At 63.6% G+C, this 55,399-nt stretch carries 57 protein-coding genes (1 of these 57 only partly in view); 20 read left to right on the forward strand and 37 right to left on the reverse strand.

Translation table 11 applies throughout. The features are described 5' to 3' along the window. The 18 genes from LC343_RS12430 to ffh all read right to left on the reverse strand — a co-directional run. Nucleotides 1–360, reverse strand: partial view of an SDR family oxidoreductase gene (locus LC343_RS12430; protein WP_223477459.1) — the 5' portion only. The gene continues 396 nt to the left of window position 1, outside the view; only the first 360 of its 756 coding nucleotides appear in the window; the start codon lies at nucleotides 358–360; the stop codon falls past the left edge of the window. Continuing rightward, nucleotides 357–851 carry a hypothetical protein gene (locus LC343_RS12435; RefSeq protein WP_223477460.1) on the reverse strand — a complete coding sequence of 165 codons (495 nt, stop codon included), beginning with the start codon at nucleotides 849–851 and terminating at the stop codon, nucleotides 357–359. The genes LC343_RS12430 and LC343_RS12435 overlap by 4 nt, the downstream gene beginning before the upstream one ends. A gap of 25 nt (nucleotides 852–876) precedes the next feature. Continuing rightward, nucleotides 877–2,130 (reverse strand): 2-oxoglutarate dehydrogenase complex dihydrolipoyllysine-residue succinyltransferase, encoded by a 1,254-nt coding sequence (gene odhB, locus LC343_RS12440; protein ID WP_223477461.1) that lies wholly within the window; start codon nucleotides 2,128–2,130, stop codon nucleotides 877–879. A 36-nt stretch (nucleotides 2,131–2,166) separates the two neighbouring features. Then, entirely contained in the window at nucleotides 2,167–5,157 is a 2,991-nt protein-coding gene (locus LC343_RS12445) for a 2-oxoglutarate dehydrogenase E1 component (protein ID WP_223477462.1), read from the reverse strand. A 130-nt stretch (nucleotides 5,158–5,287) separates the two neighbouring features. Next, the gene (gene sucD, locus LC343_RS12450) at nucleotides 5,288–6,208 is read right to left on the reverse strand and encodes a succinate--CoA ligase subunit alpha (protein WP_223477463.1); all 921 of its coding nucleotides are present in this window, start codon (nucleotides 6,206–6,208) and stop codon (nucleotides 5,288–5,290) included. Between the two features lie 15 nt (nucleotides 6,209–6,223). Then, on the reverse strand, nucleotides 6,224–6,841 hold the full coding sequence (locus LC343_RS12455; protein WP_223477464.1) for a hypothetical protein: 618 nt from the start codon (nucleotides 6,839–6,841) through the stop codon (nucleotides 6,224–6,226). Beyond that, nucleotides 6,838–7,203 (reverse strand): hypothetical protein, encoded by a 366-nt coding sequence (locus LC343_RS12460; RefSeq protein WP_223477465.1) that lies wholly within the window; start codon nucleotides 7,201–7,203, stop codon nucleotides 6,838–6,840. The genes LC343_RS12455 and LC343_RS12460 overlap by 4 nt, the downstream gene beginning before the upstream one ends. 45 nt (nucleotides 7,204–7,248) lie before the next feature. After that, a complete protein-coding gene (gene sucC / locus LC343_RS12465; protein ID WP_223477466.1) occupies nucleotides 7,249–8,445 on the reverse strand; it encodes an ADP-forming succinate--CoA ligase subunit beta in 1,197 nt (398 codons plus the stop codon). Between the two features lie 29 nt (nucleotides 8,446–8,474). After that, nucleotides 8,475–9,089, reverse strand: coding sequence for a hypothetical protein (locus LC343_RS12470; RefSeq protein WP_223477467.1), 615 nt, complete (start codon nucleotides 9,087–9,089; stop codon nucleotides 8,475–8,477). A gap of 10 nt (nucleotides 9,090–9,099) precedes the next feature. Next, complete coding sequence (gene mdh, locus LC343_RS12475) at nucleotides 9,100–10,062, reverse strand: malate dehydrogenase (RefSeq protein WP_223477468.1); 963 nt, start codon at nucleotides 10,060–10,062, stop codon at nucleotides 9,100–9,102. A gap of 203 nt (nucleotides 10,063–10,265) precedes the next feature. Then, a complete protein-coding gene (locus LC343_RS12480; RefSeq protein WP_223477469.1) occupies nucleotides 10,266–10,670 on the reverse strand; it encodes a VOC family protein in 405 nt (134 codons plus the stop codon). Then, nucleotides 10,667–11,821, reverse strand: coding sequence for a cell division protein ZapE (zapE, locus tag LC343_RS12485; protein ID WP_223477470.1), 1,155 nt, complete (start codon nucleotides 11,819–11,821; stop codon nucleotides 10,667–10,669). The genes LC343_RS12480 and zapE overlap by 4 nt, the downstream gene beginning before the upstream one ends. A 15-nt stretch (nucleotides 11,822–11,836) precedes the next feature. Beyond that, nucleotides 11,837–12,403 (reverse strand): protease inhibitor Inh/omp19 family protein, encoded by a 567-nt coding sequence (locus LC343_RS12490; protein ID WP_223477471.1) that lies wholly within the window; start codon nucleotides 12,401–12,403, stop codon nucleotides 11,837–11,839. A 237-nt stretch (nucleotides 12,404–12,640) separates the two neighbouring features. Next, complete coding sequence (gene rpsP / locus LC343_RS12495) at nucleotides 12,641–13,093, reverse strand: 30S ribosomal protein S16 (RefSeq protein ID WP_223477472.1); 453 nt, start codon at nucleotides 13,091–13,093, stop codon at nucleotides 12,641–12,643. 42 nt (nucleotides 13,094–13,135) lie between these two features. Continuing rightward, the gene (locus tag LC343_RS12500) at nucleotides 13,136–13,663 is read right to left on the reverse strand and encodes a GNAT family N-acetyltransferase (protein WP_223477473.1); all 528 of its coding nucleotides are present in this window, start codon (nucleotides 13,661–13,663) and stop codon (nucleotides 13,136–13,138) included. A 2-nt stretch (nucleotides 13,664–13,665) separates the two neighbouring features. Continuing rightward, a complete protein-coding gene (locus LC343_RS12505) occupies nucleotides 13,666–13,974 on the reverse strand; it encodes a chorismate mutase (protein WP_223477474.1) in 309 nt (102 codons plus the stop codon). After that, entirely contained in the window at nucleotides 13,971–14,498 is a 528-nt protein-coding gene (locus LC343_RS12510; RefSeq protein ID WP_223477475.1) for a GNAT family N-acetyltransferase, read from the reverse strand. The genes LC343_RS12505 and LC343_RS12510 overlap by 4 nt, the downstream gene beginning before the upstream one ends. Continuing rightward, nucleotides 14,495–16,054 carry a signal recognition particle protein gene (gene ffh, locus LC343_RS12515; RefSeq protein WP_223477476.1) on the reverse strand — a complete coding sequence of 520 codons (1,560 nt, stop codon included), beginning with the start codon at nucleotides 16,052–16,054 and terminating at the stop codon, nucleotides 14,495–14,497. The genes LC343_RS12510 and ffh overlap by 4 nt, the downstream gene beginning before the upstream one ends. A gap of 275 nt (nucleotides 16,055–16,329) precedes the next feature. Between ffh and LC343_RS12520 the strand changes: the two genes are divergently transcribed. Together LC343_RS12520 and LC343_RS12525 are read left to right on the forward strand one after the other, a co-directional pair. Beyond that, nucleotides 16,330–17,367, forward strand: coding sequence for an MBL fold metallo-hydrolase (locus tag LC343_RS12520; protein ID WP_223477477.1), 1,038 nt, complete (start codon nucleotides 16,330–16,332; stop codon nucleotides 17,365–17,367). 148 nt (nucleotides 17,368–17,515) lie between these two features. Further along, on the forward strand, nucleotides 17,516–18,550 hold the full coding sequence (locus LC343_RS12525; protein ID WP_223477478.1) for a fatty acid desaturase: 1,035 nt from the start codon (nucleotides 17,516–17,518) through the stop codon (nucleotides 18,548–18,550). A 1-nt stretch (nucleotide 18,551) separates the two neighbouring features. Here LC343_RS12525 and LC343_RS12530 read toward each other — a convergent pair whose 3' ends face one another. After that, the gene (locus tag LC343_RS12530; protein ID WP_223477479.1) at nucleotides 18,552–19,745 is read right to left on the reverse strand and encodes a winged helix-turn-helix domain-containing protein; all 1,194 of its coding nucleotides are present in this window, start codon (nucleotides 19,743–19,745) and stop codon (nucleotides 18,552–18,554) included. A 124-nt stretch (nucleotides 19,746–19,869) separates the two neighbouring features. Between LC343_RS12530 and dapF the strand changes: the two genes are divergently transcribed. From dapF to ftsY, 3 genes are read left to right on the forward strand one after another with little or no spacing between them, the layout of a single operon-like run. Then, nucleotides 19,870–20,763: a diaminopimelate epimerase gene (gene dapF / locus LC343_RS12535; RefSeq protein WP_223477480.1), complete on the forward strand. Its 894-nt coding sequence runs from the start codon at nucleotides 19,870–19,872 to the stop codon at nucleotides 20,761–20,763. Then, a complete protein-coding gene (mtaB, locus tag LC343_RS12540) occupies nucleotides 20,763–22,055 on the forward strand; it encodes a tRNA (N(6)-L-threonylcarbamoyladenosine(37)-C(2))-methylthiotransferase MtaB (protein ID WP_223477481.1) in 1,293 nt (430 codons plus the stop codon). Before dapF ends, mtaB begins: the two co-directional genes overlap by 1 nt. Nucleotides 22,056–22,069: 14 nt before the next feature. Beyond that, the gene (gene ftsY, locus LC343_RS12545) at nucleotides 22,070–23,728 is read left to right on the forward strand and encodes a signal recognition particle-docking protein FtsY (protein WP_223477482.1); all 1,659 of its coding nucleotides are present in this window, start codon (nucleotides 22,070–22,072) and stop codon (nucleotides 23,726–23,728) included. Nucleotides 23,729–23,730: 2 nt separating this feature from the next. Here the strand turns inward: ftsY and LC343_RS12550 are convergent, their stop codons facing one another. Continuing rightward, a complete protein-coding gene (locus LC343_RS12550) occupies nucleotides 23,731–24,405 on the reverse strand; it encodes a hypothetical protein (protein ID WP_223477483.1) in 675 nt (224 codons plus the stop codon). 261 nt (nucleotides 24,406–24,666) lie between these two features. Here LC343_RS12550 and LC343_RS12555 point away from each other — a divergent pair, with 261 nt between their 5' ends. The 4 genes from LC343_RS12555 (at nucleotide 24,667) to LC343_RS12570 (ending at nucleotide 27,640) form a co-directional block, all read left to right on the forward strand. Beyond that, nucleotides 24,667–25,320, forward strand: coding sequence for a septation protein A (locus LC343_RS12555; RefSeq protein WP_223477484.1), 654 nt, complete (start codon nucleotides 24,667–24,669; stop codon nucleotides 25,318–25,320). 119 nt (nucleotides 25,321–25,439) lie between these two features. Then, on the forward strand, nucleotides 25,440–26,117 hold the full coding sequence (locus LC343_RS12560; protein WP_223477485.1) for an amino acid ABC transporter permease: 678 nt from the start codon (nucleotides 25,440–25,442) through the stop codon (nucleotides 26,115–26,117). Then, nucleotides 26,114–26,821, forward strand: coding sequence for an amino acid ABC transporter permease (locus tag LC343_RS12565; RefSeq protein ID WP_223477486.1), 708 nt, complete (start codon nucleotides 26,114–26,116; stop codon nucleotides 26,819–26,821). Before LC343_RS12560 ends, LC343_RS12565 begins: the two co-directional genes overlap by 4 nt. A 30-nt stretch (nucleotides 26,822–26,851) precedes the next feature. After that, entirely contained in the window at nucleotides 26,852–27,640 is a 789-nt protein-coding gene (locus LC343_RS12570; RefSeq protein WP_223477487.1) for a transporter substrate-binding domain-containing protein, read from the forward strand. A gap of 42 nt (nucleotides 27,641–27,682) precedes the next feature. Here the strand turns inward: LC343_RS12570 and LC343_RS12575 are convergent, their stop codons facing one another. Genes LC343_RS12575 through typA form a run of 3 tightly spaced genes read right to left on the reverse strand, consistent with a single transcriptional unit; the run spans nucleotide 27,683 to nucleotide 31,421 of the window. Next, on the reverse strand, nucleotides 27,683–28,900 hold the full coding sequence (locus LC343_RS12575) for an MFS transporter (RefSeq protein ID WP_223477488.1): 1,218 nt from the start codon (nucleotides 28,898–28,900) through the stop codon (nucleotides 27,683–27,685). 59 nt (nucleotides 28,901–28,959) lie between these two features. Beyond that, entirely contained in the window at nucleotides 28,960–29,601 is a 642-nt protein-coding gene (locus LC343_RS12580; RefSeq protein ID WP_223477489.1) for a chloramphenicol acetyltransferase, read from the reverse strand. Continuing rightward, nucleotides 29,601–31,421 carry a translational GTPase TypA gene (gene typA / locus LC343_RS12585; protein ID WP_223477490.1) on the reverse strand — a complete coding sequence of 607 codons (1,821 nt, stop codon included), beginning with the start codon at nucleotides 31,419–31,421 and terminating at the stop codon, nucleotides 29,601–29,603. Before typA ends, LC343_RS12580 begins: the two co-directional genes overlap by 1 nt. A gap of 170 nt (nucleotides 31,422–31,591) precedes the next feature. Between typA and LC343_RS12590 the strand changes: the two genes are divergently transcribed. After that, nucleotides 31,592–31,837, forward strand: coding sequence for a hypothetical protein (locus tag LC343_RS12590; protein WP_223477491.1), 246 nt, complete (start codon nucleotides 31,592–31,594; stop codon nucleotides 31,835–31,837). A gap of 6 nt (nucleotides 31,838–31,843) precedes the next feature. Here LC343_RS12590 and LC343_RS12595 read toward each other — a convergent pair whose 3' ends face one another. Further along, entirely contained in the window at nucleotides 31,844–32,932 is a 1,089-nt protein-coding gene (locus LC343_RS12595) for a site-2 protease family protein (RefSeq protein ID WP_223477492.1), read from the reverse strand. 114 nt (nucleotides 32,933–33,046) lie between these two features. Here LC343_RS12595 and gnd point away from each other — a divergent pair, with 114 nt between their 5' ends. Next, nucleotides 33,047–34,030 (forward strand): phosphogluconate dehydrogenase (NAD(+)-dependent, decarboxylating), encoded by a 984-nt coding sequence (gnd, locus tag LC343_RS12600; RefSeq protein WP_223477493.1) that lies wholly within the window; start codon nucleotides 33,047–33,049, stop codon nucleotides 34,028–34,030. 1 nt (nucleotide 34,031) lies between these two features. On the opposite strand, the gene LC343_RS12605 is transcribed toward gnd, so the two are convergent. From LC343_RS12605 to LC343_RS12615, 3 genes are all read right to left on the reverse strand, one after another. Continuing rightward, a complete protein-coding gene (locus LC343_RS12605; protein ID WP_223477494.1) occupies nucleotides 34,032–35,429 on the reverse strand; it encodes an MATE family efflux transporter in 1,398 nt (465 codons plus the stop codon). A 215-nt stretch (nucleotides 35,430–35,644) separates the two neighbouring features. After that, nucleotides 35,645–37,681, reverse strand: a complete 2,037-nt coding sequence (locus LC343_RS12610) for a M3 family metallopeptidase (RefSeq protein WP_223477495.1) — start codon at nucleotides 37,679–37,681, stop codon at nucleotides 35,645–35,647. Between the two features lie 83 nt (nucleotides 37,682–37,764). After that, complete coding sequence (locus LC343_RS12615) at nucleotides 37,765–39,150, reverse strand: TAXI family TRAP transporter solute-binding subunit (protein WP_223477496.1); 1,386 nt, start codon at nucleotides 39,148–39,150, stop codon at nucleotides 37,765–37,767. A 151-nt stretch (nucleotides 39,151–39,301) separates the two neighbouring features. Between LC343_RS12615 and LC343_RS12620 the strand changes: the two genes are divergently transcribed. Together LC343_RS12620 and LC343_RS12625 are read left to right on the forward strand one after the other, a co-directional pair. Further along, on the forward strand, nucleotides 39,302–39,769 hold the full coding sequence (locus LC343_RS12620; RefSeq protein WP_223477497.1) for a MarR family winged helix-turn-helix transcriptional regulator: 468 nt from the start codon (nucleotides 39,302–39,304) through the stop codon (nucleotides 39,767–39,769). Next, on the forward strand, nucleotides 39,766–41,013 hold the full coding sequence (locus LC343_RS12625; protein ID WP_223477498.1) for a multidrug effflux MFS transporter: 1,248 nt from the start codon (nucleotides 39,766–39,768) through the stop codon (nucleotides 41,011–41,013). Before LC343_RS12620 ends, LC343_RS12625 begins: the two co-directional genes overlap by 4 nt. Nucleotides 41,014–41,022: 9 nt before the next feature. Here LC343_RS12625 and LC343_RS12630 read toward each other — a convergent pair whose 3' ends face one another. Both LC343_RS12630 and LC343_RS12635 read right to left on the reverse strand, forming a co-directional pair. Then, nucleotides 41,023–42,249 (reverse strand): argininosuccinate synthase, encoded by a 1,227-nt coding sequence (locus tag LC343_RS12630; protein ID WP_223477499.1) that lies wholly within the window; start codon nucleotides 42,247–42,249, stop codon nucleotides 41,023–41,025. Nucleotides 42,250–42,335: 86 nt separating this feature from the next. Beyond that, nucleotides 42,336–43,085, reverse strand: a complete 750-nt coding sequence (locus LC343_RS12635) for a phosphatase PAP2 family protein (RefSeq protein ID WP_223477500.1) — start codon at nucleotides 43,083–43,085, stop codon at nucleotides 42,336–42,338. Between the two features lie 89 nt (nucleotides 43,086–43,174). Here LC343_RS12635 and LC343_RS12640 point away from each other — a divergent pair, with 89 nt between their 5' ends. After that, nucleotides 43,175–43,819: a LysE family translocator gene (locus LC343_RS12640; RefSeq protein WP_223477501.1), complete on the forward strand. Its 645-nt coding sequence runs from the start codon at nucleotides 43,175–43,177 to the stop codon at nucleotides 43,817–43,819. Nucleotides 43,820–43,821: 2 nt separating this feature from the next. Here LC343_RS12640 and rlmN read toward each other — a convergent pair whose 3' ends face one another. Beyond that, nucleotides 43,822–45,057: a dual-specificity RNA methyltransferase RlmN gene (gene rlmN, locus LC343_RS12645; protein WP_223477502.1), complete on the reverse strand. Its 1,236-nt coding sequence runs from the start codon at nucleotides 45,055–45,057 to the stop codon at nucleotides 43,822–43,824. A 123-nt stretch (nucleotides 45,058–45,180) separates the two neighbouring features. Continuing rightward, entirely contained in the window at nucleotides 45,181–45,702 is a 522-nt protein-coding gene (locus LC343_RS12650; protein ID WP_223477503.1) for an invasion associated locus B family protein, read from the reverse strand. A 303-nt stretch (nucleotides 45,703–46,005) separates the two neighbouring features. On the opposite strand from LC343_RS12650, the gene LC343_RS12655 reads away from it, so the two are divergent. Continuing rightward, a complete protein-coding gene (locus tag LC343_RS12655; RefSeq protein WP_223477504.1) occupies nucleotides 46,006–46,581 on the forward strand; it encodes a sigma-70 family RNA polymerase sigma factor in 576 nt (191 codons plus the stop codon). Nucleotides 46,582–46,589: 8 nt separating this feature from the next. Here the strand turns inward: LC343_RS12655 and LC343_RS12660 are convergent, their stop codons facing one another. The 3 genes from LC343_RS12660 to LC343_RS12670 are packed head-to-tail and all read right to left on the reverse strand — an operon-like array spanning nucleotide 46,590 to nucleotide 47,908. Then, on the reverse strand, nucleotides 46,590–47,174 hold the full coding sequence (locus LC343_RS12660) for an endonuclease V (RefSeq protein WP_223477505.1): 585 nt from the start codon (nucleotides 47,172–47,174) through the stop codon (nucleotides 46,590–46,592). Beyond that, nucleotides 47,149–47,562, reverse strand: a complete 414-nt coding sequence (locus LC343_RS12665; protein ID WP_223477707.1) for a YkvA family protein — start codon at nucleotides 47,560–47,562, stop codon at nucleotides 47,149–47,151. Before LC343_RS12665 ends, LC343_RS12660 begins: the two co-directional genes overlap by 26 nt. A gap of 52 nt (nucleotides 47,563–47,614) precedes the next feature. Further along, a complete protein-coding gene (locus LC343_RS12670) occupies nucleotides 47,615–47,908 on the reverse strand; it encodes a 4a-hydroxytetrahydrobiopterin dehydratase (RefSeq protein ID WP_223477506.1) in 294 nt (97 codons plus the stop codon). 30 nt (nucleotides 47,909–47,938) lie between these two features. On the opposite strand from LC343_RS12670, the gene LC343_RS12675 reads away from it, so the two are divergent. Beyond that, nucleotides 47,939–48,436 (forward strand): low molecular weight protein-tyrosine-phosphatase, encoded by a 498-nt coding sequence (locus LC343_RS12675; RefSeq protein WP_223477507.1) that lies wholly within the window; start codon nucleotides 47,939–47,941, stop codon nucleotides 48,434–48,436. Here the strand turns inward: LC343_RS12675 and thpR are convergent. Next, complete coding sequence (gene thpR, locus LC343_RS12680) at nucleotides 48,361–48,954, reverse strand: RNA 2',3'-cyclic phosphodiesterase (protein WP_223477508.1); 594 nt, start codon at nucleotides 48,952–48,954, stop codon at nucleotides 48,361–48,363. The genes LC343_RS12675 and thpR overlap by 76 nt on opposite strands. A gap of 124 nt (nucleotides 48,955–49,078) precedes the next feature. Further along, on the reverse strand, nucleotides 49,079–49,711 hold the full coding sequence (locus tag LC343_RS12685) for an arylesterase (protein ID WP_223477509.1): 633 nt from the start codon (nucleotides 49,709–49,711) through the stop codon (nucleotides 49,079–49,081). 54 nt (nucleotides 49,712–49,765) lie between these two features. On the opposite strand from LC343_RS12685, the gene LC343_RS12690 reads away from it, so the two are divergent. The 4 genes from LC343_RS12690 (at nucleotide 49,766) to LC343_RS12705 (ending at nucleotide 54,709) form a co-directional block, all read left to right on the forward strand. Next, nucleotides 49,766–50,464: an ABC transporter ATP-binding protein gene (locus tag LC343_RS12690; RefSeq protein ID WP_223477510.1), complete on the forward strand. Its 699-nt coding sequence runs from the start codon at nucleotides 49,766–49,768 to the stop codon at nucleotides 50,462–50,464. Between the two features lie 5 nt (nucleotides 50,465–50,469). Further along, a complete protein-coding gene (locus tag LC343_RS12695; protein ID WP_223477708.1) occupies nucleotides 50,470–53,022 on the forward strand; it encodes an ABC transporter permease in 2,553 nt (850 codons plus the stop codon). Between the two features lie 221 nt (nucleotides 53,023–53,243). Next, nucleotides 53,244–54,020, forward strand: a complete 777-nt coding sequence (locus LC343_RS12700) for a Bax inhibitor-1/YccA family protein (protein ID WP_223477511.1) — start codon at nucleotides 53,244–53,246, stop codon at nucleotides 54,018–54,020. A gap of 110 nt (nucleotides 54,021–54,130) precedes the next feature. Further along, a complete protein-coding gene (locus LC343_RS12705; RefSeq protein WP_223477512.1) occupies nucleotides 54,131–54,709 on the forward strand; it encodes a GNAT family N-acetyltransferase in 579 nt (192 codons plus the stop codon). A 6-nt stretch (nucleotides 54,710–54,715) separates the two neighbouring features. Here LC343_RS12705 and LC343_RS12710 read toward each other — a convergent pair whose 3' ends face one another. Continuing rightward, nucleotides 54,716–55,129, reverse strand: coding sequence for a DUF2794 domain-containing protein (locus tag LC343_RS12710; RefSeq protein ID WP_223477513.1), 414 nt, complete (start codon nucleotides 55,127–55,129; stop codon nucleotides 54,716–54,718). Nucleotides 55,130–55,399: the final 270 nt, after the last annotated feature.

A 55,399-nucleotide genomic window follows, 5' to 3' on the forward strand; every position in this document is an offset into this window, starting at 1 on the left:
AAAAACACCGGTGACATTGATCGCGAACATCCGCGAAATTCGTTCGGCGCTCATCTCGTCGACCCGCGCGGACTCATCGACGATCCCGGCATTGTTGACAAGGCCATCGAGCCGGCCCCAACGGGTATCGACGGCATCGAACATGGCCAGGATATCCGCCTCGCGGACCATATCGGCCTGGATCGCAAAAGCCTCGCCGCCCTCCGCGACGATTTGCGATACCACGGAAGCGGCGGCCGCCTCGTCGCGGGCATAGTTGACCGCGACCCGCCAACCGCGTCGTGCGGCCAGCAGAGCCGTCGCCGCGCCGATACCGCGCGAACCGCCGGTGACGATCAGAACCTTGGAATCTGCGCTCATTCCTGACATCCGCTGAGTTCGAGGATTTCCGCCGGCTTGTGGATGGGGCCTTCACCATCGAAGGCAGGGTTCATCCAGAGCATGGCGGTGAGGTTTGGCAAAAGGATCTGGTGAGCCGCGTCCTCGCCCGCCACCGGCAGTTCGATGAGCTTCCCGGCCTCGTCGGTGCCGTAGACCACGCTGCGGTAGAGGAGACAGGCGTCGAGTTCCTCGCCCGTCACGTCGCCCTCGGGGCAATTGTGCGGCGTAACGATCTCCGGCTGGCGCAACCCGTGCGTCGCCTCGACATAGCCGGTCATCACCGGCCCGTCGCGAAAGATCAGGCGCACCTCATGCGCCATCATCACCGCGTCGCCGCGGCCGACGAATTCGAGCGCGGTGTTGCCGTCGGCGCTTTCATAGACCGCAAGCTCCTGCGGACAGGCCGCGACGGCGGGATTCGCGAAGAACGTGCCCGCCGCCAGGATCGCACCGATTGCCTGCATCCGCATGCCGGCCGCCTTTCGCTGCTCCGGATCAGAGATCGAGGACGAGACGCTCCGGATCCTCGAGGCTTTCCTTCACGCGCACCAGGAAGGTCACGGCTTCCTTGCCGTCGACGATCCGGTGGTCGTAGGAGAGCGCCAGATACATCATCGGACGGATCACGACCTGTCCGCCGATCGCCATCGGGCGCTCCTGGATCTTGTGCATGCCCAGAATGCCCGACTGCGGCGCATTGAGGATCGGCGACGACATCAGCGAGCCGTAGACGCCGCCATTCGAGATCGTGAAGGTACCGCCCTGCATGTCGGCCATGCCGAGCTTGCCGTCACGCGCCGCCTTGCCGAGACGGCCGATTTCCTTCTCGACCTCGGCAATGGACATCTGGTCCGCATCCCGCACCACCGGAACGACGAGACCCTTGTCGGTGCCCACCGCGACGCCGATGTGGCAGAAGTGCTTGTAGATCACATCGGTGCCGTCGATCTCGGCATTGACCGCCGGAACTTCCTGCAGCGCGTGCGTCACGGCCTTGGTGAAGAAGCCCATGAAGCCAAGCTTCACGCCATGCTTCTTCTCGAACAGGTCCTTGTATTTCTTGCGCATCTCCATGACCGCCGTCATGTCCACCTCGTTATAGGTGGTCAGCATCGCCGCCGAATTCTGCGCATCCTTGAGCCGGCGCGCGATGGTCTGGCGCAGCTTGGTCATGCGCACGCGTTCCTCGCGGTCGGCATCCGCCGAGGGTGATTCCGGGCGGGCGGCCTTCGGCGTCTCGGCGGGGCTCGACGGGGCACCCGAGGCCAAGGCCTCGATGACATCGCCCTTCAGCACCTGACCGCGCTTGCCGGAACCGGAAACCTGCTCGGCCGATACGCCCTTTTCGGCCATCATCTTGGCGGCCGACGGCGCCGGAGGCATGTCGCCACGCGCCGCGTCCATGCCGGCCGTATCGACATCGGAACCGGACGGAGCCGGTTCGGGCTCTTTCTTGGCCGGCGCTTCTTCCTTCTTCCCGCCAGAGTCGGATGCGGCGGCTCCTGCGCCTGATCCTTCCTCCAGCATGCCGAGCAGTGCGTTCACCTCGACCGTGTCGCCCTCCTTGGCGATGATCTCGCCAAGCGTGCCCGCGGCCGGCGCCGGCACTTCCAGCGTCACCTTGTCGGTTTCGAGTTCCAGCAGCGTCTCGCCGTCGCTGACGGCCTCGCCCTGCTTCTTGAACCATTGGCCGATCGTCGCCTCGGTGACGGATTCGCCAAGCGTCGGTACGCGAATTTCTTTTGCCATCGTTTCGTCTTTCCAGATCCGTGTTTCGGTGCGGCTTTAGTCGCCGAGCGCGTCTTCCAGGAAGGCCGCGAGCTGTTCCTTGTGTTTCGACATCAGGCCCGTCGCCGTCGACGCCGAGGCGGCGCGGCCGGTGTAACGGACGCGCTGGTGCTTGGCGTTGATATGGGCGAGGACCCATTCCAGATAGGGATCGATGAAGGCCCATGCCCCCATGTTCTTCGGTTCCTCCTGACACCACACCATGTCGGCGTTCTTGAAACGCGACAATTCGGTGATCAGCGCCTTTGCCGGGAACGGATAGAGCTGTTCCAGACGCAGCAGGTAAATGTCGTTGATGCCCCGCGCCTCGCGCTCCTCGTAGAGATCGTAATAGACCTTGCCGGTGCACATCACGACGCGACGGATCTTGGAATCCGTCACCAGCTTGATCGGGCCGTCCTTGCGGTATTCCGCATCGTCCCACAGCAGGCGGTGGAACGCGCTCTCGCCCGACATCTCGTTGAGCGTCGAGACCGCGCGCTTGTGGCGCAAGAGCGACTTCGGCGTCATCAGGATGAGCGGCTTGCGGAAATCGCGTTTCAACTGACGGCGCAGGATGTGGAAATAGTTGGCCGGCGTCGTGCAGTTCGCCACCTGCATGTTGTCTTCCGCGCACATCTGCAGGAAGCGCTCGAGACGCGCGGAGGAATGCTCCGGTCCCTGCCCTTCATAGCCGTGCGGCAGCAGGCAGACGAGGCCCGACATGCGGAGCCATTTGCGCTCGCCGCTCGAGATGAACTGGTCGAAGACGACCTGCGCCCCGTTGGCGAAGTCGCCGAACTGGGCTTCCCAAAGCGTCAAGCCGTTCGGCTCGGCCAGCGAGTAGCCGTATTCAAAGCCGAGCACGGCCTCTTCCGAAAGCATCGAGTTGATGACCTCGAAGCGGCCCTGGCCGGCCGAGATGGCGTTGAGCGGCACATAGCGGCTTTCATTCTCCTGATCGTACAGGACCGAATGGCGCTGCGAGAAAGTGCCGCGCTCGCAGTCTTGGCCGGACAGCCGAACACCGTAGCCTTCCTGGACAAGAGCCCCGAAGGCCAGCGCCTCGGCGGTCGCCCAGTCGATGCCCTCGCCGGTCTCGATCATCTTGGCGCGGTTGTCGATGAAGCGCTTGACGGTGCGATGGACGTTGAAGCCGTCCGGCACCACCGTCAGCTTCTTGCCGATCTCCTTGAGCGCCTTCATCGGCATTGCGGTCTTGCCGCGCCTGCGTTCGTCCTCGTTGTCGGCTTTCGACAGACCCGACCATTTTCCGTCGAGCCAGTCCGCCTTGTTGGGCTTGAAGGTTTCGCCAGCCTCGAACTCGACCTCGAGATGCTCGCGCCAGTCCGCTTTCATCTTGTCGTATTCGTCGACCGTGATCAGGCCCTCCGAGATCAGCTGGTCGGCATAGATCTGCGCCGTCGTCTTGTGCTGGCGGATCTTCTTGTACATCAGCGGCTGGGTGAATGCCGGCTCGTCGCCTTCGTTGTGACCGAAGCGGCGGTAGCAGAACATGTCGATGACGACCGGCTTGTGGAACAGCATCCGGAACTCGGTCGCCACCTTCGCGGCATAGACCACCGCTTCCGGATCGTCGCCATTCACGTGGAAAATCGGCGCCTCGATCATCTTCGCCACGTCGGACGGATAGGGCGAGGACCGCGAGAAGCGCGGATTGGTGGTGAAACCGATCTGGTTGTTGATGATGAAATGCAGCGTGCCAGCCACGCGGTGTCCGCGCAGCGCCGACAGGCCGAGGCATTCCGGCACAACGCCCTGGCCCGCGAAGGCGGCGTCGCCGTGGATCAGCAGCGGCAGCACCTTGGAGCGCTGCTCGAGGCCGACGATTTCGTCGCGCTGCGAACCGCCGGCAAGCTGATCCTGCTTGGCGCGCGCCTTGCCCATGACCACGGGATCGACGATTTCGAGGTGCGACGGGTTCGCGGTCAACGACAGGTGAACCTTGTTGCCGTCGAACTCGCGGTCCGAAGACGCACCAAGGTGGTATTTCACGTCGCCGGAACCTTCGACCTCGTCGGGTGTGAAGGATCCGCCCTTGAACTCGTTGAAGATAGCGCGATGCGGCTTCGCCATGACCTGGCTCAGCACATTGAGGCGGCCGCGGTGGGCCATGCCGAAGACGATGTCCTTCATGCCCATCGCGCCGCCGCGCTTGATGATCTGCTCGAGCGCCGGGATCAGCGACTCGCCGCCGTCAAGGCCGAACCGCTTGGTGCCCTTGTACTTGACGTCGATGAACTGCTCGAAACCTTCCGCCTCGACCAGCTTCTGCAGGATCGCCTTCTTGCCGTTAGGCGTGAAGGTCACGCCCTTGTCCGGCCCCTCGATACGCTGCTGGATCCACGACTTCTCCTCCGGATTGGAGATGTGCATGAATTCCACGCCGATCGTCGAACAATAGGTGCGCTTCAGGATGCCCAGCATTTCCGGGATCGTGGCGAATTCCAGCCCGAGCACATTGTCGATGAAGATCTTCCGGTCGTAGTCCTCCGGGGTGAAGCCATAGGCCTCCGGCGACAATTCGTTGTAGTCCTCGAGCGGCTTCGCAATGCCCAGCGGGTCGAGTTCGGCGTGCAGGTGACCGCGCATGCGGTAAGCGCGGATCATCATGATCGCGCGCACCGAATCGCGCTGCGCCTTGACGATGTCCTCGTCCGAAATCGAAAGCGCCTTCCCGGCCGCCTTCTCCTTGAGCTTGGTGCCCATATGGGCTTCGACTTCCGCCCAGTTGCCGTCGAGCGCGGAGGTCAGGTCGCCATTCGGGGTCAGCGGCCAGTTGTCGCGCTCCCACGACGCGCCCTGTGCGTTCTTGCGCACATCCTCTGGCTTGTCGTGCAGATCGCCGAAGAACGCCTGCCATTCCGACGGCAGCGACGCCGGGTTGTCCTGGTACTGCGCGTAGAGCTCCTCGATGTAGTGGGCGTTGCCGCCATAGAGGAAGGAGGTCTGCGCGAAAAGATCGTTGAGTTCGTCGGTGCGTGCCATTTGCTTCACCTTGTGCGGGCCCTGCGGCCCTCCTGGGTTCGATACGCCTGCGGCGCTTTTGCGTTTCCTTGGCGGTCTATCGCCGCCTGCCCCGTCATGGCCGGGGCGGCGAACCGCCCCGGTTCAGTCGTCAGCCCTTGAGCACTTCGACAAGCGTCTTGCCGAGCTGCGCCGGAGACGGCGAGACGCGGATGCCCGCATCCTCCATCGCCGCGATCTTGTCTTCCGCGCCGCCCTTGCCGCCGGAGATCACCGCGCCGGCATGACCCATGGTGCGTCCGGGAGGCGCCGTGCGGCCGGCGATGAAGCCGACCATCGGCTTCGAGCGGCCCTTCTTGGCCTCGTCCTTCAAGAACTGCGCGGCATCCTCTTCCGCCGAGCCGCCGATTTCGCCGATCATGATGATCGACTCGGTCGCGTCGTCGGCGAGGAACATTTCCAGCATGTCGATGAATTCGGTGCCCTTGACCGGGTCGCCGCCGATGCCCACGGCCGTCGTCTGGCCCAGTCCTTCATTCGTGGTCTGGAATACCGCCTCATAGGTGAGCGTGCCGGAGCGCGACAGGACGCCGACGGAGCCTTTCTTGAAGATCGAACCCGGCATGATGCCGATCTTGCACTCTTCCGGCGTCAGGACGCCCGGGCAGTTCGGTCCGATAAGGCGCGACTTCGACTTGTCGAGCTTCGCCTTGACGTTGACCATGTCCATCACCGGGATGCCCTCGGTGATGCAGATGATGAGCGGAACCTCGGCCTCGATCGCCTCGATGATCGCCGCGCCCGCGCCTGCCGGCGGCACGTAGATCACCGACGCATTGGCGCCGGTCGCTTCCTTGGCCTCGCCGACGGTGGCGAAGATCGGCAGTTCCGCACCGGCCTTCTCGCCCGCGCCCTCGCCGGCCGTCCAGGTCTCTCCGCCCTTCTTCGGGTGGATGCCGGCGACCATCTGCGTGCCGTGATAGGCCAGCGCCTGCTCGGTGTGGAAGGTGCCGGTCTTGCCGGTCAGCCCCTGCACGAGAACCTTGGTGTCTTTGTTGATCAGAATGGACATATGCCTTGCAGCTCCTTATTCCGCGCCGTCCGGCTCGGACGTTTCGAATTTTAAAAGTACACCCGCAAATCCCGACGCATCGCGCATCGGGCTGCCCTTGGTGATGAAGAAGAGATTGGTGTCGAGGGTTCGCGGCAGCTTCGGCGACGAACCCCATGTGTAGCCCGCCATGCCCTTTTCCTCGATGGTCTCGCCGGGCGGCGTGCCGAGGAAATCGGTGACGAGTTGTGGGTCGATCGGCGCGGTTGCGCCGAAATCGTAGAGATAGCAGCCGATCAGCGTGATGATCTCGGGCGCATGCACACGGGTCACCACCACGAAATGCGGATCGCCACCGATGAAACCGCCAAAGGCGGACCGCTCATAGGTCCAGCCCTTGTCCGCCTCTTCGAGGATCGCCTTGTCCGATTTCTGCAGCAGCTTCTGAAGGTCTGCGTCGTCGGTAGGCTCGAGTTCCTTCCAGCCCAGTGAACGGACATGGTCGCGGGTGCCCGCATAGCTTAGCCGTTGCGGCACGCAGGCCTGGCGGAACGCATTGACGAAGGTTTCACCGTCCGGCACATGCGCCTTCGCCGCGCCCGAGAACGCGAAAACGGCAAAGGGGATCGCAATGGCGCGAAACAAACCCGTCACGACGATGCCCTCACCTGCCCGTGGTGCCGGGCGGCATGAACGCCCGAAAGCCCGATCACGAAGAGCAGCACCGCCAGCGCACCGGCAAATATCGCCGCCGGCACGATCAGGAAGGCGTCCTCGCAATCATGGGTGAGGCCCTTGGCGGCCTCGATCCGGCATGCGGCCGCGTCCGTTTTCGCGACCCCGTAAAGCCACCACGAGGAAAGCGCGGTCAGCCCGACAAGACCCGCCACGCCCGGCAGCAGTCGGCGACGGCACCAGTTGCCGAGGGATTCCGGCTTGCCGAATGCGAACAGCACGACGAACGCCGCGGCCAGAACGGCGGCGCTTGCGACGATCATCGTGTCGAGCTGGTTCACTTCGGGTTCTCCTGTGGTCCGGCCGCAAAGGCCGATCCGGCTCGGTTACGCGTCTTCGACGGCCTTGACGATCTTCTGCGCCGCGTCGTCGAGATCGTCGGCGGCGATGACGTTCAGGCCGCTCTCGTTGATGATCTCCTTGCCCTTCTCGACATTGGTGCCTTCGAGGCGGACGACCAGCGGAACCTTCAGGCCCACTTCCTTCACGGCGGCGACAACGCCCTCGGCGATCACGTCGCAGCGCATGATGCCGCCGAAGATGTTGACGAGGATGCCTTTGACGCTCGGATCGGCGGTGATGATCTTGAAGGCCGCGGTGACCTTCTCCTTCGAAGCGCCGCCGCCGACATCGAGGAAGTTCGCCGGCTCCTTGCCGTAGAGCTTGATGATGTCCATCGTCGCCATGGCGAGGCCGGCGCCATTGACCATGCAGCCGATGTCGCCATCCAGCGCCACATAGGCGAGGTCGTATTTCGACGCCTCGATTTCCTTCTCGTCCTCTTCCGACTTGTCGCGCAGCGCCATGATGTCATCGTGGCGGAACAGCGCATTTCCGTCGAAGGAAACCTTGGCGTCGAGAACGCGCAGATGGCCGTCCTTCATGACGATCAGCGGATTGACCTCGAGCAGGCTCATGTCCTTCTCGATGAACGCCTTGTAGAGGATCGGGAACAGTTTCATCCCGTCCTTGGCTGCGTCCTTCGTCAGTTTCAGCGCCTTGTTGAGTTTCTTCGAATCGGCATCGGTGACGCCCGTCTCCGGGTCGATCGGCAGCGTCAGGATCTTCTCGGGCGTCTCTTCCGCGACCGCCTCGATATCCATGCCGCCCTCGGTCGACACCACGAAGGCCGGACGGCCGACGGTGCGGTCGATCAGGATCGAGAGATAGAGTTCGCGGTCGATATCGGCGCCGTCCTCGATATAGAGGCGGTTGACCTGCTTGCCGGCCGGGCCGGTCTGCTTGGTCACCAGCGTGTTGCCGAGCATTTCCCTGGCGTTCTCGACGACTTCCTCGACGGACTTCGCAAGCCGCACGCCGCCCTTGGCGTCCTCGCCCAGTTCCTTGAACTTGCCCTTGCCGCGGCCGCCGGCATGAATCTGACTCTTCACCACATAAAGCGGTCCGGGCAGCTTCTGGGCCCATTCCTCAGCCTGTTCGACGGAATAGACAGCCACGCCGCCGGCGACGGGAGCGCCATATTCATGCAGCAGCCGCTTGGCCTGGTATTCATGGATATTCATGAGGATTTCCCTTGTTCAAAATCTTGCCGTTATTGGCCTTCGGGCACTGCGCCGCCCATTGAAAACATTTTCGGATCGTTACCGCCGATCACGATCGGCGCATCCGTTCCGCATACATGGCGCGCGGCGAAGGCGGCAGCGCCACGGGCAACGCCGTTGGCCTGTTCGGTCGCCGCATCGACCGCCGCGACAACGCAACCCGGCGCGCCCGGCTGCCCGATGCTGGAGACGACCAGAACCTGTGCGCGGTCTTCCGGACCGCCCGTTACGCCGGAATCGAGATGGAAACGGATGATCGCCGCAAACGGCACGCCGTTCTCGTCGAGCCGCCATTCGATCTTGTCGCCGATCGTGTTGAACGGGCCGAAGGTCTCGAAGAGATCGTTCGGCGCGCCGAAATCGACATCCATGCGCGCATCGCCGTCGCTGACATAGACGGGAATGCCGTCATGGCCCGGGCATTCGAGTTCGACGCCCGCGCCTTCCTCGTGCGTTTCGAGAACCGTGCAGGCGTCGAGATCGAGATCCGTATAGACGCTTTCCGCCGCTTGCGCGGAACCGGCCCACGCACCGATCACGAGAATCCCGGCCGCCATGCTCCGCAGGGCGGCTCGGGAAAATATCGGGTCGGCGTCTTGCGGCATCGCGCGGACCCTATTTCAGGTTCGGGGCGATACCGCGGCAGGCCTCGCAGAGGCCGGCGACGGATTCGACGGACTTGTCGAACTGCTTCTGCTCGCTCTTGTTGAGCTCGATCTCGATAACCCGCTCGACACCGCCGGCGCCGATGATCGTCGGCACGCCGACATACATGTCGGAGACGCCGTACTGTCCTTCGAGATAGGCCGCGCAGGGCAGAACCCGCTTCTTGTCCTTGAGGTAGGATTCGGCCATCGCAATCGCCGAGGCGGCGGGAGCGTAATAGGCGGAACCGGATTTCAGCAGGCCGACGATCTCCGCGCCGCCGTCACGGGTGCGCTGGATGATCTCGTCCAGCCGGTCCTTGGAGACCCAGCCCATCTTGACGAGGTCGGTCAGCGGAATGCCGGCGACCGTGGAGTAGCGCGCCAGCGGCACCATCGTGTCGCCATGGCCGCCGAGCACGAAAGCGGTTACGTCCTCGACGGACACCTTGAATTCCTCGGCGAGGAAGTAGCGGAAGCGCGACGAGTCGAGAACGCCGGCCATGCCCACCACCTTGTTCTTCGGCATGCCGGAGAACTGCTGCAGCGCCCAGACCATCGCGTCGAGCGGGTTGGTGATGCAGATCACGAAAGCGTCAGGGGCGTATTTCTTGATACCCGCTCCGACCTGCTCCATCACCTTCAGGTTGATGCCGAGGAGATCATCGCGGCTCATGCCGGGCTTGCGCGGCACGCCGGCGGTCACGATGCAGACATCGGCGCCCTTGATGCCCTCATAGGAATTGACACCCGCGAACGTCGCGTCGAAACCATCGACCGGCGAGGATTCCGCGATGTCGAGCCCCTTGCCCTGCGGGATGCCTTCCGCGATGTCGAACAGGACGACGTCGCCCAGTTCCTTCAAACCGATCATGTGTGCGAGCGTCCCGCCGATCATGCCGGAACCGATGAGTGCAATCTTGTTGCGTGCCATGTGGGAATGTTTCCGTTGAAGTGCCGTAGGATGAATTTACCGGGCGCGACCCTTGGTCGCACAAACCGCATTATCGGGAACGGACGTGACTCACTCCCGAAAAAAAATCAACTGAAACTTTCGTCATTAATGTTTTCAAACGTTTAGATAATTTGGGATTTACGTAAACGTAAGAATTATTTCCGAGTTTTTCTCACATGGCGCTATTTTGAGCGACCGGGAGCCGTGTGTTCAATCAAATCCCAACGGTTGCCGAAGGGATCGGCGAAGACGGCGACGATCCCGTAGGTCTCGTGGCGCGGTGCCTCCAGGAAGGATACACCGGCTTGTGTGAAGGCCTGATGATCACGGCCGAAATCCTCCGTCTCAAGAAAGAAAGCCACTCGGCCGCCGGTCTGATTGCCGATCGCCGACTGCTGCGCCTGGCCCTCGGCCCTTGCCAGCAGTAACGCCGCTCCGCCGCCCGCCGGCGCGACACGCACCCAGCGCTTCGTTTCCGACAATTTCGTGTCCTCGAGGAGTTCGAAACCGAGCGCGCCGCAATAGAACGCGATCGCGGTATCGTAGTCGCGCACCACGAGCGTAACCGCGGCCATACGGCCGGTCATCCGGCCTTCCCCGCGCTCGCCACCCACTCCTCCGACCGCATCTCGATCAGGCGCGAGGCCGTGCGGTCGAATTCGAACACCTCGACGCCGGTCTTCGCCTGGTAGAGTTCCTGCGGTTCGGCTTCCGCGGACACGACGATGCGGTTGCGATTGTCGTAGAGCGTGTCGATCAGGTTGATGAAGCGCTTGGCCTCGTTGCGCCGGCCCTCGCGCAGTACCGGGACGTTTTCCACGAACACGGTGTGATAATTGCGCGCGATCGCCATATAGTCGCGCGCGCCAAGCGGCTTTTCGCACAAATCGGCGAAGGAAAACCGCGCCGCGCCCATGGCGACCGCCGGAATGACGATCTCGCGGCCCTTCACCTCGATCATTTCGCGATGCGCTTCCACACCGCCCGTCAGGCGGCCCCACACATCGTCCAGCGCCTTGTCGGCGCCATCGCCGAGCGGCGCGACATAGAGCTTGGAATTCGACAGCCGGTCGAGCCTGTAATCCCGGTCGGCATCGAGGCTCATGATCTGCGTGTGTTCCTTGAGCACATCGACGAAGGGCAGGAAAAGCGACCGGTTGAGGCCGTCGCGATACAAATCGTCGGGAGCCACATTGGAGGTGGCGACAAGGATGACGCCCTGCGCGAACAGCGCTGTGAACAGCCGCGACAGGATCATCGCGTCGGCGATATCGGTCACCGAGAACTCGTCGAAACACAGGACCCGTGCCTCACCGGCCACATCCTTCGCAACCGGCCCGATGGGATCGTTCTCCTTGACCGTTCCTTCCTTGAGCGCGGCGCGATGCGCGGCGATCCGGTCATGAATATCGGCCATGAAATCGTTGAAATGCGCACGCCGCTTGCGCTTCGCCGGACAGGCCGCGAAGAAGAAGTCCATCAGCATCGTCTTGCCGCGCCCGACGCTGCCGTGGACATAAACCCCCTTCACGACGCCCGGCTTCGGCGCGCTCTTGGCAAAAAGCCACCCGAGCGACGAGGATTTCGAGGCAAGACGCAGCGAACCGATTTCGTCGTTGAGAGCGTCGAACTGGCTGGCGAGCGCTTCCTGCGCGGGATCAGGATCGAGTTTGCCGTCGGATGCGAGCGCATCGTAACGCGCCCGCACCGAATCTCCGGGATGTAGCTGGTCAGGCATCGGCGCCCGCCGCTCCTAGCGCGTGAGCGAGATCGCTGCGCCGCTGGTGGTCTGTCCGTTGAACGCGCCAGCGCCCGACGCGAACAGCGACGCCACCTTGTTGCCGTTGGAATCGCTGAGGACCACCTGCTGGCCCTGTACGTCCCAGGCCGCGACACTGGCCGCATCGCCAGGACAGCCGCGCGAGGCGGCGCGGAAACCGCCGGTCCACTTGGTGAGCGCCATGAACATCTGGCAGGACGAGCCGGCGGTGGTGACTTTCCAGGCTCCGACGAGCGCTTCGCGCGTCACCGGCTGGGCGGTCGCAACCTCCTGGATGCTGGAATCGGTCGCATTGGGATCACCCGGCATACCGCCATTGGCGCCCGGCGCGTTGGGGAACTGCCCCTGCGCATTGGGATCGACACCCGGCTGCGACGGCGGCGGCAGCTGGCCGGACGTTACCGAGCCTCTGGGCGCGGGATCGAGCGGAGCCGGTTGCCCCTGGGTGGGGTAGGTCCCGAATCGCGAGCTCGTGCACCCGCTGACGGCAATAGCCGCGGCGACCAGACACACACCCGCGGCAAACGCAGATTTCTGCATTAATCTCTCCTGTTCGCCCGCGCTTGCGCCACGGGCAGATACGCCCTTCAGTCACCCAATAAAATGGCGAAATAAGGAAAACACAACCTTAACCGACCGGACGATTTCTTTTCTGCACAAACTGCTCCTACAACCGGGCGGTCCCAAACTGAAACAGCGCCGGCCAGCTTTCTGCGCAGAAAACGAAAAAGCGGGCCGCAAAGCCCGCCTTCCCGAAACGGTGTCGCCTGTCGCGAATTACTCCGCGGCGGCTTCTTCCGGTGCAGCAGCCTCTTCGGCGGGCGCTTCCGCAGCGGCGGCTTTGGCTTCGGCGGCCTCGGCGGCAGCGGCTTCCGCGGCGGCCTTGGCTTCCTCTTCCTTCTGCGCCTTCATGGCGATGCGTTCCTGCGCGGCCTTGCCCGGCTTCGCCTTGTTCGGGTTGTTGCGCGCGTCGCGCTTGGCGAGCCCGGCCTCGTCGAGGAAGCGCAGGACACGGTCGGTCGGCTGCGCGCCGACTTCGAGCCAATGCTTGATGCGCTCTTCATTCAGCGTCACGCGCTTTGCTTCGCCGTCCTTGGGCAGCATCGGGTTCCACGACCCGACCTGTTCGATGAAACGGCCGTCGCGAGGGCTACGCACATCGGCGATGACGACGTGGTAGTAGGGACGTTTCTTGGAGCCCGCGCGGGCCAGACGGATTTTCAGTGCCATTTTGTTTTCCTTCTCAGTTCAATGACAGTGTTCGTTTTGATTTCAGAAATGTTTCGGGCGGCAGGTGGGCCAGATATCGGCGGTGAAGTCCTGCACCGGAACTCTTTCGCGCTCGCGAGCCGCGCCCAGCCTGCGCGCCACGCCCTGCGAGGCCGCGTTGTCCGGGTCGATCACGCTGATCGCGGTCGGCCAGTCGAGCGTCTCGTAGGCGAAGCGCAGAACGGCGGCGGCCGCCTCGCTTGCATAGCCCCTGCCATGGGCGCCGCGCGACAGCGTGTAGCCGATCTCGCGCCCAGGCCAGTCCGGCGGCTCCAGCAGCGAGCAGTGGCCTATGCAGCGATCCGTGTCCTTCTCCGCGACGCAAAAATAGCCGAAGCCGAGAATGCTCCACGTGCCCGCCATGGCGGTGAAGGATTTCCACGCCTTGTACTTGCCCTCCGGTCCGCCGACGAAACGCATCACGAGCGGATCGGCCTTGTAAGCGGCGACCGCGGCAAAGTCCTCCAGACGAAAGGCCCGCAGCTTCAGCCTTTCGGTCTCGATGACCGGTATGTCGGCGGCACGGACCATTGTTATACGACGTCCTCGTCAGCGCCCTTCGCCGCGATCGCCTCGTGATGGCGGATCACTTCGCGAATGATGAAGGCAAGGAATTTCTCGGCGAAATCGGGATCGAGATCGGCATCCTTCGCCAACTGGCGCAGCCGCTCGATCTGCCGCTTCTCGCGGTCCGGATCGGACGGCGGCAGCTCATGCGTGGCCTTCAGATGGCCGACCGCCTGTGTGACGCGGAAACGCTCCGCGAGAATATGGATGAGCGCCGCATCGAGATTGTCGATCGAAGCCCTGAATTGCGCCAGCTTGTCGGACACCTCGGTCATGCCGCCTGCCCCAGAAATTGTGTCGGCGGAAGATGGCGGTAGATCTGCGCATTCCATCCATGTTCGCGATAGTCGCGCTCGAACGTCGCGCCGAGGCGCGTTGCAAGGCGAATAGACGCTTCGTTGGCGGGCTCGATCAGGCTCATCGCCGTCGACCAGCCGAGATCTTCATAGACATGGCGGATCGCCCGCTTCGCGGCTTCCGCGGCCAGTCCGCGCCCGTAATGCTCGGGCAGCAGTGCCCAGGCGATTTCCGGCTCCGGCAGATCCGGCGGAAACCACGGACCGCAAAACCCGACGAAGTCGCCCGTTTCCTTCGATTCGAGCGCCCATTCGCCGAAACCGTTGATCAGCCACTGGCCCGCATAGGTCGCCAGCCGCCGCCATGCCTGGGCTTCGTCCAGCGGGCCGCCGTAAAACCGCGACTCCTCGCCTGCGAAGAACGCAGTCATCGGCGCGACGTCGGACTCGCGGAACCCGCGCAGGATCAGCCGATCGGTTTCGAGAACGGGAATATCGATCATTTCTTCTTCGGCAGGCCGGGCAAGCCCGCTCCGCCGCCCATTCCCGGAAGGGCCGGACCGCCGCCGAGGCCAGGCAGTTTCGGCATGCCGCCGCCACCGCCGAGACCGGCGGCCTGCGCCTGCTTCTGCAGTTCCTCGAGTTCCTTCGGGCTCATCTTCGATAGATCGGGCATGCCGCCCATCCCGCCCATGCCGCCGGGGAGGCCCATCTTTCCGGCGAGGCCGCCCATCATCTTGCCCATCATGCCGCCGCCCTTCTTGCCCTTCATGGACTTCATCATGTCGGCCATCTGACGGTGCATCTTCAGGAGCTTGTTGATGTCGGCGGCGCTGGTGCCCGAGCCGGCGGCAATGCGCTTCTTGCGGGAATGCTTCAGGAGATCCGGGTTAGACCGCTCCTTCGGCGTCATCGACGAGATGATGGCGAGCTGGCGCTTGAAGACCTTGTCGTCGAGCCCGGCCGCAGCCATCTGGTCCTTCATTTTCCCCATGCCCGGCATCATGCCCATGATGCCGCCCATGCCGCCCATCTTGGACATTTGCTGAAGCTGGTCGGCGAGGTCGTTCAGGTCGAACTTGCCCGACTGCATCTTCTTCGCCATCGCCGCGGCTTTTTCCGCGTCGATGGTCTCGGCAGCCTTTTCGACCAGCGAGACGATGTCGCCCATGCCGAGAATGCGGTCGGCGATGCGCTTGGGATGGAATTCCTCTAGCGCTTCCATCTTTTCGCCGGTACCGATCAGCTTGATCGGCTTTCCGGTGATGGCGCGCATGGAAAGCGCCGCGCCGCCGCGGCCGTCGCCGTCCATGCGGGTCAGCACGATACCGGTCAGCGCAATACGCTCGTCGAAGCTCTTGGCGAGATTGACCGCGTCCTGACCGGTCAGCGAGTCGGCGACGAGCAGTGTCTCGTGCGGATTGGAGGCCTTCGCCACATCCGCCATCTCGACCATCATCGGCTCGTCGATATGGGTCCGGCCGGCCGTGTCGAGGATGACGACGTCATGGCCGCCGAGCTTGCCCGCCTGCACCGCGCGTTTCGCGATATCGACCGGGCCCTGACCCTCGATGATTGGCAGCGTGGCGATGCCGGTCTGCTCGCCGATCTGGCGCAACTGCTCCTGCGCGGCGGGACGCCGCGTGTCGAGCGAGGCCATCAGGACTTTCTTGCCCTGTCGTTCGCTCAGCCGCTTCGCGATCTTGCCGGTCGTGGTCGTCTTGCCGGAGCCCTGTAGGCCGGCCATCATGATGACGACGGGCGCCGGCGCGTTGAGGTCGATCACCTCGCCTTCCGAGCCCAGCATCTCGACAAGCTCGTCATGGACGATCTTGACGACCATCTGGCCGGGCTTGACGCTTTTCAGCAGGTCGGCCCCGACCGCTTTCTCGCGCACCCGGTCGGTAAAGCCGCGCACGACTTCCAGCGCCACGTCCGCCTCGATGAGCGCACGGCGCACCTCGCGCAACGCCGCGGAGACATCTTTCTCCGACAGCGCGCCGCGTCCGGTCAGGTTACTCAGGATCGAACCGAGGCGGTCCTGAAGCGATTCAAACATGCGTCTCTCCACTTCCGGTCTTTTCCGGAAGGTAGGTGTCCGTTGCGCCGCGCAAAACCCCAAAGCCAAAAAGCACCCGGGGGCGCATCGCGCTGCCGGGTGTTGACCTCCGGGATCTCTTTATACCTTTGCGGGTCCCGGTCGGTGGCTCGGAGTTTTCACTCGTCGCTAGTCGCGCGGGCTATGGCGGAAAAGGGGGATGGAGTCAAGGTCGCGACATACTCAACACGCCGTCACAGGCTTGCAATTGCGGCCGAAGCGTCCACTTTGCTCAGATGGACCAGCAATCGCCCTTAAAGCCCCTCCGCGCCTCGGACCGCGAATCCGCCAACCGCTACTACAGCGGACCGGTCACCGACCATTTCGACGGGACGGTTTTCTTCAATCCCGGCGGGACGCCGCCGCCGGGTTTCCTCCAGGTGCTGCGCTGGCGCTTCGCGGGCGGCAAAACGTCCTGGCCGAAAACCTATGCGAGCCCGCATGACGATCATCATCCGGAAGAACGCGTCGAGGGAACCGGCCTACGCATCACCATGATCGGCCATGCGAGCATACTCCTGCAAACCGCCGGGCTGAACATGCTCTTCGATCCGGTTTTCGCCGAGCGCGCGAGCCCGGTTCAATGGTTCGGCCCGAAGCGGCGCAATCCGCCGGGCGTGCGCTTCGAGAAACTGCCGAAAATCGACGCCGTTCTCATCAGCCACAATCACTACGACCACCTTGATCTCGCGGCGCTGCAACGCCTCGCCCGGGAACACGACCCGATTTTCGTGACACCGCTCGGCAATGACGCGATCATCGGCACCGCCGTCGATCGGGAACGGATCGTCACCGGCGACTGGGGCGACACGGCCTCTCTCTCACCGGATGTCACGGCCCATTTCGAGCCGATCCATCATTGGTCGGCGCGCGGTGGAACCGACCGGCGCATGGCGCTCTGGGCCGGCTTCGTCATCGAGACACCGGGCGGCAAGGTCTACCATGTCGGCGACACGGGCTTCCACGACGGCATCAACTATCGCGCGGCCGCCGAGAAACATGGCCCTTTTCGTCTCGCCATTCTGCCGATCGGGGCCTACGAACCGCGCTGGTTCATGACACCCCAGCATCAAAGCCCCGACGAAGCCGTGCGCGGCCACACGCTTTGTGGCGCGGCGTATACCGCCGGCCACCACTGGGGCACATTCAACCTGACCGACGAGGGAATCGAGGACCCGCTGACCGCGCTCGACGAGGCGCTCGCGAAGCATGGAGTCGCGCCGGACGTGTTCCGCCCGCTCAAACCCGGCGAAACGTGGGACGTGCCGCTATAGGGCCGGCGCGTGCTTTATCGCGAGACGCTCCAGATCGTCGCATGACGGATTATTGCTGGTATTCGGGATCGAATTCCCCCATTTGAAAAGCAAGGGATCGTGCTCGCTACCGCGTATCCGCCGTGAAATCAGAACCGGAAGCCTACACGTGTCTCAAACCGATCACCCCGCCGCGACGAAAGACGCCCGCACCTGGGCGAAGACCATCGCCACCTACAGCCAGCCGTCAAATGCGCGCGGCAGCCTCGAATTCGCGCTTTCGCTTGTGCCGTTCGCCCTGATATGGGCAGCGATGGCCCTCCTGATCAGCCACGGCTACTGGGCCGGCCTGATTCTCGCCTTGCCGGCTGCCGGTTTCCTCCTCCGCCTGTTCATGATCCAGCACGATTGCGGCCATGGCGCCTGCTTCCGCAGCACCCAGGCCAATGACTGGGTCGGGCGGGCCGTCGGTGTGATGACCCTGACGCCCTATTCCAACTGGAAACGCTCCCATGCGCTGCACCATGCGGGTTCGGGCTGTCTCGATCATCGCGGATTTGGCGAGATCGCCACGCTGACCGTCGAGGAATACAAAGCCCTGTCGACGTGGAAAAAATTCAAGTATCGGCTCTACCGGCATCCGCTCGTCCTGTTCGGCATCGGCCCGGCCTATCTCTTCATTCTCGACCATCGTCTCCCGCTAGGATCGATGCGCCGCGGCTGGCAGCCCTGGATCTCGACCATGGGCACCAATCTGGCGCTCGCCGCGCTCGTGGCCGCCCTGATCTGGCTTGTCGGCTGGAAGGTCTTCCTTGTCGTGCAGCTGCCGATCACCCTGCTCGCGGCAACCGCCGGCGTGTGGCTTTTCTTCGTGCAGCACCAGTTCGAGGAAACGAGCTGGGAACGCATTCCCGTCTGGCAGCGCCAGCACGCGGCGCTGCACGGTTCCTCGCATTACGACCTGCCGCAGCCGCTGCGCTGGTTCACCGCCAATATCGGCGTCCACCACGTCCATCACCTGTCGGCGCGCATCCCCTTCTACCGCCTCGGCCGGGTGCTGCGCGACCATCCGGAACTGCGCAAGATCAACCGGATGACGCTCCTCGACAGCCTGAAGACGATCCCGCTGGCGCTGTGGGACGAAACGCAGAGCCGCATGATCTCGTTTCGCGAATACCGCCGGACGCAGGCGATAGCTGCCTGAATCAGGCCGTCGCGATCCAGTCGCGGGCGAATTCAAGACCTTCAACGCCCGCGAAACGCCTGACTCTATCCAGTTCAGCTTCGAGTTCCGTCAGGAACGCTTTCGACAGCCGAACACCCTTTTCCGGCCAGAACCGCTTCACCGCCAGCACGTCGGCATTGCGATCGGCCTTCATGTCGATACGTCCGACGATGCGGTCGCCGCGCATGATCGGGAAGACGTAGTAGCCATAGACCCGCTTCGGCTCGGGCACGAAGATTTCGATGCGATAGGAAAAGCCGAACAGGCGCTCGGCGCGTTTGCGGTCTCGCAGCGCCGGATCGAAGGGGCTGAGCACGCGCACACGGCCCGGCGGCTCCGGCGGTTCGTCCAGCAAATCCGGATAGTCCCTGAAGCGCAGGCAGGCGCGCGGCTTCGAGCCGTCGGCGCTTTCGATCAGAACCGTTTCCAGTTCGTCATCGTGCTCCGCGATCCAGGCGGCCACCTCGTCAGGCTTCAGCAGGTCCCAGAAGGCCGCGATCTCTCCGCGCGTGGCAAAGCCCAGCCGCGAGAGCGCCGAGCGGCAGGCCCAGTCGACAAAGGTATCGTGCTCCACCTCGGCGCGGTGGCAATGGTCCGGGATGACCCGTTCCGTGAGATCATAGACCTTCTGAAACCCGTCGCGCCGGGCGATGACGAGCTTTCCCGTCCGCCACAGATATTCCAGCGCCGTCTTCGATGGATGCCAGTCCCACCAACCCGTCGACGGCTTGTCGCCCTCGAAATCGCGCGTCATCACCGGGCCGTCGCGAGCGACCCGGTCCAAAATGCCGTCACATTCATGCAGGAAGCGAGTTCCCTGCCAGCTCTCATATTTCGCCTGCAGCCGCGCTTCCTCGCGGGCAAAGCGGTGCCGCCAGTAGCAGAAGAACGCCGACGGAATGATCGACGCGTCGTGGGTCCAGTTCTCAAAGAGATGACAATCGCGTTCGACCAGATGTTTCAGGTTCTTCTCGCGATAGGTGGCGTTGCGCGAAAACAGGATCTGGTGATGCGCGCGGGCCACCGTATTGATCGAATCGATCTGCACGAAGCCGAGCCGGCGGATCGTTTCCATGAGATCGCCGCGCGATTGCCCCTTGTGCGGCGGGTCCGAAAGCCCCTGCAGCGCCAGGAAGGCGCGACGGGCGGTCTTGTTGTCGATCGTGGCGGTCATGGGCGGCGCAGAGACTGCGTTGGAACCGGTTGCGAAAGCAAGCCGCTTCGCGAACGCTCCTGACACTGGTTTTTTAACGTCCGATCCGCCATATAGGCCCGGAAACAAGGGAAAACCGGACGAAATGGCGCTCGACGTTCCGTTTGCGAAAATGAATGGGCTTGGAAACCTGATCATCGTGGCCGACATGCGCGGCCGCGACGGGACGATTGCGCCCGAGGCGGCCGTGGCGCTGAACGCCGATCCGGCGACCCGATTCGACCAGATCATGGCGATCCACGATCCGCGCATCGACGGCACGGACAACTACATCGACATCCTCAACTCCGACGGTTCACGCGCCCAGGCCTGCGGCAACGGCACGCGCTGTGTCGTGCAGGCGCTGGCCGCCGAAACCGGCAAGGCCGTCTACACGTTCCAGACGCCGGCTGGCATTCTCAACGCCGAGGAGCATGAGGACGGGACGATTTCCGTTGATATGGGCCGTCCGCGTTTCCGCTGGGACGAGATCCCGCTGGAGGAGGAATTCCACGACACGACCGGCATCGAATTGCAGATCGGGCCGATCGACGCGCCAGTGCTGCACACGCCATCGGTCGCCAGCATTGGCAATCCGCATGCGGTCTTCTGGGTCGATGGGGATGTCTGGTCCTATGACCTGGAACGGTTCGGGCCGTTGCTGGAAAATCATCCGATCTTCCCGGAAAAGGCCAACATCACCATCGCCCAGGTGGTTTCGCGCGATCATGTCATCATCCGCACATGGGAACGCGGCGCCGGCCTGACCGAGGCATGCGGCTCCGCCGCCTGCGCCACGCTGGTCTGCGCGGCGCGCATCGGCAAGACCGAGCGCAAGGCGACCGTGACGCCGCCCGGCGGCGACCTTTTGATCGAATGGCGCGACGACGACCGGATCATCATGACCGGACCCGCCGAATGGGAATTCTCCGGCCATCTCGACGCCACCACCGGCGCATGGGCGCGCGACGCGGACACGCCGGCACAGGAGGCGATGTAATGGCGGTCGACATCGTCACATTCGGCTGCCGGCTGAACACCTATGAATCCGAGGTCATGCGCCGCGAGACCGAGGCGGCCGGCCTCGGGCAACTGGAAAACGGCGCCATCGTCTTCAACACCTGTGCGGTCACCGGCGAGGCCGTCCGCCAGGCTAGGCAGGCGATCCGCAAGGCGCGCCGGGAAAATCCGGATACCCGCATCATCGTCACGGGCTGCGCGGCCCAGACCGAGCCGGCATCCTTCGGCGAGATGGAGGAAGTCGATCTCGTCATCGGAAACGACGACAAGCTCAAGGCGCAGAGCTACCGCGCCCTGCCGGAATTCGGCGTAAACCAGTTCGAGAAAGTGCGCGTCAACGACATCTTCGAGGTCACCGAGACGGCGTCGCACATGGTCGATGCCATCGAGGGCCGTGCGCGCGCTTTCGTCCAGGTCCAGAATGGCTGCGACCACCGCTGCACCTTCTGCATCATACCCTACGGACGCGGCAATTCGCGCTCCGTGCCGATGGGTGCGGCCGTCGACCAGGTGAAGCGGCTGGCCGAGAACGGCTATCACGAAGTCGTGCTGACCGGCGTCGACCTGACGAGCTACGGCCCCGACCTGCCCGGCAAGCCGACGCTCGGCCGCCTTGTGCGCTCGATCCTGCGCGAGGTGCCGGAACTCGACCGGCTGCGCCTCTCCTCGATCGATTCCATCGAGGCCGACGACGACCTGATGGAAGCGATTGCCAACGAGCCGCGCCTGATGCCGCATTTCCACCTGTCGCTTCAGCATGGCGACAACCTGATTCTCAAGCGCATGAAGCGCCGCCACGCCCGCGAGGACTCGATTGCCTTTTGCGAAGAGGTTCGCCGCCTGCGCCCCGATGCCGCCTTCGGCGCCGACATCATCGCCGGCTTTCCGACCGAGACGGACGCGCATTTCGCGAATTCGCTGAAAATCGTCGAGGAATGCGGCCTCGCCCATCTCCACGTCTTCCCGTTTTCCCCGCGCGAGGGAACGCCCGCGGCCCGCATGCCGCAAGTGTCGCGCGAGATCGTCAAGGCGCGTGCCAAGCGCCTGCGCGAAGCCGCCGATGCCGCGTGGCTGCGCCACATGAACGGACTGATCGGCACGCGGCAGGACGTTCTGATCGAGCGCGAAACGCTCGGCCGGGCGGGCGACTTCTCGCTGGTCGAGGTCGGGGCGACCCACGCGCAGCCGGGCCATATCGTCCCGGTCGTCATCGACGGGCATGACGGAGCGAAACTCACGGCGAAACCCGCTTTCGCGGTTGCGGCCGAGTAAGTATAGTCCGCGCCATGGCTCTAGGATTCGTCAAGAAAATCTTCTCCTTCGGCAGGAAGGCCGTCGAGGACGTTCCCGCGGAAGACACTGCGGAAAAAACGCCCGAAACGACCATCGCCGAAACCGCGCCCGAAGGCGTGATCGCCGCCGGTGGCGAGCCGGATATTCCGCCGATACCGCCGGAGCAACCGCAACCGCCGCAGCCATCCGAGGAACCGGCGCCGGACGCGCCGCCCGAGACACCGCCATCGGAGGAACCCGTTCCCGGCGAATGGCCCGAGGAATTGCCGCCGGGCCCGGAAACGCCGGAGCCCGATCACGGACCTGACATCTCGCCGCCGGATTCTCCGCCGGAAGCGCCACCCGTCCATGAGCCCGTCTACGAACCGCCGAACGAGGTTCCATCGGAGCCCGTCGAGGTTCCGTCCTACACGCCGTCAGAGATTCCGCCGGGCAGTTTCCCGGCGGAATTCACATCTGCCGAAGCGAAATCACCGAAACCGGCAAGCGAACCCGCGCCGGAGCCCGCGATTTCCGAAACGGTCGAGCCTGAGCCTGAGCCTGAGCCTGAGCCTGAGCCTGAGCCTGAGCCTGAGCCTGAGCCTGAGCCTGAGCCTGAGCCTGAAACGGCATCCGAAAACGAAGCCGATGTCGAGCCTGCCGCTGATGCGCCACCGGCCGATCCGGCGGGCAAGGTGCTCATCGGCGAGGAACGCGCTCCCGTCGCGGCAGCCGCCCCTGCAGAGCCCGAGCGCCGCAACTGGCTGAACCGCCTCACATCGGGCCTGTCGCGATCGTCACGCCAGCTTTCCGATTCCATTTCCGGCATTTTCACGCGGCGCAAGCTCGACGAGGACACGCTGGAGGAACTGGAAGACGTCCTCTTGCAGGCCGATCTCGGCCTGGAAACGGCAATGCGCATCACCGACACGCTGGCCTCGGGCCGCTATGGGCGCGAGGTCTCGGACGAGGAAGTACGCGCCATCATGGCGGAAGAGGTCGCCAAGGTCCTCGACCCGGTCGCCGTCCCGCTGGAACTCGACCTCTCCTACAAGCCGCATGTCATCCTGGTCGTCGGCGTCAACGGCACCGGCAAGACCACGACAATCGGCAAGCTCGCCGCCAAGCTGCGCGACGCCGGCCTCAAGGTGACGCTCGGCGCGGGCGACACGTTCCGCGCAGCCGCCATCGAACAGCTCAAGATCTGGGCCGACCGGACGGGATCAACCTTCGTCGGCACGAAGCTCGGCGCGGATGCGGCCGGCCTCGCATGGGACGCCTTCAAGACGGCGCAGGACAACGGCTCGGACGTGGTCATCATCGACACAGCCGGACGCCTGCAGAACAAGGCCGAACTGATGGACGAACTGGCCAAGATCGTCCGCGTGCTCCAGAAACACGATCCCGAAGCCCCGCACACCGTTCTGCAGACGCTCGACGCCACCACGGGTCAGAACGCGCTCAACCAGGTCGAGATTTTCCGCAACGTCGCGGGCGTGAACGGCCTCGTCATGACGAAACTCGACGGCACGGCGCGCGGCGGCATCCTCGTCGCCATCTCGGCGAAATACAAACTGCCGGTCTATTTCATCGGCGTCGGCGAAAGCGTCGACGACCTCGAACCATTCCGCGCGAAGGATTTCGCCGCCGCGATCGCTGGCGTGGCCGCCTGACGCTATTCGGCCGAGGCGAGTTCCCGCCGCTTCAGCACGTCGCTTACCGCATTGACCGCCTCGATCCACAGTCCAGCATCGGCGGTGAGGCTGTCGCCATAGGGTGTCGCGAAACTCAAGACGTGCAGCTTCGAGTCGCCGTCGTAATAGCTGATCTCGTGCTCGGAAATATCGAGATACCCGTCCTTGTTCGTGTCGTGCGCCGTGCGCCGGCCCTTGATGCGCGCCTTTCCGATCGAGCAGTCCAGCGGGTCGGCCGCATGGTCGATATCGCAGAAGGTGAAAAACCGGCGGATGCTGAAGCGCCCCTCGGGAAGAGGACCGCTCGAAATCTTCACCGTCTCGCTGCGTTCGAACACCGTGATGTGCGCGTGGTCCTCGACATGCGCCGCCATCAGCCGGTTCAGCGGTCCGGTGTGACGAATCTCGAAGAGCTTGTCGTCGCGAACGCCGAGATTTTCCTGGCCGCCATCGACGCCGAGTGTCCAGACAAGCGCCGCATGCGCCCTGGAACCGCAGCGAAGCGTGCCGGAAACGATGCCCTCCGGCAGCATGTCGAGTGTCGCCGCCGGCTCCGGCCCGCTCGCGCCGTTCGGACGGAACTCGCAGGCGAAGGCCCCGCTCGCGGTGAAGCAGAAAAAGACTGACAGGACTGACTTGATCAACGGATTCGGCATGTCGCGCTCCTTGCTTTGAGCGAAGCGCGCGGGAGGCGGGCCTCGCTAGACGGCCGTGTCCTCCCGGATCGTGGTGCTGCTACGAAAGTAGCATCGCCAACCGAGTGTGAGCCCGATTCGTTGACGAATGATTAAGCATAACACCAGTTTTTGCTGCACCGCAACATAATCCGCCGATCCGGCTTTTCGCGCTTCGCACTGGCAAATCGCGATTCAATCGCCTAGGTGAAAGCGAACGGCCCCATTCGAAGCGGATACCCCATGACAAAGCCGGTTTTCGAGCGCGACCCCGCCGATCCCGAACGCGAAAAGATCAATCCCCTCCTCAAGCTGGCTCTGGAACTCGGGCCGCTGGTCGTGTTCTTCTTCGGCAATTCGCGCGGCGAATGGCTGGCCGAGCGCTTCCCGGCGCTGGCCGACATTGGCGGTCCGATCTTCATCGCCACCGCCCTGTTCATGGCCGCCACGGTGGTCGCTCTCATCGTGTCGTGGATGCTGACCCGGACCCTGCCGATCATGCCGCTCGTCTCCGGCGTCGTCGTCGTCGTCTTCGGCGGGCTGACGCTCTGGCTGCAGGACGAAGTCTTCATCAAGCTGAAGCCGACCATCATCAACACGATGTTCGGAGCGATCCTGCTCGGCGGCCTCTTCTTCTTCAAGACGTCGCTTCTGCGCTACGTCTTCGACAGCGCCTTCAAGATCGATGCCGAAGGCTGGAACAAGCTGACCCTTCGCTGGGGCCTTTATTTCCTCGCCATGGCGGCGGTCAACGAGATCATCTGGCGCAACTTCTCGACCGATTTCTGGATCGCCTTCAAGGTCTGGGGCTTCACCCCGCTGGCGATCATCTTCACCATGGCGCAAATGCCGCTGATCAACCGCCACTCGCTGGACGAAAATCCCGATGAAGCCTGATTGCAGCCGGATGCTCAAAAAATGAGCGCCTTTCCGCCTGAACTCGCATAATTTTACAACTTGCGGCGGCCAGTTGCGGCATTTCGCCGCTTGGCACGGAACCTGCCTGATCAAGGGGCATGGAATTCCGGTTCTTCGAGATCTACCGAAATGCCGAATATCTTGAGCTGCTGCTCGAGGGCACGTTGCGCAGCGCGCTGCTGTCGGCGGGGGCCGGGCTGATCGGTCTCACTATCGCGATCCTCCTCTCCGCCTCGCGCTATTTTCACGTACCGGTGCTGGCGCAAGTTTCCGCCGCCTTTGTCGAATTCATCCGCAACACACCGCTGATCGTGCAGCTCTTCTTCGTCGCCTTCGGCCTGCCGATGCTGTTCGGCTACCAGTGGAACTTCACGGCGCATGCCCTGCTCGCGCTGACAATCAACTTCTCCGCCTATTTCGCCGAAATCCTGCGCGCGGGCTACGGCTCGGTGCCCGACGGGCAAATCGAGGCGGCCACAGCGCTTGGCGTGCGCAAACGGCTGATCTTCATCAAGATCGTGCTGCCGCAGGCGATCGGGAAAATGTACGCCTCGCTCAACAGCCAGTTCATCTTCCTGTTCCTGACCACCGGCATCATCTCCGAGATCGGCGTCCGCGACCTCACCTATGCCGGGCTCTATATCGACAGCCGGACCTTCCGGTCCTTCGAGGTCTTCATCGTCCTGACGGTAATCTACCTGCTGACGGCCTTCGCCTTCAAAGGCCTGCTGAACCTGATCTACCGCACGATGTTCAAATGGCGGGCGACCGCATGAAGGATCTGTTCGCGGAAATCTTCGGGAAACCCTTCGGCATCGTCCTCTACCAGTTGCTCGATGCGACCCAGTTCACGATCTACCTCGCGCTGATCGCCTTTCTGGGCGGCGGGCTGGTCGCGCTGGCAATCACCATTCTGCGCGTCGCGCCCTCGAAGAATGCCAAGCGCGTCTCGGCGGCATACACCTGGGTCTTCCAGTCCGTGCCGCTGCTTATGCTGCTGTTCCTGCTCGGGCTGGGCGTACCGCGCCTGACCGGCTCGAACATCAATCCCTGGATCGCCGCCTCCTGCGCCCTGACGCTCTATACGAGCGCCTATCTCGCCGATGTCTGGCGCGGCGCGATCGAGAGCGTCCCGCGCGGACAGTGGGAAGGCGCCGCCGCGCTCGGGCTGCGTTTCATTCCCGTTTTGCGCCTCGTCATCATGCCCCAGGCCGTGCGCTTCGCGCTCGCGCCGACCGTCGGCTTCATGGTTCAGATCATCAAGGGCACGTCGCTCGCCTACATCATCGGCTTCCACGACCTGATGAACACCGGAAAGCGCTGGGCCAACGCGCCGGTCGATGGCACCGAGCCCTTCGTCATCTTTCCGCTGATGGCCCTCATCTATTTCGCCCTGTGCTACCCGCTGTCGCTCTATTCGCGCCATCTCGAAAAGCGTCTCGGCGGCGTGCGCGGCAGGGTAGTCAAACCGGCGGCCTGACCCGTTTCACCCAGAAGAAAGGAAATCGACATGCTGAAAAGACTGATGAAGACCGCGATGGCGGCGCTGTTGCCCGCCCTGATCGTCGCCGTGCCCGCAAAGGCGGAGCTTTCGGACATTCTCTCGGCCGGCACGATCAAGATCGCCATTCCCGAGAACTTTCCGCCCTTCGGGTCGCTCGGGGCCGAAGGCGATTATGTCGGCTATGACGTCGATGTCGCCAACCTGATCGCCGCCGATCTCGGCGTGGAGATCGAGCTTGTTCCGGTGACCTCGAAGCAGCGTATTCCGTTCCTCGAAACCGACCGGGTCGACCTCGTCATCTCGTCGATGGGCGCCAATCCTGAACGCGCCAAGTCGATCTGGTTCTCAAGCGCCTATGCGCCCTTCTTCTCCGGCGCATTCGCCTCGTCGGACAAGGCGATCTCCTCCGTGGACGAACTCGCGGGATTCAAGGTCGGCGTGACCGGCGGCACGCTGGAAGACCTCGAACTGACCGAGAAGGGACCGGAAGGCATCGAGATCATCCGCTTCGGCGACAACGCCGCCAACCTCGCCGCCTATGTTTCCGGCCAGACCGATGTCATCGTGACCGGCAACACGGTCGCCGCACAGCTTGCAGCCGACAATCCGGACCTTGATGTCGAGACCAAGTTCATCATCAAGGAATCGCCGGCCTTCATCGGTGTGAAGAAGGGCAATGTCGATCTTCTCCAGTGGGTAAATGTCTTCATCCTGCACAAGAAGCTTGGCGGCGACCTGAACAGCCTCTCCGAAAAATGGCTCGGCCAGGAACTGCCCGACCTCCCCGCGCTCTGACGCTCGATCTTTCCGGCTGCCCGCCTCGCGCGGGCGGCCGCTTCAGGCCCGCGCCCGCGCCTGTCCGCTTCGGCTGTCCATCGCCAGCAATGCCGTGACGCCCGCCAACGCCAGCATCCCCCCGATAACCGCCGTTCCCGCATAGGACGTCACCGCCGTACCGACGGCGAAGGCGATCGCGGCGACCATCTGCCCGACGAAATTCGATGCCGCCATCAGCGCGGCGCCGGCTCCGGGCCGCGTCGACATCAGGTCCTGCAGATAGGAGATCGAGACAGACAGGATCACCGCAGCGCCGAGCGCCGCCGGAACGACCAGAAAGTAGGCGACGGCCATCGACGTCATCGAGGCGAACAGAAACAGGAAGCCCGCATAGATCGTCCCGCCCAGTGCGATCAGCCGTGGCTTCGACAGGCGCCTCAGGGCGATCCCGCACATCAGCATGAAGGGGATTTCGAGCAGTGCGATCGCGCCGTGAAACCGCCCGACATCGGCCGTCTCGCCGCCGATTTCTCTGACGATCAGAAGCCCGAACAGGACCATGTAGAGCTGGTTGGAACCGGTGATGAACCCGACGGCCAGCATCCGCGCGAGGATCGACGGCGCCAGCATTTCCTTCAGGGCCGCGATGATACCGAGCCCGGATCTCGTGTCCTCCAGCGCGCCGGCCGCACCCGCCGGCCAGAATATCGCCACCAGCGCGAAACATATGACCGTCGCCAAACCCGCCGAAATGTAGATGTCGGTCAGGTCCGCACCGCTGGCCAGCGCCATCGACCACAGCGGCGGCGTGATGACGAAAGCCAGCGAAAAGCTCGCGCGCACAACGCCGAAAATCTCGTCGTAACTGTCGGGCGCGCGCGTACGCACCGCGATACGGGCAAGCGCGAAGAGCTGGCTGAAGGCCGTTCCCCCGAGCGGAATCAGCGTCATGTGCGCGACCGCGAAAACCAGCGGAGATTTCGCCGCGAAGACGAGGAAATAGCCGACGGCTGCTATTGCGAAGGTCGCGACGAGCAACTTGCGGCGATTGGCGCGCTGGTCGGAAACGATGCCGATCACGATCGATGCCGCCACGGTGACGAGCGATGCGGCGAAAAGGATGCTCGAATAGGTCGCGTCGGCAAGGCCAAACCGCTCGACCCCCACCAGGGAGGCAAAAGGCATGACCGAAGAGACCGCCACCCCGACAAGGAACAGGCCGGCCAGAATCAGCCGCAGCAGCGGATCGCGAAGCACAAGCGCAAGGGATGAAAACACTGCGGGACAACTCCGGTGAGCTTTCTGCTCAGTAGGCCCGGCGCCCGCTCCGTGCAAGCTCAGCCCGGTTCGATAGCATCCAACGCGGCCTGCAACGCCTCGTAGAAAAGTCCGAGGTGCCGCCCGTCGACGAGCGCATGGTGAACCTCGATCGTCACGGCGACGGAGTGGCGGCCGTTGCCGTCATCGGTGAACCGCCCCCATGACACTCGCGGAATGCACTCGTCCGAGCCGGGCATCGCATTGTTGAGACTGGTGAAGTCCATCCAGGGCAGACAGGACAGATAGGCGACGTCGTCGCGAAAGCCTTCATTCGCGCCAAGCCCGTCCCGCTCGGCCGCCTCCGCGATTTCCCGGGCGCAAAGCGGATCGAACACCGCCCAGGCGGGATCGAACCCGACATAGCCATAGCCGAAACTGCCGTCGGCGCGCGGCACCGTCATCGAGAGATCGACGCGGTCATGCTCCACGACAACATCACCGCGAAACCGCATCCTGAGCGCCGGCACCGCGTGAATGCCGGCGCCGATCGCATAGATGCAGGCGCGATAGGCCGAGACACCGGCCGGCTTCAGTTCCGTGACCAGCCGCGTGACATCGGCGCGCGACGTGATCGCGTAATGCGGCCGCTCAAAGCCGCGAAAGAGCCGGAAAGTCTCCGCGCGCGGCCATGTCGCAAGGTCGACGACGCGTTCCGCCATCAGGCGGTGGCCTTCGCCTTTTCGAACCGCTTGCGGTCATTGGGGTCGAGGAATGCCTTGCGCAGACGGATGTTTTTCGGCGTCACCTCGACAAGCTCGTCATCCTGGATCCAGGACAACGCCCGATCGAGCGTCATCTTGATCGGCGGGGTCAGCTTGACGGCCTCGTCCTTTCCGGCGGAGCGGATGTTGGTCAGCTGCTTGCCCTTGAGAACGTTGACCTCAAGATCGTTGTCGCGCGTGTGAATGCCGATGATCATGCCCTGATAGACCTTCGCGCCCGGATCGATGACCATCGGACCGCGATCTTCCAGGTTGAACATCGCATAGGCAACGGCCTCGCCGGCCTGGTTGGACAACAGCACGCCGTTCACGCGGCCGCCGATCTCGCCCTTGTAGGGCTGATAACCATGGAACAGGCGGTTCATCACGGCGGTGCCGCGTGTATCCGTCAGGAGCTCGGACTGATAGCCGATCAGGCCGCGTGTCGGTGCATGGAAGACCAGCCGGACGCGGTCGCCGCCCGACGGGCGCAGTTCGACCATCTCCGCCTTGCGCTCCGACATCTTCTGCACCACGACGCCGGAATGTTCGTCATCCACGTCGATCACGACTTCCTCGATCGGCTCCATCAGCGTGCCGCTCTCGTCCTTGTGCATGACGACGCGGGGTCGCGAGACGGCGAGTTCGAAGCCTTCGCGACGCATTGTCTCGATCAACACCGCGAGCTGCAATTCGCCACGGCCGGAGACATAGAAGGAATCCTTTGAATCGGCTTCCTCGATCTTCAGCGCGACATTGCCCTCGGCTTCCTTGAGCAGCCGGTCGCGGATGACGCGGCTGGTCACCTTGTCGCCTTCGGTGCCGGCAAGCGGGGAATCATTGACCAGGAAGCTCATCGTCACGGTCGGCGGGTCGATCGGCTGGGCCGTCAACGGCTCGGTGACCGACGGATCGCAGAACGTGTCGGCGACCGTGCCCTTCGACAGGCCGGCAATGGCGACGATATCACCCGCCTGCGCCTCTTCGACCGGCTGGCGCTCCAGCCCGCGAAAGGCGAGAATTTTCGAGATGCGGCCGTTTTCGACGAGCTTTCCATCGGCATTGAGAACCTTGACCGTCTGGTTCGGCTTGATGGAGCCGGATTCGATGCGGCCCGTAATGATGCGGCCGAGGAAGGGGTTCGCTTCCAGAATCGTCCCGATCATCCGGAACGGGCCGGCTTCGACCTTCGGCTCCGGCACGTGGTCGACGACGAGGTCGAACAGCGGTGCGAGCGAGGCATCCGCCGGCTTCTCCGTCTCGGGCGCCATCCAGCCGTCGCGGCCGGACCCGTACAGGATCGGGAAATCGAGCTGCTCGTCGGTCGCGTCGAGCGCGGCGAACAGGTCGAACACCTCGTTGATCACCTCGTCGGCGCGCGCGTCGGACCGGTCGATCTTGTTGACGGCGACGATCGGGCGAAGTCCGACCTTCAGCGCCTTGCCGACGACGAACTTGGTCTGCGGCATCGGACCCTCGGCGGCATCGACCAGCACGATCGCGCCGTCCACCATTGAGAGGATGCGCTCGACCTCGCCGCCGAAATCGGCGTGTCCGGGCGTGTCGACGATGTTGATGCGCGTGCCCTTCCATTCCACCGAGGTCGCCTTGGCGAGAATGGTGATGCCGCGCTCCTTCTCGATATCGCCGGAATCCATCGCGCGTTCCTGCACGCGCTCGTTGTCGCGGTAGACGCCCGACTGTTTGAGAAGTTCGTCGACGAGCGTTGTCTTGCCATGATCGACATGCGCGATGATCGCGATGTTGCGTAGTGCCATTGTGTGTATCCGGAAATCGAGGGCCGGACCAAACGCCCGGCATTGTCGTTGCCGCGCTCATACAGGCTTTTTCGCAAATGCGAAAGACCATTGAAAATTAGCGGCTGCGGAACCTGTTTCCTAACGAAGCATTAACGCAATAAGCGCAATCTGCGTTCCAAGGAGAACGAATGATGGCCCTTCACATCCTGCCCGCAGCCGCTCTGGCATCCGCCCTGACTATTTTCGGCGGCGTGGTCGCGCCCGGCCCGGACGACACGCCAACCGAGGCGGAACTGGCCTATGCCGATGCGCCTTACGGCGTCGATGCGATGGTGACCGGCCCGACGAGCAAGTCTTTCAGGCAGCAGCAGAGGGTCAACGGATGCGACGCAGCCAAATGGCCCGATATCCCGCTCGCCTGCTTTCCCGAATAGGCCGCGCTAACGGCGCGCGGCTTCGCCGACCATCATCAACTCGCCGATATTCTCCGTCGTAACATAGCCAGCCAGCCGGCCCTCGCGGTCGGTCACGCCAACGGCCGGAACGTCATCGCCCGGCGATTGCAGAAGCTTGAAGGCCGCATCCAGCATCGCGGTGTCCGGCACCAGCGGAATGTCGCGCGCCATCACCTCGTGAACCGGATAGCTCCGGTCGTGCTGCTGCAGCGCGGCAACCATGGCCGAACGCGTCAGCACGCCGCGCAGATTGCCGCCGCCATCGATGACCGGAAATTCGTGCTGCGTCGTCCTCAACAGCGCATCCGCCGCATCCCCCAGCGTGGATGCCGATCCAAGCGCCTCGTATTTGGTGATCATGCCCCTGCGGACCGGAACCCGCGCCGCCATCGCCTGGAATGACGTCGCCTGCGATTCGCCGGTCGCGGCGATGTAGACGAAGATCGCGACGAAGATCAGCAGAACGTTTCCCGACAGGAGACCAAGAAAACCGAAGATGAAGGAGGCGACCTGCCCGACCGTCGCGGCGATCTCGGTCGCCCGCACCCGCGAGAAGCGCATGGCCAAAAGCGCCCGCAGCACCCGGCCGCCATCCATCGGGAAGGCCGGGATCAGGTTGAACAGCACGAGAATGACATTGACCGTCGCCAGCCGCGCCAGGAAACCCGGTTCCGGATTGTCGATATTCGATATGGCCGCGAGATTGGGAAAGGCCCCCAGGATCACGATCAGAACGGCGGCGATGACGACATTGACCAGGGGCCCGGCAATGGCCACGACGATCTCCTCGCGCGGATCCTCCGGCATCCGCTCCAGCTGCGCGATACCGCCGATCGGCAGGAGCGTGATGCGTGGCGTCTTGATGCCATAGCGCCGCGCGGCGACCGCATGACCAAGCTCATGCAGCACGACGCAGGCGAACACCGCGATGATGAACGCCACGCCCTCGGTGGCCGCAGCCCCGCCGCCCTGCTGGAACGAGGCGATCCCGATCCACAGCAGCAACAGGAAAAAGGTCAGGTGAATGCGGATCTCGCTGCCCGCGACCTTCGCGACCGGAAACGACCATTGCATGACATCAACTCCGAAACCGCCGCGCGACAGGTGAAATCTCCATGACGCGGCTGACAAGGTGACTGTTTTCTACTTAAGTGGCCCTCTGGGGACGAAACAGCAAGGAACAGACGCATGCAGATCGGAATGATCGGGCTCGGTCGTATGGGCGGCAACATGGTGCGCAGGCTGCTGCGCGCCGGACACGAATGCGTTGTCCACGACATCCACCCGGAAAGCGTCGCGGCGCTGGTCGCCGAAGGCGCAACGGGCGCGGCCAGCCTCGAGGAATTCACAGCCTTGCTGAAACCACCGCGCGCCGCCTGGATCATGCTGCCGGCGGCAATCGTCGGCGAGACGGTGGAACAGCTGGCGGCCCTGATGCAGGCGGACGACGTCATCATCGACGGCGGCAATTCCCGCTACACGGACGCGGTCGACATTGCGGCGCGGCTGGCGCCGAAAGGCATGCACTTCGTCGATGTCGGCACCAGCGGCGGCGTCTGGGGGCTGGATCGCGGCTATTGCCTGATGATCGGCGGCAACGAAAAGGCGGTCGCCCGCCTCGATCCTGTTTTCGCGGCCCTTGCGCCGGGCGGTGACGGCGATACGCCCGCCGAGCGGGGTTATCTGCATTGCGGCCCGGCCGGCTCCGGCCATTTCGTCAAGATGGTCCACAACGGCATCGAATACGGCATGATGGCCGCCTATGCGGAAGGCATGAACCTCCTGAAGGCCGCCAATACCGGGTCGCAGGACCACGACGTGGATGCCGAGACGACACCACTCGACCACCCCGAATATTACCGCTTTGACCTCGACGTGCCGAAAATCGCCGAGGTATGGCGCCACGGCAGCGTCATCTCGTCCTGGCTGCTGGACCTCACGGCCGATGCGCTGAAGGACGACCCCGCGCTCGAAACATTCAGCGGCCATGTTTCCGATTCCGGCGAAGGCCGCTGGACACTCGACGCCGCCATCGACACGGCCGTGCCCATGCCGGTTCTCTCCGCGGCCCTGTTCCAGCGCTTTTCCTCGCGCGGCCAGTCCGACTTCGCGGACCGAACGCTCTCGGCCATGCGCCTCGCCTTTGGCGGGCATCTGGAGAAGAAAACATGACTCACACCCGATCGGCTGCCGGCAGGAGTCCGAAGCCCGTTCCCGCCCGGCTGCCTTTCAACCCGTCAAACGCAATCAGCCCCGCTATCAGCGCGACCGCCGCATCGCCGGCGGGAAATGCGAACCACAGCGCCTGCGTCCCCCATGTCGCTGTCAATGCGAATATCAGGACAGGGACCAGCAAATACGGCCGCACCAGCGTCAGCAACGCGGCACGGCGCGGCCGGCCGGCGGCCTGGAAGTAGAGCGCGAGCACCAGAACGGGGCCCGAAAAGAGATAGAACGACACCATCGGGCGCAGGATGGCCCCCGTCCTCGTGACGACCGCGTCGGAGCCGACGAACAGCGCGCCGATATGCTCGCTCAAGCCGATGAACAGCAGCTCCAGCCCAAGGCAATAGGCGAATGACACCATGACCGCGAGGCGCAACGCAGCGTCCGAGCGCCGGAAGAGCCCTGCGCCCACATTGTTGCCGACGATGGCCTGCATCGCCAGCGAGATCGCCATGAGCGGCATGAAGGCGAAGCTGAGAATGCGCGTCACGATGCCATAGGCCGCAACGGTATCGGAATAGCCCTCTCCCGCAGTCAGGCGCAGCGTCGCGATCACCGTTGCCGAAACCAGCGCGATGCCGATGAAGCTGAGGCTGAGCGGCGCGCCGAGTGACAGCATCTCGCGCCATTGCCCGGTCCAGCGATGTGCGAGAAGCGACGAGAGCGGAAGGAAGTCGTCACCACGCAGCCGGATGCCGACGAGCAGCGCAAGCCCGAACGACTGCGCCAGGACGGTTCCCCATGCCGAACCGGCGACGCCAAAGTCCAGCATAACGATCAGAACGTAGTTGAGCGCGATATTGGCCAGCGTTACGCCGACCGACATCGCCGCCATCAGCCCTGCCCGGCCCTCGTTGCGCCATGCATCCGCGTGGACGCCAAGCAGGAATTGCACCGGCGTCGCGAAAATCATGATCGACAGATAGGTGTAAGCCATGCCGGCGACATTGGCCTCGCCGCCCGAGAGCCGCTCGACCGCGACACGCCCGCCGATTGCGAAGGTCGCGATCAGCAACAGGGAGACAAAGAGCGACAGACCGTGCGCGTGAGCAAAGACCGCCGCCGCGCCGTCGCGAGAGGCGGCGCCGAGGCGTCGCGCCAGCAGGCTCGACATACCGCCGCTGACGAGCGTCGAGAGCGCTATGGTTATCATCACCGCCGGAAAGACGATGCTGACGGCGGTCAGCGCGTCCGCGCCGACGAAATGGCCGAGAAAGGCCGCATCGACGACATTCAGCAGGCCGCTCATGGTCATGATCAGCAGCATCGGCAGCGCGTTGGCGGCAAAGAGCCGCCCGGTCGGCGCGGTCAGAAACCGGTTTTCGGACGAAAATTCAGTCGGCATGGCACACTCCCCGCAAGAGGCGTTTCGCGCATGATGGGAGCCTGCATTGCCCACCTTCGAAACGCTTCGAGGGTCAGTGGCTACAACTGGCGGGACTTCACCGTGACTTTCGTCCGCAGGCGGCGGGCGCCCGAGGCCCTCGCCGTCCTATAGCTGCGGTTCACGAAAAGGAGAAGCCGGGAACCCGATAATTTTCGGATGCGCCGACCGGCGGGTCAGATCAGACCCCGCCCCTTCAGCATCGCGTCCGGTGTCGGCAGGCGACCGCGGAACGCCGTATAGGCGTCCTCCGGATCGACAGTGCCGCCGGACGAATAGATGTGGGTCTTCAGCTTCTCGGCGATCTCGGCATTGAATGGATCGCCGGTCTCCTCGAAGGCCGCGAAAGCGTCGGCGTCCATCACTTCCGACCACATGTAGGAATAGTAGCCCGCCGCATAGCCGTCGCCGGCGAAGATGTGCTGGAAATGCGGCGAGCGGTGCCGCATCGCGATGGCGTCGGGGATACTGATGTCGGCGAGCACCTTCGCCTCGAAATCGAGCGGCTTTTCCGGTGCATCGGGCCGCGCATGATAGGCCATGTCGACCAGCGCGGAGGCGGTGTATTCCACCGTCTCAAAGCCGGCATTGAAGGTCTGCGCCGCCAGTACCTTGTCCAGCAGCTCCTTCGGCATCGGTTCTCCGGTATCGTAATGGAGCGCGTAGGTGTTCAGCACTTCGGGCACGGTCAGCCAGTGCTCGTAGAGCTGCGACGGCAGTTCCACGAAGTCGCGTGAAACAGAGGTGCCGGAGACCGACGGATAGGTCACGTCGGACAGCATGCCGTGCAGCGCGTGGCCGAATTCGTGAAACAGCGTGCGTGCGTCGTCGAAGGAGAGAAACGCCGGCTTGCCCTTGGGCGGCTTGGCGAAATTCATCGTGTTGAGAATGATCGGCGTCTCGCCGAGCAGTTTCGACTGCGACTGCAGCCCGCTCATCCACGCGCCGGAACGCTTGGAGGGCCGCGCGAAATAATCGCCGATGAACAGCGCCCGGTGCGATCCGTCCGGGTTCTTCGCCCGCCACAGCCGCGCATCCGGATGGTAGAGCGGCACGTCCGGAATTTCCTCGAAGGTGATGCCGAAAAGCCGGGTCGCCACGGCAAAGGCGGCCTCGATCATCTTGTCGAGCCGCATATAGGGCTTCACCTCGTCGTCGGAGAAATCGAAGCGCTGCTGGCGGATCTTTTCCGCGTAATGGCGCCAATCCCATTTCGCCGGCTGGTAGTTGTGTCCTTCCGCAACGATCAGCTCGGCGATATCGCCGGCTTCCTCGTTCGCCCGCGCGACCGCCTTTTCCCAGACCGTGTCGAGCAACTGGCCGACATTGTCCGGCGTCTTCGCCATCGTGTCGTCGAGCTTGTAGGCGGCATAGGTCGCATAGCCGAGCAGCGACGCCTGTTCCTGGCGCAGCTTAAGCGTTTCGGCGATGACCTCGCCATTGTCGGTCTCGCCGCCGTTTTCACCGCGAGCCAGCCACGCCTTGTAGACCGTTTCGCGCAGGTCGCGCCGCGAAGACCATGTCAGGAAGGGGTCGGCGATCGAACGCGACAGGGAGACGGCATGCTTCCCGGGATGGCCGCGTTCCTCGGCGACCGAAGCAAGCGCATCGACCAGCCACTCCGGCAGGCCGGCGAGATCGTCTTCGCTTTCGAGCAGAAGCATCCAGTCGGATTCATCCTTGAGCACGTTCTGGCCGAACTGAGTGCCGAGCGTCGCCAGCCGCTCGGTGATGGCCGCGTAACGGGTCCGGTCATCGCCGGCCAACGCCGCGCCCGAGCGCACGAAGCCCTTCCAGCGCCGCTCGAGCACGCGCATCTGCTCGGTCGAGAGCCCGAGGTCGTCGCGCATCTGCCAGAGCGCATCGACCCGCTCGAACAGCGGACCGTTCATGGCGATCTCGGTGCGATGACGGGCATATAGCGGCGAAACGGTCCGCTCGGTGGCGCGGATCGTGTCATTGGTGTGCGACCCGGCGCGGTTGAAGAAGATGGCAGACACTCTCGAGAGGGCCTCGCCCGCTTTCTCCAGCGCCTCGATCGTGTTTTCGAAACTCGGTTCGGACGGGTCGGCGGCGATCGCCGCGATCTCGTCGAGATGCACCGCGAAGGCGTCGCGGATCGCCGGTTCGAAATCCTCGTCCCTGATTGCCGTAAAATCGGGCAGGCCGTAAGGTCCGGTCCAGTCGGTCAGGGCGGCGGAAGAGGCGGTCATGGCGGGTCCTTCGAGTGATGGCGTGTCGCCTATCAGCTAGGCGGTGCGGCCCGTCTTGCCAAGGTCAGAAGGGCCCCTAACCGTCAATGGCGTGTTGCCGGGCGCCGCGTTCTCGACAATTCGACCATTCGGTCGTTGATCGTCTCGCGCACCGCATCCCACAGGAGGGAGAAGGACTGGAAACCCTCGTCGGTGACCGCATCCGTGTCGAGCGCGACCACGACGGTTTCCAACACGGCATTGAGTTCCTGCTTCAGCCGCCGCAGCTCGACCGGATCGGCGGCATCCTCGGCATGCTTCTGTATTTCCAGCAACTGGTAGTTATAGGTATCCGCCCGGTTTTTCTGGTTCGCGACGAAACGCGAACGCAACGCCAGCAACGCCGAGACGATCAGGGTCAGCACGGTTACGAGAAGCGCCAGCGGCTCGGCGTTTTCCTGCAGGAAACCGGGCTGGTCGCGATTATAGAAGGATTGCGCGCCCTCATGCAGCGGCACGCTGAGCCCGGCATCCGTGTCGGGCGCGGCAATCGCCGATGCCAGCGCGAAGCGGATCGTCAGGTCGAGCCGGTATTCGAACAGGATCCGCGTCACCTCACGGATCGCCTCCGCGTCCACTCCGGTCCGCGTGACGAGAATGCGGTCGACCGCCGCCGTAGGCGTATCGCGAGACGGCACCGGCGTCGCGCCCGTGAAGGCGCCCTGCGGTATCACGCCGGCCGTCAGGAACGGCCGTTTCAGCGCGATCGCCTCCGCCTGTCCGACCGGCACATAGCGCAACGATATCGACTTCAGCTGCGCATCCTCGAACAGGCGGATCAGATCGAAATCGCGCAACGACCGGATCGTGAAGAGCGCATCCACATCGCCCGCGAGCAATCGCTGCGCCCCTTTTTCAAAAGGTTCGGCGCGCCAGTCGAACCGGTCGATCGGCAGGTCGTAGTGATCGCCCAGAACCCAGAAGGACCGGAAGGCGTCGGTGCCGAATTGCGGGATGGACACCGAGCCCGACGCCAGGTCGGTCACCGCGCGGATCGCCGTATCGCCGCGCACGATGATCTGGAAAAGATCCGGAAACAGCCGTGCGATCACACGCACGTCCGAAACGACCGGCGTATCCGACCGGATCACCGCCAGATCCACATCGTGGGTGTTGAGACGCGCGATATTCTCCGAGGAATCGCGCGAGGCGCGAATGTCGAGCCGCACCGTCTCGGAGTGCCGCGCCACGACGTCGGCCACCTCTCGCATCAGATTGTAGGTGTCGGAGCCAAGCGGCCCGGTCGCGACCGCCAGTGTGACCGGTTCGCGCTCGCGTTCGATCCAGAACCATGTACCGGCCACGGCCAGCACCACCGCAACGAGCGCCAGGAAAAACGAGAGACGGCGGACACGCACCGTGTACGACGCGGCATTCGGCACGACGCCTTCGGCCGCCACAGTCGCCCTGCCTGTCCCCTTCACCGCCACTGTTCGATCCCGTCCGCCCCGCCTGTTTTCAAAGCTGTAGAGGGGCCCCGGAACGGGTGCAAGCGCCGACTGGCGCGAAATCGGCGCTTGACAGCGCGACGCAATATACTAAGCCTGCCTTATTATCTTTCTCGCTTACGAAAGCCGCCCCTTGGTCGATCCGGATGCATTCGGCTTCATAGTGACCGACATCGCGCGCATGTCGCGCGCCATGCTGGAACGCCGCATCGCCGCCGCCAGCCTCGGCATCACGCCGGGCGAGGCCCGCACGCTGCTTCACATCGCCGCCCGGGAAGGCCGCCGGCAGACACAGATCGCCGAACGCATGGGCGTCGAGCCGATGACCGCGTGCAGCTATATCGACCGGCTGGAAAAACAGGGCCTTGTCGTGCGCGAAACCGATCCGGACGACCGGCGCGCGAAAAAGGTCCGGACAACCGACACGGCAAGGCAGTTGATTGACGCAGTCGTCGAGCAGGCCGCCGGCATGCGTGAGCAGACGCTGGACGGGCTGGACCCGGCGGAACGCGAAACGCTGATGGCGGCGCTTCGCCGCGCCCGCTCCAACCTTGCCCGCCAACTCTCGACACCTCTTGACGACGACGAGGCGGACCAATGACCGAGCCCGTCATGAGCGTGCGCCGGACCACGCTGATCGCCTCCGCCCTGGTCGCTCTCGGTCCGACATCGATGGCGCTCTACACCCCCGCCATGCCCGAACTTGTCAGGGCCTTCGACAGCACGCCGGGCGTGATCAAGGCCACGCTCACGGCCTATTTCGCCGGTTTCGCCTTCTCGCAGCTTTTCGCCGGCCCGATCGCCGACGCATTCGGCCGGCGGTCCTCGACCCTGGTATTCATTTCCATCTATATCCTCGGAAGCCTCGGAGCCGTCCTCGCGCCGTCGGTCGAGATCCTCATGGCCGCAAGGCTGGTCCAGGGCATCGGCGCGGCGATCGGCGTAACCGTATCGCGCGCGATCATACGCGATCTTTATCCCGGCGACCGTGGCGCGCGCATTCTCAATCTCGTCGGAATCATCCTGGCGATCGCGCCGGCCATGTCGCCCGCGATCGGCGGCGTCATGATCGGCTTGACGGGATGGCACTCCGTCTTCGTGATGATGGCGATGTTCGGCTTCGCGATTGCGGCCATCGGGCTCTTTGCCCTGCGCGAAACGATCGTGCCCGACCTGTCACGCCTCCGGCCGCTCAGGATCGCGCGATCCTACGGTCAGTTGCTTTCCAATGCCGAGTTCATGACCGCATCCGTCGCAGTGGCCTGCGGCGTCGGGATTTTCTATGCGCTGGCGACGATCCTGCCCTTTGTCCTGATCGACGTCGTCGGCCTGACGCCGACCCAGTTCGGCTTGTCCATGCTGTTCCAGTCCGGCGCCTTCATGACCGGGTCCGTGGCATTCCGGCTGCTCATGCGCTGGATCACACCCCGTCAGGCGGTCCTGCCCGGCTTTATCATGATCCTGACGGGAAGCATTTCCCTGGCGATCGTTCCGAACCTTGTCGGACCGGCCCTGTTGACGATCATGGTACCGGTCGCGATCTGCTCTTTCGGCGTGGCGATGATGATGCCGTACATGCTGATGGCCGGCATGCGCCCCTTTCCCCATATCGCTGGACAGGCCTCCGCCATGGTCGGTTTCTTCCAGATCGGGTCGGGTTTCACCGGTGGTGTGACCGGCACGTTGATCGGAGATCCCGTGCTGTCGATCACGATCGTCATCCCGACAATGGGGATGACGAGTTTCTTCACCTATCTCCTGTTCTCCCGCGTCACCGCAAAGGCACGGCGCGAGGAAGACGAAACGCAGCGGATGCAGGACGAGATCACCGCGCCCGCTGCGTAGTGATGCGGCTCAGCCCTTGCGATTGCGCGCGGCGAGCGTGCGGAGGCGAAGCGCATTGAGACGGATGAAGCCCGCTGCGTCCTTCTGGTCGTAGGCGCCGTGATCGTCCTCGAACGTGACGAGTTCCTCCGAATAGAGCGACTTCGGCGACTTGCGGCCGGTGGTGATGACATTGCCCTTGTAGAGCTTCAGCCGCACCGTGCCCTCGACGTCCTTCTGGGAATGATCGATCGCGGCCTGCAGCATTTCGCGCTCGGGCGAGAACCAGAAGCCGTTATAGATCAACTCCGCGTAGCGCGGCATCAACTCGTCCTTCAGATGCATCGCGCCGCGGTCGAGCGTGATCGATTCCATCGCCCTATGGGCATGCAGGAGAATAGTGCCACCCGGCGTCTCGTAGACGCCGCGCGACTTCATGCCGACGAAGCGGTTCTCGACGAGATCGATACGGCCGATGCCGTTGTCGCGGCCGAGATCGTTCAGGGCGGCGAACAAGGTCGCCGGGCTCATCGCCTTGCCGTTCAACGCCACGGCGTCGCCGTTCTTGAACTCGATCTCGATATCGGTGGGCTGGTCGGGTGCGTCCATCGGCGAGACGGTGCGCATGTGGACGTATTCCGGCGCCTCTTCCCAGGGATCCTCGAGCACCTTGCCCTCGGACGACGAGTGCAGCATGTTCGCGTCGACCGAGAACGGCGCCTCGCCATGCTTGTCCTTCGGCACCGGGATCTGGTGGTCCTGCGCGAAGTTGATCAGGTCGGTTCGCGACTTGAACGCCCAGTCGCGCCACGGCGCGATCACCTTGATATCCGGGTTGAGCGCATAGGCCGACAATTCGAAGCGAACCTGGTCGTTGCCCTTGCCGGTCGCGCCATGCGCGATGGCGTCCGCGCCGGTTTCCTCGGCGATCTCGACGAGACGCTTGGAGATCAGCGGCCGCGCGATGGACGTGCCGAGCAGGTAAACGCCCTCATAGACAGTGTTGGCGCGGAACATCGGAAAGACGAAATCGCGGATGAACTCCTCGCGGACATCCTCGATGTAGATTTCCTTGATGCCGAGCATCTCGGCCTTCTTGCGTGCCGGCTCCAGCTCGTCGCCCTGTCCGAGATCGGCGGTGAAGGTCACCACCTCGGCGCCGAATTCGGTCTGCAGCCATTTCAGGATGATGGAGGTATCGAGCCCGCCGGAATAGGCGAGCACGACTTTCTTGACGTCTTTGTGTACGGCACTCATGTCTGTTCTTGTCCAGTGATAACGGATCGGGGAAATCGCGCGCACCATATTGCGTTTGCGGCGTCGCGCAAGCGCTTTGCGCCCGATCAGGCCCTGCGGCGCTCGCGTGCTTCCGAAATGGCGGCCAGGATCGAGAAAATCGCCACCGTCATCAGGAAACCGAGCACGGCATCCGACAAGTAGTGCGCCCCGAATGCGACGCGCAGACCGGCCATGAACACCGACACCGCTCCGACCACGATTGCCGCCCATCGGTGGCGATGCACCGCGAAAAGGAGCGCGATGCACATCAGCCACCCGGCCGCGGCCGCCTCGCCGGATACGAAGGAGCAGTTCGCACTGCAGTAATCGGTGATACTGCCCGCTTCGACGAAAGGCAGCGTTCCGCCGAAATCCTCCGTCACCCTTGGCCGGGGCCGGCCCCAATAGGCTTTCAGAATGCCATTGACGATCAGACCCGGCCCGAGGATCAGGGTGGCGAGAAGCACCACCTTCATGCGAATACCGGGATTGCGCCACCGCCGGCCCTTCCGGATATCGACCGCAACGACGATCAGCATGACGATCCCGAGAATCGCCGCCAACGGATGCAGTATCTCCCGGATCAAACCGAAAAATCCGGATTCGGCGTAGAGGAATCCCCCGCAACTCCGGCCGTTGGGTGCCACGCTCGCCGCACAGGCTTCCGCGTCGAAGAACCAGCCCGCAACCGCCAGGTCGATCTCCGGTGCCAACCGGAAGCGCAACAGCAGCAGCAGCCAGGATGCCGCGAGGACGGTGGCGACAAGCGGGTCGGCCAGTCGTCCGAACGGATTGTCGGATTTCGGGGCAGTCAAGATGTCGGGGCCTCTGTTGGGTTGACGTTCCCTGTGGCATGGTGCGTTTCGACCTTCAAGAGCGATCCGCCGAGGACTTCAGACGCGCAATGCCCGCCTTCATTCCCGATTGGCCGACCCTGGCCGCCTTCTCGGTCGCCGCGATCGTCCTGGCGATCACGCCGGGCCCCGATATGACGCTGTTCCTGTCGCGCACGCTGAGCCAGGGCCGCGCGGCGGGCTTCGCCTGCATGTTCGGCGCCTATGCGGGGATAGTCGTGCACACCGCGATGGTCGCGCTCGGCCTGTCGGCGCTGATCGTCGCCGCGCCGGCCGCCTTTGCCGCGCTGAAGGTTATCGGCGCCGGCTATCTCGTCTGGCTGGCGATCGATGCCATCCGCAGGGGATCGTCTCTGACCATGAAGACGGAACGCCGGCAGGCGCCGCATGTCGGCGCGAGCTTCCTGACCGGTGTCGGGATCAACCTGCTCAACCCGAAGATCATCCTGTTCTTCATGACGTTCCTGCCGCAATTCGTCGCGACGGGCGATCCGCATGCGACAGGCAAGTTCTTCTTCCTCGGCGCGATGTTCATCGTCATCGCGGTGCCGATCACCTCCGCAATGGTGCTGGCGGCGGGCTGGATGTCCGAAACGTTGAGGCGGAAACCTGTCGTCACGCGCGTGATCGACTGGCTGATGGCAAGCGTCTTCTCCGCCTTCGCGGTGAAGATCCTGTTCACGCAGGCGCGTTGAGATCAGTCGCCATGCCCGGCGATCATCATCGCCTCATAGGCCAGACGCTCGGTCTTCTTCATGCGCTCGGACGCGGATTTCAGCTGGCCGCAGGCAGCCAGGATGTCCTGTCCGCGCGGCGTACGGATCGGTGAGGCATAGCCGTTGGCGTTGATGAAATCGGCGAATTTCTCGATCTCTTCCCAATCGGAACATTCATAGGCCGAGCCCGGCCATTTGTTGAACGGGATCAGGTTGATCTTCGCGGGGATGCCCTTCAGCAGCCGCACCAGGTCCTTCGCGTCGGCGAGGCTGTCATTGACGCCCTTGAGCATAACATATTCGAAGGTGATGCGGCGCGCGTTCGACAAGCCGGGATAGGCCCGGCAGGCGTCGAGCAGGTCTTTGAGCGGGTACTTCTTGTTGATCGGCACCAGTACGTCGCGCAGTTCGTCGTTGGTCGCGTGCAGCGAGATCGCCAGCATGACGCCGGTCTCCTCGCCGATCTTGACGATCCCCGGCACAACGCCCGAGGTCGAAAGCGTGATGCGCCGCTTGGACAGCGAAAGTCCGTCGCCATCGGCGAAAACCAGCAGCGCGTCGCGGACATTGTCGTAATTATAGAGCGGCTCGCCCATGCCCATCATGACGATGTTGGAGACCTTGCGGCCTTCCGAGGGAACGATCGCGCCCTGCGGCGTGTCCCGGTCCGGAAAATCGCCAAGCCGGTCGCGCGCCAGCAGCACCTGGGAGACGATTTCCTCCGATGTCAGGTTGCGCACCAGCCGCTGCGTGCCGGTATGGCAGAAGGTGCAGGTCAGCGTGCAGCCGACCTGGCTCGAGACGCACAGCGTGCCGCGTCCTTCTTCCGGAATGTAGACCGTTTCGACCTCGACGGGCCGGCCGGCGCCGCGCGGCGGAAAGCGCAGCAGCCACTTGCGCGTGCCGTCATTGGAAATCTGCTCCTCGACGATTTCCGGCCGCGCGATGGAGAACCGTTCCCTGAGCAGCGCACGAAGATCTTTCGAGACGTTGGTCATGTCGTCGAAGTCGGAAACGCCGCGTACATAGAGCCAGTGCCACATCTGCTGCACGCGCATGCGCACCTGCCGCTCCGGCACGCCCGCGTCCTTCAGGGCCTCCGCCAGCTGCGGACGCGTCAAGCCGATCAGCGTCGGCTTTTCGGCCGGCGCTGCGGAAGCCCGCGCGCCATGCAGGTCGCGCGCAGCCTTTTCGGTCAGGTCGATGGAAACGCCCATGGTCAATCCGTCATGTCTCAAGAAGCGCGCGCAATAACACACTCCGCACGCCGCGTCACGCCACCGCAAACGGCGAGAGCCGGGTCATGCCCGGCATCCATCCGCAACGGATGACAAAAACCGTCAGTTGCAGTTTTGAATGGCGTTGAGCGACGCGGTCACGCCGGACAGCGAATAATCGTAGCTCGTATTCGTGCCGCGTGCGGATGTCGCCGTCACGGTCATCTTCGAGCCCGCCTTCATCGCGGCAACCAGCGCCGGCTCCTGTGCGGCATTCTCCGCCCAGGCCGATTTTTCCTTCGTGAAGAAGGTGAAACTCTGGTCGCCGATCGTCACGGTCACCTTGGAGGCGTCCTGCAGACTGTAGTCAGCCATGAACTGCGGCTCATAGGAGACGTTCTGATTCGTCCTCTGGGTGACGATGAAGAAATTGGTGCCGTGATTGACGCCGCTTGGCTTCTCGGATCCGGGGATCGGAACGGAGAGCGTGTAGCAGACTTTCGAGCCGCCGGAATTGTAGCTGAAAGCGCTCCAGTCGTTGTAATCGCCGATTCGCGTCGGCGTTTGCGCCCAGGCGCCGGCTGCGCTTGCCGCAACCATTCCAGCCGCCATCAATCCCGCAATAGCTTTCGTGTGGATGAACATATTCCCTACCGGTTCGTATCGGTCACGCATGAAACTTGAGGATTTGGCCAGCCCAATCTGGATGAAGCAGGGTTACCAAACTGTGAACGAAACGCAAATGAGTTTATCGATTTCCGTCACAACGTCCTCGGCCTCGCGACACGTTGTCCCAACGCACGAGAAATGTGCCCTGAAAGAGGCAACAGTTTGACTTTGTTTCCCAAAGCGGATGACACGAGCGACGTCACGGAACTATCATCGTCCCGGGGCAAAATCCCCTTTGACCATGTCCGATAAGAGAGGTCCCGGCATACCGGCAACCGCATGACGAACGCGCAGCACCAGCATTTCGCATCGCTCGCCCGCGCAATTGCGGAGACCCGGGACCAGTCGGCATTCGCCGAGCTGTTCGACTATTTCGCGCCGCGCATCAATGCCTATCTGCGCCGCCTCTCGCTCGATTCCGGGCAGGCCGAGGAAATCACCCAGGAGGTGATGATGGTGCTTTGGCACAAGGCGACCCTGTTCGATCCGGCGAAATCCTCTCTCGGCACATGGCTGTTTCGCATCGCACGCAATCGCAGGATCGATCTCGTGCGCCGAGACCGGTCAGACCTGCTCGATCCCGACGATCCGGTATTCCGCCCCGAGGAACCCGAGCCCGCCGACGCGATGCTCGACGCGGAGAGGCGCGACGAGCGGGTGCGCGCGGCGCTGGACGAACTGCCGGCCGAGCAGCTCGAACTGGTCCGCAAGGCGTTCTATCTCGGCATGTCGCACAGCGAATTGTCCGAGGAGACCGGGCTGCCGCTCGGAACGGTGAAATCGCGCATCCGGCTGGCTTTCGGACGCCTGCGCAAGACGATATCGGCAGACGAACTGATCGACATCGATCCGTAGGCGCGGATCTATGCCGGATCGGCGGCCTTCGCCGAGGCATCGGCAAGCGCTTCGCGCGCCAATTTGTCGGCGAGCTTGCACATGGCCGGGATACGGTGCGCGCCGTGCAGGGATCGGACGATCCGCGCCGCGTCACCACCCTCCATTCCGGCAGCCGTTACATGCAGAGGGCGCGTGCTTTGCCCACGCAGGACAGACGACGACCAGTCGTCGCCGCGAAATGGGGTCTTGGCCGCGCCGATGACCGAAACACGCCCGCCAAGCGCCGCATGCAGGTGCGCGCCGAGACCGGGACGGCCGTCGGCGCCGAGATGCACATAACCGTCGATGATGATCAGATCCGGCGCATCCGACCCGTCGAGCAGGGCAAGCAGCACCGGCAGTTCGCGCTTGTAGAACTCACCGGGACGATAATCCGCGGCCTCATGCGCCAAGACGATCAGCCGCGTGGCAAGTGGCGCAACCGACGCGACATCATCGATCAGGACGCATGCGCCAGCGGCGAAGCCTGTGCCATAGGCCGCGTCGAGAATGGCGATCGTTCGGGTTTCGGAAGCGTTTGACGTGTCAGAGGTCGATTGTCGGCTTGTCATCGTCCGCCGGCGTGTCGATGTCGTGATCGGCGAGCGCATGGCGGGCCGCGAGGCGATGCGCATCCGTGATGCTGCCGCGAACCGCGCCGATCGCGGCCATCAGCACGGCGACGTCGTCGCCGAAACCGATCGACAGGATGAAATCGGGAATGATGTCGATCGGCAGGATGAAATAGGCGAGCGCCGCCAGCAGCGTGCCGCGCACCTTGGCCGGCGTCTTCGGGTCAAGCGCGCAGAAATAGGCCGCGACGACCTCGTCCATGTAGGGAACGCGCCGCGCCGCCTTCTTCGCGGTTGCCCAGAATCGTTCGCGCACGCGCTTCTCGCGCCGGCCCTGCTCCTCTTCGGAGCCCGGTTCCAGAATCTCGCCGATCCGCGCCTCGTCCATGCCGTTACCGGTTCCAGTCATGGGTACAATGTGGGATTTTCCGTCCGATGCTTCAAGCGACGGCCTTGTTCATCGCCTCGGCGAGGGAAAGATCCAGTTCGGTCACGCCGCCCGAATCATGCGTCGTCAGCGTGACTTCGACCCGGTTGTAGACATTGAACCACTCCGGATGGTGGTTCATCTTCTCTGCGACCATCGCCATCTCGCTCATGAAGGCGAACGCCTTGCGAAAGTTCGCAAATTTGAACTTGCGGTGAATCGCGTTGCCGTCTTCGCTCGCGGTCCAGCCTTCGAGTTTTTCCAGCCCGGCGGCAATTGCATCGGCATCCAGTTTGGGTTTTGACATGGCGGCCTCCTTTTCTGCTTCGGGTTACACATGACGCACGAAAACCGAAAGTCGATCCTCTTCGTCTGCCTCGGCAACATATGCCGCTCGCCCCTGGCGGAAGCCGTCTTTCGCGACATTGTCGAAACCGCCGGCGCGGCCCACCGCTTCGAAATCGATTCCGCCGGAACGGGCGCATGGCATGTCGGCAATCCGCCCGATCCGCGTTCTGTCGAAGTCGGCCGGCGTCACGGCATCGACCTCTCGGGGCTGCGCGCCCGAAAGGTGGCGCGTTCCGATTTCGACCGTTTCGACCTCATCCTCGGGATGGATCGGTCGAATGTGGCGAACCTGACGGCGATGGCGCCCGCCTCGAGCCGCGCCCGGATCGCCGAATTCCATGATTTTTCCACAGGCACGCCGCGCGACGTGCCAGACCCCTATTACGGAGGCGATGACGGGTTCGAAGAGGTCTACCGGATGATCCGGGCTGCTGCGGGTTCGCTGTTCGAGAAGCTTGGCGCCGACATGCGCGGGGTCAGCGGATAGCTTTCCTCGACGATGTAGGGACCGCCGCCAACCGATTCCTTCGACGACATCAGCACGAAACGGCCGACCGTGAACGGCGGTACGAAAAAATTGCCCCGGCTGGAAAGATAGCGCGCAATGACCTCCGGCGGCGTATTGCGCAGCCTGGCAATGGTGACATGCGGCGTGAATTTGCGAGGGTCGGCCGGCAGGCGCAAACGCTGGCAGATACGTTCGATTTCGGCCTGCAGCTCGATGACGTCGGGCGAGGCCGTGGGTGTCGCGAACAGTGCCCTCGGCTTCTTTCCGCCGAAGACGCCCAACCCGGAAAGACCGAGCTTGAACTCGTAGCGCCGCACCCTGTCCAGCGCATGGGCGACCTCGTCGGCCATGTGGTGCTCGACATCGCCGATGAAGCGCAGCGTCAGATGGTAATTCTCGGTATCGATCCAGCGGGCGCCCGGAAGACCGCCTCGCAACAGTGAAAGGGACATCGCCGCAGTGTGCGGAATTTCAAGGGCGGCAAACAAACGCGGCATGGCGCTCTCCCTTCTCTGTCCGTGGCGTGACGGGCAAATCACCCTGTCCACAGCTGAATCGAATCACGGACCGCCCGGCGGTGCAAGGCTAAAATTCCGGCGGCGTTTCGCCGCTCCACAGGCCTCAGCTTTCGCGGCCGGCGAGATAATCCTCCATGAGCGGAAGAAAACGCCCGACCATCTCCGCTACGCCGACCGCATTCGGGTGCATCCCGTCGGCGAGCAGCTTGTCCTCCTGCGCGGTCACGCCGTCGAGAAAAAACGGATAGAGCGTGACATCATGTTTTTCGGCGAGGTCCGGATAGATCGGGTTGAAGGCCGCGGCGTAATCATCGCCCATATTCGGCGGCGCCAGCATGCCCGCAAGGATGACATCGACGCCCCGCGCCTTCAGCCCGGAGATCATTGCGTCGAGATTTTCCCGCGTGAGGTCCGGGGAGACGCCGCGCAGCGCGTCGTTCGCGCCGAGTTCCAGAATCACGAAATCCGTATCGTCGGGCACCGACCAGTCGAGCCTCGCAAGCCCGCCGGACGTCGTGTCGCCGGAAACGCCGGCATTGGCGATCACGATATCGTGACCTTGTGCCTTGAGAGCCTCCTCGAGTTGCTCCGGAAACCCCTCGCCTGGCGCGAGTTGGTAGCCAGCCATAAGGCTGTCGCCGAAACCGACACCCTTGAGCGTGTCCGCGCTGGCACCTGAAACACTGCCAACCAACGCGCCCGCAAGGAGAAAAATGCGGATTAAAGATTTGAACATTGCGTGTCCGATACCATTTTCACCCAATCGCCGCACATATAGGACTGTTTTCCCGTGACAGAAGCGCTGATTTCCCTCACCGACGTGGATTTGCGGCTTGGGGGCGCCGTCAACGCCGTCCATGTGCTCAAATCCGTCGACCTCGAAATCGGCCGCGGCGAATCGGTTGGCGTGGTCGGGCCGTCAGGGTCCGGCAAGACGACCCTTCTGATGGTCCTTTCGGGCCTCGAACGCCCGGATTCGGGCACCGTGACGGTTGCCGGCGCAACGTTCAACACGATGAACGAGGACGCCATCGCCGCCTTTCGCGGCCAGAATATCGGCATCGTCTTCCAGTCCTTCCACCTGATCCCCAACATGACCGCGCTGGAAAATGTCGCCGTGCCGCTCGAATTGGCCGGCGAGCGGGACGCCTTCGAAAAGGCGGAGGCCGAACTCGCCGCTGTCGGCCTGAAAGACCGGCTGACGCATTATCCCGGACAATTGTCCGGCGGCGAACAGCAGCGCGTTGCCATCGCGCGTGCGCTCGCACCCGATCCGAAAATCCTGATCGCCGACGAACCGACCGGGAATCTCGACGGCGCGACCGGCCACCTGATTTCCGAATTGCTGTTCGCCAAGCAGCGCGAACGCGACATGACCTTCGTTCTCGTCACCCATGACCCCGAGCTTGCGGGACAGTGCGACCGCCAGCTTTCCGTCGATTCCGGCCAGGTCCGCGAACGCGGCGATTTCGACAAGGCGGCCGAATGAACCGGATGCCGCTTCGACGCAGCATTGCGCTCGCCTTCCGTTTCGCGCTGCGCGAACTGCGCGGAGGCCTGTCCGGTTTCTACATTTTCCTCGCCTGCATCGCGCTCGGCACGGCGGCGATCGGCGGCGTCAATGCCGTATCGCAATCGGTGACCGAAGGGATCGAACAGGAAGGCCAGGTCATCCTCGGTGGCGACCTGCGTTTCGAGCTGAACCACCGCACCGCCACGGACGACGAATACGCCTTCCTCGATTCTCTCGGCGACGTGGCCGTTCTGGCCGACATGCGCTCGATGGCGCGTCTCGAGGACCAGTCGGATCAGTCGCTGGTCGAGTTGAAGGCCATCGACCAGGCCTACCCGCTCTATGGCGAGCTCGTCACGCGGCCGAACATGGCGCGAGACGACCTGCTCGGCGAACGCGATGGCGTGTATGGCGCCGCGACCCAGCAGATACTGCTCGACCGGCTCGGCCTCGAAACCAGCGACCGCGTCCGGCTCGGCAATGCGACATTCGAGTTGCGGGCCGTCATCGAAAGCGAGCCCGACGCCGTTTCCGACGGTTTCGCCTTCGCCCCGCGCCTTCTGGTCTCGCTCGACGGTCTCGACGCGTCGGGGCTCGTCCAGCCCGGCTCTCTGGTCGAGTATGTCTACAAGATCCGGACCCCTGCCGGAACGACGACGGATGAATTGCGCGCCATCGAGGAACGCGCCAACACCGAATACCGCACGTCCGGCTGGTCGATCCGCAATCGCGGCAATGCCGCGCCATCCCTCACGGCCAATATCGAACGCTTCGCGCAGTTCCTCACCCTGGTCGGCCTCACCGCGATGGTGACCGGCGGCGTCGGCGTCGCCAATGCGGTGCGTGCCTTCCTCGATTCCAAGCGCAATGTGATCGCCACCTTCAAATGCCTCGGCGCGCCGGGCGGATTCGTGACGCTGGTCTATCTGATCCAGATCCTGGCCATCGCCGGGGTCGGCATCGCGATGGGCCTCGTCCTCGCATCGCTCATGCCGTGGGTCGCGGCATGGGCGCTGGCGGATTTCGTTCCGCTCCCCGCAAGCCAGGGGCTCTATCCCGGGGCGCTGGCGCTGGCCACGGCCTTCGCAGTTATCACCACCCTGGCCTTCGCGATCCTGCCGCTCGGCCGCGCCCGCGATATTCCCGCGACCGCGCTCTTCCGCGAACAGACCTTCGACGGCGAAACCAATCCGCGACCGGCCTATCTCGCCGCCGCGATCCTCCTGATCGCGCTTCTGGCGTGGCTCGCCGTGGAGACGTCGTTCAGCCGGAATATCGCGATGACCTTTCTTGCCGGCATCGCCTTTTCCTTCGGCGTGCTGCGGGCGGTTTCGATCGGTGTCCAGCTGCTGGCGAAACGTGCGCCGCGCGTGCATTCGACCTCGCTCCGCCTCGCCATCGGCAATATCCACCGCCCCGGCGCGCTGACACCGTCCGTCGTCCTGTCGCTCGGCCTGGGCCTGACGCTGCTGGTCAGCCTCGCACTGATCGACGGCAATCTGCGTCGCCAGATCTCCGGAAACCTGCCCGAGCGCGCGCCGAACTTCTTCTTCGTCGACATCCAGAACGACATCATCTCGGATTTTTCGACGCTGCTGACGGACGAGGCCGGTTCGGAAGCCGTTCTCCAGCGCGTGCCGATGCTGCGCGGACGCATCGTGGAACTCAACGGACAGGACGTCGCGACGATGGAGCTCCCGCCCGAAGGCGGCTGGGTTCTGCGCGGCGACCGCGGCATCACCTATTCGCCCGTCTTGCCGGAAAATTCGACGCTGGCCGAGGGCGACTGGTGGCCGGAGGACTATGCCGGCGAACCGCTGGTCTCCTTCTCCGCCGAGGAAGCCGGCGAGATTGGCATCGGCATTGGCGATACGGTGACGATCAACGTGCTCGGCCGCAACATCACCGCCCGCATCGCCAATCTGCGCCAGGTCCAGTGGGAATCGCTCGCCATCAATTTCGTGATGGTCTTTTCGCCGAACACATTTGCCGGCGCGCCGCATGCCTGGCTCGCCACGCTCACCCTGCCCGATGCGGACACGGCGCGCGAAGCCCGGATCCTGCGCGACGTGACGCAGGCCTTTCCGGCGGTGACCTCGGTACGCGTCAAGGATGCGATCGATCTCGTCAACCGGCTGATCGGCCAGCTTGCCACCGCGATCAGGGCGGCTGCCGCCGTCGCGTTGATTTCCTCGGTGCTCGTGCTGGGCGGCGCGCTTGCCGCCGGAAACAGGGCCCGCGTTCACGATGCCGTCGTGCTGAAAATGCTCGGCGCGACCCGCAGAATGCTGATCGGAGCCTTCTCGCTGGAATATCTCATGCTCGGGGCGGCGACCGCGCTTTTTGCGCTCTTCGCGGGCGGGGTTGCCGCATGGTTCGTGATCACGCAGATCATGAACCTGCCCTGGCAATTGCTGCCGGGTGTCGCCGCCGGGACGCTGGTCACCGCGCTCGTGCTGACGGTCGGTTTCGGGCTCGCGGGCACATGGCGCATCCTCGGACAGAAGGCCGCCCCGGTTTTGCGCAATTTGTAGGAATTCCGGCAATCATTCCTTAACCATGCCGTACGGCAGCCCTCCGGGCGGGGAAATGACGAATATGTGCGGCACCTTTTCGCGCATGCGCGGTCTTGTCTGCGCCGCATTGGCACATCATATTACCCACAGGCATGCTGGAGTCCCGCCAGCGGCGCCGCGGTACGGCATGTTGACGCCGGCCGGACACCCGACGGGATTTGAGAAGCACAGAGGATAAAATGGCTGACCTTCGAAACATGAACGCGCGCGCCGGCCAGGCTCGGACTTACGACGCGAGTATCGATCAGGGCCTTCGTGCCTACATGATCCGCGTCTACAACCTGATGGCGCTCGGTCTCGCCATCACCGGTTTCGCCGCACTCGGAACCATGATGCTCGCGACCACGACAGATCCGTCCGCAGCTGTCGCACAGCTCGGAAACGGCAAGATGCTGACCAGCGTCGGCAGTGCACTCTACGGCTCGCCGCTGCGCTGGGTCGTGATGCTCGCCCCGCTCGGCATGGTGTTCTTCCTGAGCGCCCGCATCAACAAGATGAGCGTCTCGGGCGCGCAGATGGCCTTCTGGGTCTTTGCCGGCCTGATGGGGCTGTCGCTTTCGTCGATCTTCCTCGTTTACACGGCGGCAAGCATCGTCCAGACCTTCTTCATCACCGCGACGGCCTTCGGCGCACTTTCGCTCTACGGCTACACGACCAAGCGCGACCTGTCGGCGATGGGTTCGTTCCTGTTCATGGGCCTGATCGGCATCATCATCGCATCGCTGGTGAACCTGTTCCTGGCATCGTCCGCGCTGCAGTTCGCGATCTCCGTGATCGGCGTTCTGGTCTTCGCCGGCCTGACCGCCTACGACACGCAGCAGATCAAGGAGATGTATTACGAGGGTGACGGCGAAGCCGTTGCCGGCCGCAAGGCCATCATGGGCGCGCTGCGCCTCTATCTCGACTTCATCAACCTGTTCATGTTCCTGCTGCAGTTCCTCGGCAACCGCGAATAGGACAAGTCGGTATTCCGACCCAAAAAGGCGGCCTTCGGGCCGCCTTTTTCAATTGTGCGGCGCGCCGAAAACGGCTTCACTGGCGCGACAGCATCTCCAGGCCCGATTTCATGCCCGCCCTTTCGATCCGCGACGCGCGCCCCTCCGACATTCTCGCCATCACCGCCATTTACCGCGACGCCGTCCTCAACGGCACCGCCAGCTTCGAACTGGACCCGCCGGACGAGGCGGAAATGGCGAAACGCCAGGAAGCCGTTCTGGCGGGCGGCTATCCCTATATCGTCGCGGAAACGGATGAAGGCGGCATTGCCGGCTACGCCTACGCCAACGCCTTCCGGACCCGGCCGGCCTATCGCTGGGCGGTGGAGAATTCGGTCTATATCGACCCCGCACTGCAGGGAAAGGGCGCCGGCCGCGCGCTGATGATCGCCCTGCTCGACCGTGCGGAATCACTCGGCTTCCGGCAGGTGATAGCGGTCATCGGCGGCTCGGCGCATGTCGCCTCGATCCGCCTGCATGAAAGCCTCGGCTTCGAGATGATCGGCACCTTCAAGGGATCCGGCTTCAAGTTCGGCCGCTGGCTCGATACGGTTTTGATGCAGAAAGCGCTGAATGGCGGCGACACGACAGCGCCCGACGAGAACGCCTATCCGGGAACGCTCTATCGTCCGCCCGCGAACGCGCGCTGACCAAGATCAGTTCGAGGCGACGATTCGCAGCGGCTTGTCGAAGACCTTGAGCACATTTGCGAGATCCTGGCCGCGCTTCATCACCATGCCCGAGGCCGAAACGATGCTGTAGGCGCCCTGTCTGCGCGCCAGTTTCGGGTTTTTCTCGATGCGGTAAAGCGGACTTTCCGACGCCCGCCGGAAGACCGAGAATACTGCCCGGTCCTTCAGGCTGTCGATGGCGTAGTCGCGCCATTCGCCGGCGCCCACCATCAGGCTGTAGATTCTCAGGATCTGGTCCAGTTCGCGGCGGTCGAAACGGACTGTTTCGAAGGCCTGCCGGCCTGTCGCGGCCGTCGGGAGGGGAACCACCTTTTCGCCCCGATCCGTGCTCTCCTCCCGTAGCCGGACCGCGCCCTTTGATATTTCGTCCTCGGACATTCCTTCTCCCGCTGGTTCGTATGGGAAGTTTGCCGTGTTTTGGCGTGGTTGCAAGGGCGTGAACGAAAAATCGCATCACAGAACCGATTTCAAATCCTTAACAATTTCTTGCCGTTTCGCTCACAGTTTGGAACATCGTGTTCCGATCAGTGAATCCCTGACACCTTTTCGCCGCAGTTGAGACACAACTCGGCCCGGATTGCGGATGAATTTTTGGGTGTTGCCGATTGTGTTCCGCGACAAGTTTCGGGGAGCGCAACTAGCAAGGTA

The sequence above is a fragment of the Oricola indica genome (assembly GCF_019966595.1).
Taxonomy (GTDB): domain Bacteria; phylum Pseudomonadota; class Alphaproteobacteria; order Rhizobiales; family Rhizobiaceae; genus Oricola; species Oricola indica.

What these genes read in the sequence shown, in the direction of transcription:
- typA (WP_223477490.1), bottom strand. Translation starts at nt 31,421, where the DNA reads ATGGCACTACGCAACATCGCGATCATCGCGCATGTCGATCATGGCAAG.
- sucC (WP_223477466.1), bottom strand. Translation starts at nt 8,445, where the DNA reads ATGAATATCCATGAATACCAGGCCAAGCGGCTGCTGCATGAATATGGC.
- LC343_RS12640 (WP_223477501.1), top strand. Translation starts at nt 43,175, where the DNA reads ATGCCCGCCTTCATTCCCGATTGGCCGACCCTGGCCGCCTTCTCGGTC.
- LC343_RS12660 (WP_223477505.1), bottom strand. Translation starts at nt 47,174, where the DNA reads ATGACAAGCCGACAATCGACCTCTGACACGTCAAACGCTTCCGAAACC.
- ftsY (WP_223477482.1), top strand. Translation starts at nt 22,070, where the DNA reads ATGGCTCTAGGATTCGTCAAGAAAATCTTCTCCTTCGGCAGGAAGGCC.
- LC343_RS12530 (WP_223477479.1), bottom strand. Translation starts at nt 19,745, where the DNA reads ATGACCGCCACGATCGACAACAAGACCGCCCGTCGCGCCTTCCTGGCG.
- LC343_RS12550 (WP_223477483.1), bottom strand. Translation starts at nt 24,405, where the DNA reads ATGCCGAATCCGTTGATCAAGTCAGTCCTGTCAGTCTTTTTCTGCTTC.
- LC343_RS12580 (WP_223477489.1), bottom strand. Translation starts at nt 29,601, where the DNA reads ATGGCGGAACGCGTCGTCGACCTTGCGACATGGCCGCGCGCGGAGACT.
- LC343_RS12570 (WP_223477487.1), top strand. Translation starts at nt 26,852, where the DNA reads ATGCTGAAAAGACTGATGAAGACCGCGATGGCGGCGCTGTTGCCCGCC.
- LC343_RS12520 (WP_223477477.1), top strand. Translation starts at nt 16,330, where the DNA reads ATGGACCAGCAATCGCCCTTAAAGCCCCTCCGCGCCTCGGACCGCGAA.
- LC343_RS12605 (WP_223477494.1), bottom strand. Translation starts at nt 35,429, where the DNA reads ATGCCGACTGAATTTTCGTCCGAAAACCGGTTTCTGACCGCGCCGACC.
- zapE (WP_223477470.1), bottom strand. Translation starts at nt 11,821, where the DNA reads ATGCCTGACCAGCTACATCCCGGAGATTCGGTGCGGGCGCGTTACGAT.
- LC343_RS12595 (WP_223477492.1), bottom strand. Translation starts at nt 32,932, where the DNA reads ATGCAATGGTCGTTTCCGGTCGCGAAGGTCGCGGGCAGCGAGATCCGC.
- LC343_RS12675 (WP_223477507.1), top strand. Translation starts at nt 47,939, where the DNA reads ATGACGCACGAAAACCGAAAGTCGATCCTCTTCGTCTGCCTCGGCAAC.
- LC343_RS12710 (WP_223477513.1), bottom strand. Translation starts at nt 55,129, where the DNA reads ATGTCCGAGGACGAAATATCAAAGGGCGCGGTCCGGCTACGGGAGGAG.
- ffh (WP_223477476.1), bottom strand. Translation starts at nt 16,054, where the DNA reads ATGTTTGAATCGCTTCAGGACCGCCTCGGTTCGATCCTGAGTAACCTG.
- LC343_RS12655 (WP_223477504.1), top strand. Translation starts at nt 46,006, where the DNA reads ATGACGAACGCGCAGCACCAGCATTTCGCATCGCTCGCCCGCGCAATT.
- LC343_RS12470 (WP_223477467.1), bottom strand. Translation starts at nt 9,089, where the DNA reads ATGCCGCAAGACGCCGACCCGATATTTTCCCGAGCCGCCCTGCGGAGC.
- LC343_RS12650 (WP_223477503.1), bottom strand. Translation starts at nt 45,702, where the DNA reads ATGTTCATCCACACGAAAGCTATTGCGGGATTGATGGCGGCTGGAATG.
- rlmN (WP_223477502.1), bottom strand. Translation starts at nt 45,057, where the DNA reads ATGGGCGTTTCCATCGACCTGACCGAAAAGGCTGCGCGCGACCTGCAT.
- LC343_RS12610 (WP_223477495.1), bottom strand. Translation starts at nt 37,681, where the DNA reads ATGACCGCCTCTTCCGCCGCCCTGACCGACTGGACCGGACCTTACGGC.
- odhB (WP_223477461.1), bottom strand. Translation starts at nt 2,130, where the DNA reads ATGGCAAAAGAAATTCGCGTACCGACGCTTGGCGAATCCGTCACCGAG.
- LC343_RS12685 (WP_223477509.1), bottom strand. Translation starts at nt 49,711, where the DNA reads ATGTTCAAATCTTTAATCCGCATTTTTCTCCTTGCGGGCGCGTTGGTT.
- LC343_RS12625 (WP_223477498.1), top strand. Translation starts at nt 39,766, where the DNA reads ATGACCGAGCCCGTCATGAGCGTGCGCCGGACCACGCTGATCGCCTCC.
- LC343_RS12435 (WP_223477460.1), bottom strand. Translation starts at nt 851, where the DNA reads ATGCGGATGCAGGCAATCGGTGCGATCCTGGCGGCGGGCACGTTCTTC.
- mdh (WP_223477468.1), bottom strand. Translation starts at nt 10,062, where the DNA reads ATGGCACGCAACAAGATTGCACTCATCGGTTCCGGCATGATCGGCGGG.
- LC343_RS12700 (WP_223477511.1), top strand. Translation starts at nt 53,244, where the DNA reads ATGGCTGACCTTCGAAACATGAACGCGCGCGCCGGCCAGGCTCGGACT.
- LC343_RS12510 (WP_223477475.1), bottom strand. Translation starts at nt 14,498, where the DNA reads ATGATCGATATTCCCGTTCTCGAAACCGATCGGCTGATCCTGCGCGGG.
- LC343_RS12670 (WP_223477506.1), bottom strand. Translation starts at nt 47,908, where the DNA reads ATGTCAAAACCCAAACTGGATGCCGATGCAATTGCCGCCGGGCTGGAA.
- dapF (WP_223477480.1), top strand. Translation starts at nt 19,870, where the DNA reads ATGGCGCTCGACGTTCCGTTTGCGAAAATGAATGGGCTTGGAAACCTG.
- LC343_RS12695 (WP_223477708.1), top strand. Translation starts at nt 50,470, where the DNA reads ATGCCGCTTCGACGCAGCATTGCGCTCGCCTTCCGTTTCGCGCTGCGC.
- LC343_RS12565 (WP_223477486.1), top strand. Translation starts at nt 26,114, where the DNA reads ATGAAGGATCTGTTCGCGGAAATCTTCGGGAAACCCTTCGGCATCGTC.
- LC343_RS12500 (WP_223477473.1), bottom strand. Translation starts at nt 13,663, where the DNA reads ATGGTCCGTGCCGCCGACATACCGGTCATCGAGACCGAAAGGCTGAAG.
- LC343_RS12590 (WP_223477491.1), top strand. Translation starts at nt 31,592, where the DNA reads ATGATGGCCCTTCACATCCTGCCCGCAGCCGCTCTGGCATCCGCCCTG.
- gnd (WP_223477493.1), top strand. Translation starts at nt 33,047, where the DNA reads ATGCAGATCGGAATGATCGGGCTCGGTCGTATGGGCGGCAACATGGTG.
- LC343_RS12445 (WP_223477462.1), bottom strand. Translation starts at nt 5,157, where the DNA reads ATGGCACGCACCGACGAACTCAACGATCTTTTCGCGCAGACCTCCTTC.
- LC343_RS12705 (WP_223477512.1), top strand. Translation starts at nt 54,131, where the DNA reads ATGCCCGCCCTTTCGATCCGCGACGCGCGCCCCTCCGACATTCTCGCC.
- LC343_RS12480 (WP_223477469.1), bottom strand. Translation starts at nt 10,670, where the DNA reads ATGACCGGCCGTATGGCCGCGGTTACGCTCGTGGTGCGCGACTACGAT.
- LC343_RS12630 (WP_223477499.1), bottom strand. Translation starts at nt 42,249, where the DNA reads ATGAGTGCCGTACACAAAGACGTCAAGAAAGTCGTGCTCGCCTATTCC.
- LC343_RS12665 (WP_223477707.1), bottom strand. Translation starts at nt 47,562, where the DNA reads ATGGACGAGGCGCGGATCGGCGAGATTCTGGAACCGGGCTCCGAAGAG.
- LC343_RS12560 (WP_223477485.1), top strand. Translation starts at nt 25,440, where the DNA reads ATGGAATTCCGGTTCTTCGAGATCTACCGAAATGCCGAATATCTTGAG.
- LC343_RS12555 (WP_223477484.1), top strand. Translation starts at nt 24,667, where the DNA reads ATGACAAAGCCGGTTTTCGAGCGCGACCCCGCCGATCCCGAACGCGAA.
- rpsP (WP_223477472.1), bottom strand. Translation starts at nt 13,093, where the DNA reads ATGGCACTGAAAATCCGTCTGGCCCGCGCGGGCTCCAAGAAACGTCCC.
- thpR (WP_223477508.1), bottom strand. Translation starts at nt 48,954, where the DNA reads ATGCCGCGTTTGTTTGCCGCCCTTGAAATTCCGCACACTGCGGCGATG.
- mtaB (WP_223477481.1), top strand. Translation starts at nt 20,763, where the DNA reads ATGGCGGTCGACATCGTCACATTCGGCTGCCGGCTGAACACCTATGAA.
- sucD (WP_223477463.1), bottom strand. Translation starts at nt 6,208, where the DNA reads ATGTCCATTCTGATCAACAAAGACACCAAGGTTCTCGTGCAGGGGCTG.
- LC343_RS12505 (WP_223477474.1), bottom strand. Translation starts at nt 13,974, where the DNA reads ATGACCGAGGTGTCCGACAAGCTGGCGCAATTCAGGGCTTCGATCGAC.
- LC343_RS12490 (WP_223477471.1), bottom strand. Translation starts at nt 12,403, where the DNA reads ATGCAGAAATCTGCGTTTGCCGCGGGTGTGTGTCTGGTCGCCGCGGCT.